The sequence below is a fragment of the Sphingobacterium yanglingense genome (genome assembly GCF_004363245.1).
GTDB lineage: Bacteria > Bacteroidota > Bacteroidia > Sphingobacteriales > Sphingobacteriaceae > Sphingobacterium > Sphingobacterium yanglingense.
The window spans coordinates 1-57,671 of sequence record NZ_SNYV01000004.1 but is presented as its reverse complement, the minus strand read 5'-3'; the positions used below and the strand labels follow the sequence as shown (position 1 = coordinate 57,671).

Annotated in this window: 55 protein-coding genes (1 of these 55 running past the window's edge); 30 read left to right on the top strand and 25 right to left on the bottom strand. The window is 40.4% G+C overall.

From position 1 onward, the window contains the following. Nucleotides 1-943 carry the start of a TonB-dependent receptor gene (locus tag CLV99_RS01880; protein WP_133582795.1) on the bottom strand. It extends 1,907 nt beyond the left edge of the window, so 943 of the gene's 2,850 nt are visible here — the first part of the coding sequence; its start codon is at nt 941-943; the stop codon falls past the left edge of the window. Between the two features lie 288 nt (nt 944-1,231). Here CLV99_RS01880 and CLV99_RS01875 point away from each other — a divergent pair, with 288 nt between their 5' ends. From CLV99_RS01875 to CLV99_RS01865, 3 genes are read left to right on the top strand one after another with little or no spacing between them, the layout of a single operon-like run. Continuing rightward, complete coding sequence (locus CLV99_RS01875; protein WP_133582794.1) at nt 1,232-1,858, top strand: ABC transporter ATP-binding protein; 627 nt, start codon at nt 1,232-1,234, stop codon at nt 1,856-1,858. A gap of 1 nt (nt 1,859) precedes the next feature. After that, nucleotides 1,860-3,293, top strand: a complete 1,434-nt coding sequence (locus tag CLV99_RS01870; protein ID WP_133582793.1) for an ABC transporter permease — start codon at nt 1,860-1,862, stop codon at nt 3,291-3,293. A 31-nt stretch (nt 3,294-3,324) separates the two neighbouring features. Beyond that, nucleotides 3,325-3,807 carry a hypothetical protein gene (locus tag CLV99_RS01865; protein ID WP_133582792.1) on the top strand — a complete coding sequence of 161 codons (483 nt, stop codon included), beginning with the start codon at nt 3,325-3,327 and terminating at the stop codon, nt 3,805-3,807. On the opposite strand, the gene CLV99_RS01860 is transcribed toward CLV99_RS01865, so the two are convergent. From CLV99_RS01860 to CLV99_RS01820, 9 genes are all read right to left on the bottom strand, one after another. Beyond that, a complete protein-coding gene (locus CLV99_RS01860; RefSeq protein WP_133582791.1) occupies nt 3,804-4,517 on the bottom strand; it encodes a 16S rRNA (uracil(1498)-N(3))-methyltransferase in 714 nt (237 codons plus the stop codon). The genes CLV99_RS01865 and CLV99_RS01860 overlap by 4 nt on opposite strands. A gap of 5 nt (nt 4,518-4,522) precedes the next feature. Beyond that, nucleotides 4,523-5,836 (bottom strand): hemolysin family protein, encoded by a 1,314-nt coding sequence (locus CLV99_RS01855; RefSeq protein ID WP_133582790.1) that lies wholly within the window; start codon nt 5,834-5,836, stop codon nt 4,523-4,525. 6 nt (nt 5,837-5,842) lie between these two features. Further along, nucleotides 5,843-6,385 carry an inorganic diphosphatase gene (locus tag CLV99_RS01850; RefSeq protein WP_133582789.1) on the bottom strand — a complete coding sequence of 181 codons (543 nt, stop codon included), beginning with the start codon at nt 6,383-6,385 and terminating at the stop codon, nt 5,843-5,845. 15 nt (nt 6,386-6,400) lie between these two features. Continuing rightward, nucleotides 6,401-7,051 carry a DedA family protein gene (locus CLV99_RS01845; RefSeq protein WP_133582788.1) on the bottom strand — a complete coding sequence of 217 codons (651 nt, stop codon included), beginning with the start codon at nt 7,049-7,051 and terminating at the stop codon, nt 6,401-6,403. A 34-nt stretch (nt 7,052-7,085) separates the two neighbouring features. Further along, complete coding sequence (locus CLV99_RS01840) at nt 7,086-7,499, bottom strand: HIT family protein (protein WP_133582787.1); 414 nt, start codon at nt 7,497-7,499, stop codon at nt 7,086-7,088. Nucleotides 7,500-7,719: 220 nt separating this feature from the next. Continuing rightward, the gene (gene greA, locus CLV99_RS01835; protein ID WP_133582786.1) at nt 7,720-8,193 is read right to left on the bottom strand and encodes a transcription elongation factor GreA; all 474 of its coding nucleotides are present in this window, start codon (nt 8,191-8,193) and stop codon (nt 7,720-7,722) included. 141 nt (nt 8,194-8,334) lie between these two features. Next, on the bottom strand, nt 8,335-9,030 hold the full coding sequence (locus CLV99_RS01830; protein ID WP_133582785.1) for a response regulator transcription factor: 696 nt from the start codon (nt 9,028-9,030) through the stop codon (nt 8,335-8,337). Nucleotides 9,031-9,033: 3 nt separating this feature from the next. Continuing rightward, nucleotides 9,034-10,707, bottom strand: coding sequence for a sensor histidine kinase (locus CLV99_RS01825; protein ID WP_133582784.1), 1,674 nt, complete (start codon nt 10,705-10,707; stop codon nt 9,034-9,036). A gap of 3 nt (nt 10,708-10,710) precedes the next feature. Further along, nucleotides 10,711-12,591, bottom strand: a complete 1,881-nt coding sequence (locus tag CLV99_RS01820) for an alpha/beta hydrolase family protein (RefSeq protein WP_133582783.1) — start codon at nt 12,589-12,591, stop codon at nt 10,711-10,713. A 104-nt stretch (nt 12,592-12,695) separates the two neighbouring features. Between CLV99_RS01820 and CLV99_RS01815 the strand changes: the two genes are divergently transcribed. Then, complete coding sequence (locus tag CLV99_RS01815; RefSeq protein WP_133582782.1) at nt 12,696-12,980, top strand: DUF4286 family protein; 285 nt, start codon at nt 12,696-12,698, stop codon at nt 12,978-12,980. Nucleotides 12,981-13,012: 32 nt separating this feature from the next. Here the strand turns inward: CLV99_RS01815 and CLV99_RS01810 are convergent, their stop codons facing one another. The 5 genes from CLV99_RS01810 to CLV99_RS01790 are packed head-to-tail and all read right to left on the bottom strand — an operon-like array spanning nt 13,013 to nt 16,595. Continuing rightward, complete coding sequence (locus tag CLV99_RS01810; RefSeq protein ID WP_133582781.1) at nt 13,013-13,285, bottom strand: hypothetical protein; 273 nt, start codon at nt 13,283-13,285, stop codon at nt 13,013-13,015. A 42-nt stretch (nt 13,286-13,327) separates the two neighbouring features. Continuing rightward, nucleotides 13,328-14,026 carry an RluA family pseudouridine synthase gene (locus CLV99_RS01805; RefSeq protein ID WP_133582780.1) on the bottom strand — a complete coding sequence of 233 codons (699 nt, stop codon included), beginning with the start codon at nt 14,024-14,026 and terminating at the stop codon, nt 13,328-13,330. A 27-nt stretch (nt 14,027-14,053) separates the two neighbouring features. After that, nucleotides 14,054-15,049: an MlaD family protein gene (locus tag CLV99_RS01800; protein WP_133582779.1), complete on the bottom strand. Its 996-nt coding sequence runs from the start codon at nt 15,047-15,049 to the stop codon at nt 14,054-14,056. Between the two features lie 10 nt (nt 15,050-15,059). Further along, the gene (locus tag CLV99_RS01795) at nt 15,060-15,833 is read right to left on the bottom strand and encodes an ABC transporter ATP-binding protein (RefSeq protein WP_133582778.1); all 774 of its coding nucleotides are present in this window, start codon (nt 15,831-15,833) and stop codon (nt 15,060-15,062) included. A gap of 3 nt (nt 15,834-15,836) precedes the next feature. Further along, the gene (locus CLV99_RS01790; protein ID WP_133582777.1) at nt 15,837-16,595 is read right to left on the bottom strand and encodes an MlaE family ABC transporter permease; all 759 of its coding nucleotides are present in this window, start codon (nt 16,593-16,595) and stop codon (nt 15,837-15,839) included. 239 nt (nt 16,596-16,834) lie between these two features. Here CLV99_RS01790 and CLV99_RS01785 point away from each other — a divergent pair, with 239 nt between their 5' ends. The 6 genes from CLV99_RS01785 (at nt 16,835) to CLV99_RS01760 (ending at nt 23,129) form a co-directional block, all read left to right on the top strand. Beyond that, nucleotides 16,835-18,232 carry a DUF6600 domain-containing protein gene (locus CLV99_RS01785; RefSeq protein WP_133582776.1) on the top strand — a complete coding sequence of 466 codons (1,398 nt, stop codon included), beginning with the start codon at nt 16,835-16,837 and terminating at the stop codon, nt 18,230-18,232. Nucleotides 18,233-18,448: 216 nt separating this feature from the next. Then, nucleotides 18,449-19,627: a nicotinate phosphoribosyltransferase gene (gene pncB, locus CLV99_RS01780; RefSeq protein ID WP_133582775.1), complete on the top strand. Its 1,179-nt coding sequence runs from the start codon at nt 18,449-18,451 to the stop codon at nt 19,625-19,627. Further along, nucleotides 19,620-20,321 carry a class I SAM-dependent methyltransferase gene (locus CLV99_RS01775; RefSeq protein WP_133582774.1) on the top strand — a complete coding sequence of 234 codons (702 nt, stop codon included), beginning with the start codon at nt 19,620-19,622 and terminating at the stop codon, nt 20,319-20,321. The genes pncB and CLV99_RS01775 overlap by 8 nt, the downstream gene beginning before the upstream one ends. Nucleotides 20,322-20,387: 66 nt before the next feature. Continuing rightward, complete coding sequence (locus CLV99_RS01770; RefSeq protein ID WP_133582773.1) at nt 20,388-21,230, top strand: bifunctional transcriptional activator/DNA repair enzyme AdaA; 843 nt, start codon at nt 20,388-20,390, stop codon at nt 21,228-21,230. An 11-nt stretch (nt 21,231-21,241) separates the two neighbouring features. Beyond that, nucleotides 21,242-21,841, top strand: a complete 600-nt coding sequence (locus tag CLV99_RS01765) for an alpha-ketoglutarate-dependent dioxygenase AlkB family protein (RefSeq protein WP_133582772.1) — start codon at nt 21,242-21,244, stop codon at nt 21,839-21,841. A gap of 76 nt (nt 21,842-21,917) precedes the next feature. Further along, entirely contained in the window at nt 21,918-23,129 is a 1,212-nt protein-coding gene (locus CLV99_RS01760) for a serine hydrolase (protein ID WP_246032679.1), read from the top strand. A 48-nt stretch (nt 23,130-23,177) separates the two neighbouring features. Here the strand turns inward: CLV99_RS01760 and CLV99_RS01755 are convergent, their stop codons facing one another. Continuing rightward, nucleotides 23,178-24,179 (bottom strand): D-alanine--D-alanine ligase, encoded by a 1,002-nt coding sequence (locus CLV99_RS01755; RefSeq protein ID WP_133582771.1) that lies wholly within the window; start codon nt 24,177-24,179, stop codon nt 23,178-23,180. 290 nt (nt 24,180-24,469) lie between these two features. Here CLV99_RS01755 and CLV99_RS01750 point away from each other — a divergent pair, with 290 nt between their 5' ends. From CLV99_RS01750 to CLV99_RS01715, 8 genes are all read left to right on the top strand, one after another. Next, nucleotides 24,470-25,222, top strand: a complete 753-nt coding sequence (locus CLV99_RS01750) for a PASTA domain-containing protein (RefSeq protein ID WP_133582770.1) — start codon at nt 24,470-24,472, stop codon at nt 25,220-25,222. A 2-nt stretch (nt 25,223-25,224) separates the two neighbouring features. After that, nucleotides 25,225-26,265, top strand: a complete 1,041-nt coding sequence (gene mltG, locus CLV99_RS01745; RefSeq protein WP_133582769.1) for an endolytic transglycosylase MltG — start codon at nt 25,225-25,227, stop codon at nt 26,263-26,265. Between the two features lie 7 nt (nt 26,266-26,272). Then, nucleotides 26,273-26,680, top strand: coding sequence for an acyl-CoA thioesterase (locus CLV99_RS01740; RefSeq protein ID WP_133582768.1), 408 nt, complete (start codon nt 26,273-26,275; stop codon nt 26,678-26,680). Between the two features lie 12 nt (nt 26,681-26,692). After that, nucleotides 26,693-27,664, top strand: coding sequence for a YihY/virulence factor BrkB family protein (locus tag CLV99_RS01735; RefSeq protein ID WP_133582767.1), 972 nt, complete (start codon nt 26,693-26,695; stop codon nt 27,662-27,664). Nucleotides 27,665-27,789: 125 nt separating this feature from the next. Then, a complete protein-coding gene (gene rpsA, locus CLV99_RS01730) occupies nt 27,790-29,724 on the top strand; it encodes a 30S ribosomal protein S1 (RefSeq protein ID WP_133582766.1) in 1,935 nt (644 codons plus the stop codon). A 178-nt stretch (nt 29,725-29,902) separates the two neighbouring features. After that, complete coding sequence (locus CLV99_RS01725; protein WP_133582765.1) at nt 29,903-33,646, top strand: ATP-binding protein; 3,744 nt, start codon at nt 29,903-29,905, stop codon at nt 33,644-33,646. An 81-nt stretch (nt 33,647-33,727) separates the two neighbouring features. Beyond that, nucleotides 33,728-34,909 (top strand): C1 family peptidase, encoded by a 1,182-nt coding sequence (locus CLV99_RS01720; protein ID WP_133582764.1) that lies wholly within the window; start codon nt 33,728-33,730, stop codon nt 34,907-34,909. Nucleotides 34,910-35,167: 258 nt separating this feature from the next. Further along, a complete protein-coding gene (locus CLV99_RS01715) occupies nt 35,168-35,974 on the top strand; it encodes an META domain-containing protein (RefSeq protein ID WP_133582763.1) in 807 nt (268 codons plus the stop codon). A gap of 75 nt (nt 35,975-36,049) precedes the next feature. On the opposite strand, the gene cysM is transcribed toward CLV99_RS01715, so the two are convergent. Genes cysM through CLV99_RS01695 form a run of 4 tightly spaced genes read right to left on the bottom strand, consistent with a single transcriptional unit; the run spans nt 36,050 to nt 38,936 of the window. Beyond that, nucleotides 36,050-36,922, bottom strand: a complete 873-nt coding sequence (cysM, locus tag CLV99_RS01710) for a cysteine synthase CysM (protein WP_133582762.1) — start codon at nt 36,920-36,922, stop codon at nt 36,050-36,052. Next, on the bottom strand, nt 36,922-37,746 hold the full coding sequence (locus tag CLV99_RS01705; RefSeq protein ID WP_133582761.1) for a serine O-acetyltransferase: 825 nt from the start codon (nt 37,744-37,746) through the stop codon (nt 36,922-36,924). The genes cysM and CLV99_RS01705 overlap by 1 nt, the downstream gene beginning before the upstream one ends. A 31-nt stretch (nt 37,747-37,777) precedes the next feature. Then, nucleotides 37,778-38,161: a DUF3037 domain-containing protein gene (locus CLV99_RS01700; protein ID WP_133582760.1), complete on the bottom strand. Its 384-nt coding sequence runs from the start codon at nt 38,159-38,161 to the stop codon at nt 37,778-37,780. Then, nucleotides 38,139-38,936, bottom strand: a complete 798-nt coding sequence (locus CLV99_RS01695; protein ID WP_133582759.1) for a HipA family kinase — start codon at nt 38,934-38,936, stop codon at nt 38,139-38,141. The genes CLV99_RS01700 and CLV99_RS01695 overlap by 23 nt, the downstream gene beginning before the upstream one ends. 168 nt (nt 38,937-39,104) lie before the next feature. Between CLV99_RS01695 and CLV99_RS01690 the strand changes: the two genes are divergently transcribed. From CLV99_RS01690 to gldG, 7 genes are all read left to right on the top strand, one after another. Then, a complete protein-coding gene (locus CLV99_RS01690; RefSeq protein ID WP_133582758.1) occupies nt 39,105-39,653 on the top strand; it encodes a DUF1599 domain-containing protein in 549 nt (182 codons plus the stop codon). A 1-nt stretch (nt 39,654) separates the two neighbouring features. Continuing rightward, complete coding sequence (locus tag CLV99_RS01685; protein WP_133582757.1) at nt 39,655-40,863, top strand: BT_3928 family protein; 1,209 nt, start codon at nt 39,655-39,657, stop codon at nt 40,861-40,863. Next, on the top strand, nt 40,863-41,387 hold the full coding sequence (locus CLV99_RS01680) for a shikimate kinase (RefSeq protein ID WP_133582756.1): 525 nt from the start codon (nt 40,863-40,865) through the stop codon (nt 41,385-41,387). The genes CLV99_RS01685 and CLV99_RS01680 overlap by 1 nt, the downstream gene beginning before the upstream one ends. Then, the gene (locus CLV99_RS01675; protein ID WP_133582755.1) at nt 41,387-42,355 is read left to right on the top strand and encodes a glycerophosphodiester phosphodiesterase family protein; all 969 of its coding nucleotides are present in this window, start codon (nt 41,387-41,389) and stop codon (nt 42,353-42,355) included. Before CLV99_RS01680 ends, CLV99_RS01675 begins: the two co-directional genes overlap by 1 nt. Before the next feature lie 3 nt (nt 42,356-42,358). Continuing rightward, nucleotides 42,359-43,069, top strand: coding sequence for an ATP-binding cassette domain-containing protein (locus CLV99_RS01670; RefSeq protein ID WP_133582754.1), 711 nt, complete (start codon nt 42,359-42,361; stop codon nt 43,067-43,069). A gap of 64 nt (nt 43,070-43,133) precedes the next feature. Further along, a complete protein-coding gene (locus CLV99_RS01665) occupies nt 43,134-43,715 on the top strand; it encodes a hypothetical protein (RefSeq protein WP_133582753.1) in 582 nt (193 codons plus the stop codon). A 113-nt stretch (nt 43,716-43,828) separates the two neighbouring features. Next, nucleotides 43,829-46,231, top strand: coding sequence for a gliding motility-associated ABC transporter substrate-binding protein GldG (gene gldG / locus CLV99_RS01660; RefSeq protein WP_133582752.1), 2,403 nt, complete (start codon nt 43,829-43,831; stop codon nt 46,229-46,231). A gap of 40 nt (nt 46,232-46,271) precedes the next feature. On the opposite strand, the gene CLV99_RS01655 is transcribed toward gldG, so the two are convergent. Next, nucleotides 46,272-47,762 carry a succinate CoA transferase gene (locus CLV99_RS01655; protein ID WP_133582751.1) on the bottom strand — a complete coding sequence of 497 codons (1,491 nt, stop codon included), beginning with the start codon at nt 47,760-47,762 and terminating at the stop codon, nt 46,272-46,274. A gap of 339 nt (nt 47,763-48,101) precedes the next feature. Between CLV99_RS01655 and CLV99_RS01650 the strand changes: the two genes are divergently transcribed. Both CLV99_RS01650 and CLV99_RS01645 read left to right on the top strand, forming a co-directional pair. Then, a complete protein-coding gene (locus tag CLV99_RS01650; RefSeq protein WP_133582750.1) occupies nt 48,102-48,914 on the top strand; it encodes an AraC family transcriptional regulator in 813 nt (270 codons plus the stop codon). Between the two features lie 14 nt (nt 48,915-48,928). Beyond that, complete coding sequence (locus CLV99_RS01645; RefSeq protein WP_133582749.1) at nt 48,929-49,804, top strand: 3-keto-disaccharide hydrolase; 876 nt, start codon at nt 48,929-48,931, stop codon at nt 49,802-49,804. Nucleotides 49,805-49,872: 68 nt separating this feature from the next. On the opposite strand, the gene rpsT is transcribed toward CLV99_RS01645, so the two are convergent. Beyond that, nucleotides 49,873-50,127: a 30S ribosomal protein S20 gene (gene rpsT, locus CLV99_RS01640; RefSeq protein WP_079645251.1), complete on the bottom strand. Its 255-nt coding sequence runs from the start codon at nt 50,125-50,127 to the stop codon at nt 49,873-49,875. 176 nt (nt 50,128-50,303) lie between these two features. Here rpsT and CLV99_RS01635 point away from each other — a divergent pair, with 176 nt between their 5' ends. Both CLV99_RS01635 and sucD read left to right on the top strand, forming a co-directional pair. Continuing rightward, nucleotides 50,304-50,852 (top strand): RNA methyltransferase, encoded by a 549-nt coding sequence (locus CLV99_RS01635; RefSeq protein ID WP_133582748.1) that lies wholly within the window; start codon nt 50,304-50,306, stop codon nt 50,850-50,852. Between the two features lie 63 nt (nt 50,853-50,915). Continuing rightward, nucleotides 50,916-51,788 (top strand): succinate--CoA ligase subunit alpha, encoded by an 873-nt coding sequence (gene sucD, locus CLV99_RS01630; protein ID WP_021069224.1) that lies wholly within the window; start codon nt 50,916-50,918, stop codon nt 51,786-51,788. 56 nt (nt 51,789-51,844) lie between these two features. Here sucD and CLV99_RS01625 read toward each other — a convergent pair whose 3' ends face one another. Further along, a complete protein-coding gene (locus CLV99_RS01625) occupies nt 51,845-52,345 on the bottom strand; it encodes a DinB family protein (RefSeq protein WP_133582747.1) in 501 nt (166 codons plus the stop codon). 81 nt (nt 52,346-52,426) lie between these two features. Here CLV99_RS01625 and CLV99_RS01620 point away from each other — a divergent pair, with 81 nt between their 5' ends. Further along, the gene (locus tag CLV99_RS01620) at nt 52,427-54,289 is read left to right on the top strand and encodes a CocE/NonD family hydrolase (protein ID WP_133582746.1); all 1,863 of its coding nucleotides are present in this window, start codon (nt 52,427-52,429) and stop codon (nt 54,287-54,289) included. Nucleotides 54,290-54,319: 30 nt separating this feature from the next. Here CLV99_RS01620 and putP read toward each other — a convergent pair whose 3' ends face one another. Both putP and CLV99_RS01610 read right to left on the bottom strand, forming a co-directional pair. Then, entirely contained in the window at nt 54,320-55,816 is a 1,497-nt protein-coding gene (gene putP, locus CLV99_RS01615) for a sodium/proline symporter PutP (protein WP_133582745.1), read from the bottom strand. A 97-nt stretch (nt 55,817-55,913) separates the two neighbouring features. Further along, nucleotides 55,914-57,383, bottom strand: coding sequence for a S10 family peptidase (locus tag CLV99_RS01610; protein WP_133582744.1), 1,470 nt, complete (start codon nt 57,381-57,383; stop codon nt 55,914-55,916). Between the last annotated feature and the right edge of the window lie 288 nt (nt 57,384-57,671).

The window sequence follows — 57,671 nt, the reverse complement described above, 5'->3', positions numbered from 1 at the left end:
AATTAGGTCCATCCTGCAAATAGAAATCGCCCCATTGTTTCATTGCATTAGAATTCACAGAAGATCCTACTGAAACTTCAAACAATCGATCTCCCTTAAAATCTTTAGAACCAATATTTACAGTAGCTCCACCGAAGTCTCCATTCAAAGGAGAATTATAAGATTTATCCACACCAACATAATCTACTACATCAGTTGTGAATATGTCTAAAGCGATATTCTTCAGATTAGGATCACTTGCTGGTATTGGTAAACCATTCAACGATGTAGAAATATAACGATCCCCTAATCCCCGGACGTAAACCTGTGTTGATCCTTCTTGTCTGGAAACTCCTGATAATTGACTGACAGCACCAGCCGCATCAGACACTCCTTTACGGGACAGCTCCTGTGCACCGATTTTCTCTACGAATAAATTAGAATTCTTACGTTCTTCCAATAAAGCGAACTCAGTCGCTTGCACACGTCTACGTGTCACGACAACCTCATCTAGTGTCGAAGACTCGCTTACCAACACAACACTTACAGTCTCCCAGTTTTTTGCTTCCAAAACTACCGGCGTGATCTCCTTATTGTACCCTAGATAACTACTTACTACTTTATAATCACCCTTCTTGTCAACAGGGATAATAAATTCTCCATTTGCATTGGTTGATGTAACTTTGCTATTATCAGACAATGATACACTTACCCCCGCTATAGGTTTCATCGTCTCTACGTCGATGATCCGTCCTCGGATACCCAATACCGAAGCTGAAACCCCATCAGCGATTGAAGCACTCGTTTTCTGCTGTGCATTCAACGTATTAACAGTATCCTTTTTAGTGGACTCCTTTACTAAGGCATTTCCTTTCGGATCTGTCTTTTGTGCAAATACAACTGAGCCTGCTACTACACCTAATACTAGCAAACCTGCCTTTTTAATGTTTAAATTTAGTTTCAACTTGAATTAATTTTAATTTAACACAAAAGTATAAGGGGCATATTAACTCAATATTACCGACAAATTACTTTTACCTCAACCTATTGTTAATAAATCGTTAACTAGGTCCGATAAGGCGAAAAAAGACAGTCAATAAACCCCAATAACATGACGTTTATTTCAGATACATTAATTTTTCTTTAAGGCGAAAAGGACTTAATCCTGTAATAATTTTATTAAGATTTTCTATTGTAACCAATTTCCGATACCTTTAAGGTTGAAAATTCACACCGTAGGAATACATTATCCATGATACGTTCAGAAAACCTTAAGTTCAACTATTTGCCGTCGCACGAACTGCAGTTTCCTGATTTCAAAATAGAAAAACATCAGCATACCCTTCTATTAGGAGACTCAGGCACTGGAAAAACGACTTTACTACATTTATTGAGTGGCCTTTCCCGCCCTACTAGTGGGAAAGTATTCGTAGACAATCAGGATATCTATCAACTTGGCGAAAGTCAACTCGATAGGTTTCGTGCTGCTAACATTGGCTTTATTTTTCAGGAAGCTCATCTTTTGAAAAACCTGACTATAGGAGAGAATATTGAATTGGCACAACATCTTGCAAAAAAAACAATTGATAAGAAGGCCATAGCCGCAATATTGGAGAAGTTGCAACTGCTTGATAAAACAAACAGTTACCCTTCGCAGCTGAGCAGAGGTCAATTGCAACGTGCAGCCATCGCTCGCGCTGTGATCAATAGACCAAAGATATTGGTTGCCGATGAGCCTACTGCCGCTCTGGATGACACCAATACGCAACATGTCTTGGAGCTTTTACTGGATACAGCCAATACCTATGGAGCTACGCTGCTAATAGCTACGCACGATAAACGAATAAAGGACAATTTCTCCAATACCTATCAGTTATAATATGAACAATTTTGCATTAGTCTGGAAGAATATTACCCAACAATGGGGCGCCACCCTATTGAGTATAGTCTTGACCGCATTCGGTGTTGCTATACTATTGGTTATATATATATCGGGAGATACCTTTGAAAAGCAACTAGAGAACAATAGTAAGAATGTAGACTTGGTAATCGGTGCCAAAGGTAGCCCGATGCAATTAATATTGAGTAGTCTATACCATGTAGACAACCCTACAGGCAATATATCATTAGCGGAAGCAAACAAGATAGCCGAAAATCCTTTTGTACAATTGGCTGTTCCAATCTCTTTGGGGGATAATTTTAAGGGGCACCGGATTATTGGCACGGATACTTCTTTTATGGGACTCTATGAACTGAAGCTTGCTGAGGGGGCATTATGGTCGAAAAGCTTTGAGATTGTACTTGGTGCCGAAGTAGCCCGCAAGCATCAGTTAAAAATCGGTGATGAAATACATAGTGCGCATGGCCTATCAGCTGATGCGCACGTCCATGATGACCATCCATTCAAAGTGGTTGGTATACTGGCACCAGCTAGGTCTGTCGTAGACAATCTTATACTATCCAACCTAGCGAGCGTATGGGAGGTACATGGCATAGCGCATGATGGCGAACACATACATGGTCCAAACTGTGACCATGACCATGACCATGACCACGATCATGCACATCATAGCGATTCGACACATGAACATAAGGCGGAGGACCATAAACATGAGCACGGAGACGGAGAAGAGCACAACCATGAACATGCAACAGCACAGGAGCATACACATGACCATGCGGAAGCTGAAGAAGAATTGGTTAAAGAAAAGCCTAGAATGGAATCACCTGCTATGGTCAAAAGCATAGGACAGGATATGATTGAAGACCACGGGGTCGAAATCACTGCTCTGTTAGTCAAATATAGCTCACCAGCAGCAATAGGCGTGCTACCTCGATTGATCAACCAAAGTACACATATGCAAGCGGCTTCACCAGCAATAGAGAGCTCTAGGATTTTTTCGTTATTAGGTGTAGGTCTGGATTCATTAGCTATATTGGCTTATGTGATTATGCTGATTGCAGCACTGAGTGTCTTTATAAGCCTCTACAATGCCTTGAAAGATAGACGGTATGATATGGCAATCATGCGTACCATGGGAGCCTCCAAGACAAAACTCTTTGCCTTAGTCGTAACCGAAGGGCTGGTCATTACCTTGATCGGTGGTCTGGTCGGTCTACTGATGGGACATACCATACTGTATTATATAAGTACGCAGACCAGTCAGAGTGCAGATTTTATTGAGGCATTCAAGCTATACCCAAATGAATTGCTTATTCTATTAGCAGCGATAGCATTAGGTATAGTAGCAGCGTTGATACCTGCATTTAAAGCCTATAACACAACTATTTCAAAAACATTATCATCCAAATAATAAAAGGATAGAAGCATAGACAATACAGAGAATGAACAAATTATTTCTAATACTAAACTTTCTTTTGCTGAGCACATTGATTTCAAATGCTCAGATAAAAGATTATCCCAACCTCAATGTTCCGGATCACACTCCGATGATGAACAATACCTGGGAAGCCATCGACAAAATGATGTACAAAGTCAGTACAGAGGGCAACAAAAAGGTTTATACTCCGCATTATCCGCCAGAGCTGAAAAAACTGGAGAACAAAATTGTGGACTTGCCGGGATATATCGTACCGCTTACGAGTGGCCGAAACCACAGCACTTTTATGTTATCGGTACTACCAATTGCACAATGTCAATTCTGTGGAACCAACGGTATCCCCCCAATGGTCGAAATATTTATGAAAAAAGGAAGTATCAAGTATACGGAGGAGCCTATTAAGATTAAGGGGAAGATGAAATTCAATCCAGAACCGCTCAAAGGAAATGCAGAGATACAGCTATTCGAAGCAGAACTAATCCGTTAGCGATTCAATAAAGACACTTCGATTGTAGAAGCGAGTGCTGCCGTTTCGGTACGTAACCTCGCATCACCCAAGGAAATAGGAATAAAGCCAGCATCTAATGCCTGGCTTATTTCTTTTTCGGAGAAATCTCCCTCAGGACCTATGAGCAACAAGTAATCACCTTTAGGCTCAAAAGCCGTAGCGATATATTTCTTCTCCGCATCGACACAATGTGCAAGCCCTTTATTGGTTCTCGTTTCAGTTGCTTGTTGTATAAATTTATGGAAAGAAATAGCTGGGTTTACTCGAGGCATATATGCTTTTAAAGATTGTTTCATCGCAGAAATTGCAACTTTCTCTAAACGCTCTACCTTCACTTCTTTCCTTTCGGAATGCTCACAGATTATGGGAGTAAACTCATGCAACCCGACTTCAGTAGCTTTCTCTAAGAACCACTCCAGTCTATCCATATTCTTTGTCGGAGCCACTACCATATGTAAACGATAGGGCAATATCCCAAATTCGGTCTGAACCTTTAATATCTTTAGACTCGTGCGCTTGGGATGCGCATCCAATATTTCGGTTTCATATAGCCCACCTCTCCCATCAACAAGATGTATGGTATCTCCGACCTGTAGCCGTAATACTCTAACAGCGTGTTTGCTTTCTTCTTCATTCAGAAGAAAAGCGGCATGATGGGGTTCTATATCAGGGGTGTAAAAAAGCTGCATTATACTTATTCGTCGTCATCATCATTGGCCGTCTCTACCAAATCCAATTTCACAAACTCGATGTTTTGTTGTGTCTTTTTCATAATGGTAAACACATAACCAAACTCCTCTGTAGATTCGCCGACATCAGGGATTTTCTCAAACACGTGGCTGACCAATCCAGCTATGGTATCATAATCCGAGCTTTCTGGAAGTTCCAAAGGTAGATAACCGTTAGAATCGTGTACAGAAGCACCAGCATCTACCATGTACTCCGTTTCGGAAATACGCTCGACAACAGGTGTTTCCTCGTCATACTCATCCTGTATCTCTCCAACCAGTTCTTCGACAATATCTTCCAAGGTAACCATACCGGAAGTACCACCAAATTCATCTAGAACAAATGCAATCTGAATGCGCTTTAACTGAAACTCCGTCATCAAATCATTGATTTTCTTTGTCTCAGGAATAAAGTAAGGCTTACGCATTATATTTTTTAAGACTACCTCTTTCCCTTTAACCAATAAGGGAAGGATATCTTTGGTGTGTACCACCCCTACTATCTGATCAATATTATCATCATAAATAGGAATACGGGAGTAACCTTCTTCTGTAACCGTATTAATGAACTCTTCGGCAGAATCATCAATCTCCACAGCGATTATCTTGGTACGGGGTACCATAATGTTTTTTACGACACGTTCATTAAAGTCAAAGACATTCTTAATAAGCTCATGTTCTGAAGTATTCAACGCCCCAGACTCCTTTCCTTTTTCTAAAAGGTATTGAAGCTCTTCGGAAGAGTGCGTCGAATCGTGAGGATTGGGGTGTATACCTACCAACCTCAATAAAAAGTTAGCAAATCCGTTAAAAACGTAAATTAAAGGCATTAATACCCAAGAAAAAATACGTAAAGGAATAGCAACTTTCATGGTCGTCGCTACAGGCTTTTGAATCGCAATGGATTTTGGTGCGAGCTCACCCAATACAACATGTAGAAACGTGATAGTACCGAATGCGATTGCAAATCCAGCCCATTTGGCCCACCCTTGCGATACATCTACTTGCAGATACGCAAATAGCTGGGATACGAGCTGTGTCATTACAGCTTCACCCTTCCACCCTAAGCCTAGAGAAGCTAAAGTAATACCTAGCTGCGTAGCAGCTAGGTATTTATCCAAATGCTCTGTAATATTTTTCGCAATTTTAGCGACATTGCTACCCGACTTTGCCTGCAACTCAATTTGAGATGCTCTTACCTTTACTATAGCAAACTCAGCAGCAACAAAAAAACCGTTTGCAAAAACTAAAAAAATTGTCCAAAAAATATCGAGGGCCATCAGGGGTTATTTGTTTCTTATATCTTTGTTGTACAACTCAATACTCTCTAAGATAACATTTTGAGCGTAAGTACGGCCATATAAATTTTCAATTGTTACATTTTTACCTTCTAGGGCTTTGTAATCCTGGAAGAAACGTACAATCTCTTTCATCGTATGCGGAGGTAATTCAGAAAGATCGTTAATGTGATTAACAGACATATCATTTTTTGCTACAGCAATAATCTTGTCATCTTGTTCACCGCCATCGATCATGTGCATTACACCAATAACTTTAGCTTCGATAAGGCTCATAGGAACGACATCCACAGAACAAAGAACCAAAATATCTAATGGATCTTTATCATCACAGTAAGTTTGAGGGATGAAGCCGTAGTTTGCAGGATACATCACTGAAGAGAATAAAACTCTATCCAATTTTAGTAAGCCGCTATCCTTATCGATTTCGTATTTCGCTTTCGATCCTTTAGGTATTTCTATAATAGCATTTACGGAATTTGGCAGGTCCTCACCAGGAGAAACTTGGTGCCAAGGGTGTTGTGTACTCATTAATATATTTACTGTTTATTTTGTTTCTTTTTTTTCTTTTTGGCCTTTTATCCATCGTTTTAGTAAAGCAATAATTATAGGTAAGAAAGCAATAACAATCATACCGACAATAATATACTCTACATAATTAATGATAGAAGGGAAAAGCTCCCCCAAATAATATCCCGAAAGAGTCAAGACGGACACCCAGATAAATGCGCCTAAAACGTTATAAAGCACAAATTTCTTAAAGTCCAACTTAACCACTCCAGCAAATATTGGCGCAAATGTACGAATAATTGGCACAAACCGCCCTATAACTAATGCTGTACCACCATATTTCTGATAAAACTCTTCAGCCATGACGACGTATTTCCGTTTGAAAATCAACGAATCCTTCCGCTTGAAGAGCATGGGCCCCGTTCGATATCCAAACCAATAGCCTGCAAAATTACCCAAGATACCTGCTCCTAAGATACCAAAATACATGGTCGTAATACCTACATCAATCTTATTGAGTGCACAGAATAACCCCGCTAAAAATAAAAGATAATCCCCCGGCAGAAAAAAGCCAAAGAAGAGTCCGGTCTCTGCAAATACAATTAAACAAACAATATAGAACCCGCCATGACTTAATAAGTACTCAGCGTCCAATAATTGTTGAAATGACACTAAAAATTCTTGCATATTTCTTTGTTAGGATACGAGTATGAGGCTTTGACTACTCGCCATTAGTGATAGAGACCACTGCGTGACGGATATCATCCGCTATCTTAGTCATTTCCTCTGTAGGTAAAGACAATTTTGCCTTTTCAAAATTCATATCGCTCACTTCATTAAGCGGGATAAGATGTATATGAGCGTGTGCTACCTCTAAACCGACAACTGCTACTCCGACTTTTCGGCAAGGGAACACTTTCTTTATGCCTTGGGCTACAATTTTGGCAAATACCCACATTCCCATATACTCATCGTCGTTAATATCGAATATATAATCAGTTTCCGTCTTTGGGATAACCAATACATGTCCTGGAGTAAGCGGAGAAATATCTAAAAAAGCCAAATAATCATTGCTTTCAGCAACTTTATAGGCTGGTATCTCGCCAGAAATAATCTTTGAAAATATTGTAGACATTTATCTTTCAAGTTGATCAATGAACAAATATAACAAAACCTTCAACAAGTATTTGCATAAACTACAATGAAAGTTGGAACCTCCTATTTTTTCTGACATTATGCACACATAGACAAAACTCCCCAAAAAAGCGGGAGAGCCACAGAAACTATGGCTCTCCCGTTGAATTATAAAGTTATGAGAGCGGTTATGGCAGTCCGCTCATAACCTATCTTAAATATTATCTAGAAATATCCAATATCTCAAGTTCGATTTCACCTGCTGGTACATTCACTTTAGCAACGTCTCCAACAGATTTACCTAACAATCCCTGCGCGATAGGAGATTTAACAGATATCTTACCGGCTTTTAGATCCGCTTCGGTCTCCGATACCAATTGATATGTCATCTCCGCTCCGTTTTTCTTGTTCTTTATCTTAACGATAGAAAGGGCCAATACTTTGGAAAGATCTAATTTAGATTCATCGATTAATCGTGCACTTGCCAACACATCTTCCAATTTGGCAATCTTTGCCTCATGTAGTCCCTGTGCCTCTTTTGCAGCATCATATTCTGCATTTTCTGACAAGTCACCTTTGTCCCTAGCTTCTGCGATGGCATTGGCTATTTTAGCCCTTCCTTCAGTTTTTAGGTACTGTAGTTCTTCTTTTAACTTCGCTAACCCGTCTTCTGTGTAATAAGTTACTTCCGCCATAATTATTCAATTAACTTAAATAGTAAATACTAATTCTTAATAAAAAAGAAACAAGACCACTCTTTCCTCATTCCGAAAGAGTGGTCTTGTTCGATATTGACGAAGATAATTAAAACGTTTTAATTATCCAAATCCATCAAATTATTCTTCATCGACAAACTTATACCCTAAACCTCTGACAGTCTGTAGGTAAGTCGGTTTATCGGGATTATTCTCGATTTTCTTGCGTAAACGGACCACGTGCATATCTAAGGTCCTGGTATTAACATTGGAACTGTATCCCCAGACCACTTCCATAAGCTCCTCCCGGGTAATCTCTCTTCCCATATTCTGTAGAAAATGTAAAAGAATACGGTTTTCCAAGATTGTCAATTCAATCTTTTTGCCATCCCTAACCAATGAGTGGATCTGTGGATGATGCTCGGTATTCCCAAAGACATGCACGTCTTTATTATTGCTCTTAGGAACGAAGAAACGCACCTTGTTCTCAATCATGGCCACCAGTACATCCATATTGAAAGGCTTGGTGATATAGTCTGTGATGCCATAGCTGTAGGCGTCTATTTTGTCTACATCTTGGGATTTGGCCGTCATCATAATAATGATGTTTTCAAACCCTTCCTTGCGTACAGCCTGACAGACTTCAATACCTTCTTTGCCGGGAAGCATCCAATCCAACAATACGATATCTGGTTGAAGCTCTAAGATTAACTTTTCTGCCTCCAACCCATTTCCTACTTGGATGACTTTATAATTCTCTGTCTGTAAACGATGACTTACTAAAAAACGTAAGTTTTCATCATCTTCTACAACTGCAACCGTAATATCTTTTTCCATAATTTATGCTTTTTTAACTTCTACAGGAAAACTAAGTGTAAAAACCGTACCAACATTCATTTGGCTGTCCACTTTTATATCCCCTCCCATAAACGCTGTGATCTCTTTACAAAAGGCCAATCCCAAACCAATACTTCCTTGCTGGTTAAATTGGTTCTTGACGCGGTAAAACTTTTTAAAAATACTATTAAATTCTTTCTTATCTATACCAATTCCACGATCTTTAAATAAAATAACAAAATTCTTTTTGTTTTGTTGCACTCTGATGTCCAAAACCTTTCGATCAGGAGCAGAATACTTATACGCATTATCAATTAGATTTTGAAAAACACTCGTCAACAGAACCGGATCTGCATACATCTCATCTTTCACATCAATTTTATAATTCAACTGCAGATCGGGATACTTGATGTGTGTCGCATCAAATATATGCTGACAGAACTCATTCAATTCAATATACTCGCCATTAAACTTAATGGATTTATTCTCAATCTGAGCAAAGGACAAAAGCTTATTCATTAAGGCATTCAGTTTGTCCGCTTCCTGATCTAGAATCCGTCCGTACATATTCCGCTCGGTATCGGATAGTTTATCGGCACTCTTTATATTATTACCGGCTATTTTGATAACACTGACAGGAGTTTTGAACTCGTGAGTCAGGTTATTAATAAAATCATATTGAAGTTGATACAGGCGGCTATTGATCATCACATTCCGATAGACCAAATAGCCTACCATCAAAAGAATTAGATAAATCAAAGAAAGCCCAACTACTACAGGAAAGAATCGCCTATTAATATCATGCTGAATAAACTCTCTAGAAGCTTCAAACTGCAATTTATAATCGGACAAGGCTCCTGGCAGAGCCAATTCCGTGCTCAGATAAGCTGCATTCTTGACAACGTACTGATCCACGATCGGCTTAATAACAATATCTTCGTAGAGATTTGGATACTTATTCAGAATAGCCATCTTACGCGGCTCTATGGCAAACACAAACAAATCCTGTTCATAATCACTCTTTGGCAAATCCTCAAAGCGCATCATGGACTTGTAAGCCATAATATCAGACATCCTCGGAATATTTAAATAGGAAATCTTACCCGGCTGTAACGTATAGAATACCTTATAGATATCATTGTCTGTTAATTTTGTCGAGTCCGAGACCCGATCCAAGAAACCAGCCAACTTAAGCATCATATTGTTAAAGTCTTCAGCATAGTTCTTATAATCTTCCGAACTCTGATGCACACCAATAAACCGATTCTCAGCGTCCAGCTTAAAGATATAGGAATTACGCAGTGAAATACCTAAGTTATTAAATCGGAGACCTTTGCCCAATGTATCTCTATTGGTAAATACTACATCGGAAAAATTAACATTACTCACAAAGGGATAACGTCGTAATACTGTATTAGAGAACTCTGCAGCCTGTGCAGAATCGATATAACCTTGATAATAGGATATCTCAGGGACCTTGGAAGTAAAAAAATCATTAAATGGTTTGATGAACTCATCAAAAACCTCAACTTTCTTATTACTGAATTCGGTCTCCACAAAATTCGTGGTCATTTTGCGCGCAAAAAAAGCGGACGTCACGAACAACACTGTGACCAAGACCAAAAATGTGATTAAAAGGCCTAAATTCTTTCGATATTGCAAACCAAAGTTTCCCATTAGCTATAGCTGTTCTTTTAGGAACTGTTCAATCATTTGGTAATATTCAATTACGTTCTCATCCTTCTTGAACCTGCGGCCTTCATCTTCTTTAAATACATACCGCACCGGGACATTATTATTTTTCACTTTTTGCACAAACTGATTGACATCCGTGAGGCTATTGAAACGATCCCTTCCCCCATGGAACATCAAAATCGGCATTCTCACTTTTTCCGCATGAAACAAGGGCGATGTAGCCTTAAACAACTCATACTCTTTCGTCGGATCACCGATAATATTATAGTAAAGCTGTAGATAAGGCTGATAATAAGGAGGTATTTCTTTCAAATAGGTAAACAGATTAGTGTAACCAGAAGCTGAAATGGCACATTTGTAAAGCGTAGGATTAAAACAAGCTGCATATAATGCCGAATACCCTCCGAAACCGGTTCCCATTATCGCTATCTTATTTTTGTCGGCTATACCTTGATGTATCAACCAAGCGACCCCATCACTGATATCGTTCTGAATCTCTCCTCCCCACTGTTTGAATCCAGCCGTATAAAACTCTTTTCCATAACCCACAGACCCTCTATAATTGACTTGAAAAACCGCATAGCCGCGATTGGCCAAAAACTGTACCTCAGCATTGAAGCCCCATACATCTCTCCTATTCGGACCATCATGGATCAACACCACAACCGGATACGAATCTTTTTTAACAAGTGGATAGGTCAGATACCCCTTGATGGTTTTACCATCCCTAGAGTCAAAACTAACCTCCTCCATCGGTGCAAGACGCTTCCCATTCAGCGCAGGGTTAATAACAGAAAGCTCTACAATCTTATCTTTCTTTTTGGAATAATAATAAATCCCACCAGGATCAACGTCCGTATAGGTTTTAAACAATACGGTATTAAAAGCACTATCGGTATCTATTATATCAATGTTATACCCATCAAACTTGTTGGTTATTTTTGAATATATTTTTTTAAAATCCTTATTAAGAATACGTGTCTCCTTTTTGTTCAACAGTCCCGTGGTATAGACCATTTCCTCTCTAGAAAACGAATAGCCCTCTCTATTCATATCGACATACTTGTTTTCTGCAACGAGCTCTTCCCTACCGGTACGCAAATCGAGCTTAACAATGGCGAGTTTATCCCTACCGACATTAGACATTGCGAACACCGCTCCATGATCGTCCCTAACGGGCCCAAGAGGAAGTATTGTTGTCGCAAAATCTGTCTCTACGACTTTATGATAGGGATCTCCTTCTTGTTCTCGATACAGCAATTGATCTTCGACACTATCGCTTGTTAGAGCCAATCTGACTTTACCGTCCGCCGAGGCATACCATGAACTTATGTTTCCGGGATTCAGCTCTATCAATTTCGGTCCAGAGCCATCCAGAGGAACGCGATACAGATCAAATACCGAAGAATCTCTAATATTCATTTCAGCTAGAAGAGCGCCATCCCTAGACCGCAACGGATTCAACCAACTTAGCTCATGCTTTGCAGGAGCGAATAAAGGCTGAGCTACCTCATGATGAATATCTATGGTAAAAAGACGTAAGCTATCTTGATGGGACTGTGTGTTGGAAAAAACAATACTATCCTTACCTATCCAAAAAAAATATTGGACATTCATATTGTTCTGATATGTCAATTGCTTTGAAGAGTCGGGTTCTTCTATATCCAGCACAAAAATATTACGGCAATGATCCTCTAATCCCAGATAGGCAATGTGCCTTCCGTCAGGCGACACTCTAAAATTAAAACGATCCGGTTTGCCAAAAAAATCCTGGACCGGAATATACTCCACCTTTCCATTGCCATTACAGCCCACTAAAACAGTGGTAACAAAAAGAAAACTAAAGGCTTTTATTAAAAATCTCATCCAACTATTTCTCGTTCTCTCAAATATTAGAATTTTCCAAGACTAAACCTATATTGCAACTTTTTTTTTACAGGTTGAAAAATTACATTTCGTACCTTTGCATCATGTATCTATACAATATTTCTATTATAATCGAAGAGAGTCAACATCAGGAACTTCTACCTTGGATCCAACAATCTTGGGCACCAGCTCTACCAGCAGAAGTTAAACTTCTAAAAATGCTAAACTCTCCACATGAAGGACACACCTATTGTGTTCAATTAATCGCTAGTGATGAAAACGACATCCAACAGTTTCAATCGGAGCATTTGCTTTCACTACAAAACTACATTACACAGCACCACAACGAAAAAGCATTTATTTTCGATAGTGTAATGCAATATCTATAAATAAGTAAAGGATAAATGATAAGGCCGCATCACTACGAGTGATGCGATAAGAGAGTTTGTTTTGGGGATTTTGTGCGATATTTTTTATACCATAAAATCCCTATACCCGCTCCGATCAAGAAAGGTGCTCCTAATAAAAAAAGTATTCCATTATTCAACCCCTTACCTTGGGTGTTTCCATGTTGTGTACTATTCTCCGCATTTAGCGAGCACATAGCACATTGTGATACTACCACTGTCGGCTTCATAAAAACCATCCCTAGCAATAGCATTCCAGAAATAAGTGTATAGCGAACTGCTTTCATTTCACAAAGTTAAAGAATTAAGACGGATATATCCTAATTAAACTACTTACGTAATAATGCGTTAAATTTTTCCCAGAAACCATCCTCTGGCACGGAAGCTTCGATACACATCGCCTCCTCGGTCACCGGATGCTTAAAAGACAAAGACCTAGAGTGCAAACATATGGTGCGACGTGTGGATCCCCGAGGGTAACCATATTTGTTATCCCCGACAATAGGACAGCCCATATAGGCTAGTTGGCATCTTATCTGATGTGTACGCCCTGTAAGCGGGTTGATTTTTAATAAATAAAATCCATCCAACTGTCCCAGCACCTCATAATCCAACTCAGCATAGCTCCCATTCTTAACCTCCCGATCATACGCTTTGGTCACCATCTTTTTGCGGTCCCTCAAAAGCCAATTGGTCAACTTACCTTTGAGTGCCGGCGGTCGCTCTTTGACCACTGCAAGGTAAGTCTTCTCTACTGCTCTATCATGAAACAACCTATTCATGCGATCTAAGCCCTTGCTCGTCTTAGCCATCAAGATCATACCGCTAACTGGTCTATCTAAACGATGGATAACACCAACGAAAGCACGATTAGGTTTATTATATTTCTTCGCAAGGTATTCGGACAGCATTTCCTCCAGAGATTTATCTCCTGAAGGGTCTACCTGCACAATATCTCCCCCACGTTTGTTTATCGCAATCAAATGATTGTCTTCGTAGATAACATCGCTATCTGTAATTACTCCCATATTAATATGCTCTCTTCCGCTTAAACTTTATTTTGAAACCGCATCTTTCGACTCTTTCTCTGCTTCTTTTGCTTTCTTCTTAAAGTACCCACGCAATAGGAAATTACTTTGCAATGCTTCCATATTGACATCAAGTTTCTCTGTACTAGTGTTTAAGTTTTTGAGGATTTGTCGTATTTCATTTGCCGCTTCAGCGTCATTTGTAAGTACGCCTAATGCATTATCCTTATCATTCAACCGTGCAGAAGTCTTGTTCAGGTTTTCCATCAGTGCATTTGCAGTCTGTGTAACTCCCTGCAGCTGCGCAGCAGACTCTCTCAAGCTCGCAAACACCTCCGTATCTGTTGTCAAATCGTGAATAAGCCCTTGATTATTATTTAATTTACCAGTAAGTGTTACCAGATTATTAACTGCTTTATTGGCATCTGTCATCACACTATTTAAAGAAACGACAGATGACTTAAGGTTTGTCGCTATTGCATCGTCTGTTAATAGCGCGCCGATTGTCCCTTTACCTTCCACCATCTGTTGGGATAGCTTTGCAAAGTTTTGAGTGATTACAGTTAGGTTTGCACCATTCTCCTGCAAAAGTCCAATCATCTGATCCATACCACCACTAGCTCCAGACTTGATTACATCTCCATCCTGAATCTCCGGGTTAGCAGCTGTACCTCCCACCAAACTGATAATAGCATTACCGATCAGACCATCTGAACCTAGGGTAGCTACCACGTCTTTACGGATAAACTGGCTATCTTTCTCCTGTATGCTCATGACTACACGGACGTTCTCTACGTCCTCGAAAGCAATTTCTTTGATAATACCGACCTTAACCCCGGAAAACCAAACGTTATTACCTACTTTCAATCCTTTTACATCATGAAAATAAGTCTTCACGATAAGGTTTTTACTAAACTTATTTTGTTGGGTACCTAATACCAAGATACCTGCGATCAGGATCACCAGACCTATTAATGCAAAAAGTCCTACAATTAGTGATCGTTTATTTTCTGCTACGCTCATTCTTAATCTATTATACTATAAAATTATAATCATAAAATGGTTTTACCCGAGTATCATCTGTATCGAATATTTCCTCAAAGGTACCCTGTCTTTCAAACTTACCGTCCAATAACATCACCATCCTGTCCCCGACCATTTTGGCACAAGCTAAATCGTGGGTAATGATAATGGATGAAGTTTTGTACCGTTCTTGCACCTCATTGATAAGACCGTTGATATCTAAACAGGTGATTGGATCCAATCCTGCTGTCGGCTCGTCGTACAACATGATATCCGGACGCAATATCAGTGTGCGTGCTATACCAATACGCTTCTTTTGTCCACCTGATAACTCTGACGGCATCTGATTCAACGCCTGAAGCAGACCTACTCCATCCAATACATCTTCCACCTCACGGTCTATCTCTGCTCTTGTCAGATTTCTTTTATTACGCACCAAAGGGAACTCTAGGTTTTCCCTTACGGTCATACTGTCATACAATGCTGAGTTCTGAAAAGAGAAACCTATCCGTAACCGCAATTGCATCAGTTCTTTTTCGGTCAGATCATTCACACGCTGTCCTAAAACAGTAATATCACCAGTATCTGGCTTTAACAATCCCGATATCAGCTTAATAAGCACCGATTTCCCTGTACCGGATCTTCCCAAAACAACTAAGTTCTCTCCATTGTATAACTTCAGATCCACATTCCGCAATACGTGCAGATCCCCAAAAGACTTACTTACATTATCCACGTGGATCACACAGTCTTCATAGTTAATTACGTTTCCTACCTTTGCCATCTTTTAAGAAATTAAAGATAATACCTGAACTATAAGCAACTCTTCAATGAATACCGTAAACATGGAGGCTACGACTGCGCTATTAGCTGCCTTACCGACACCTTCAGTTCCTTTAGAAGAGTAATAACCGACGTAACAGCTTGCAAATCCTATGGTAAATCCAAATACAACAGCACGTAGTGTCATGGCGAATATGTCTACAAAACCGATTTTGTCAAATACCTGGGTAAAGAAACTCAATAAACTCAACTGATCATTACCGATAATACTTAAATACCCACCGAACAAACCAATCCCTGCAATATAAAAACACAGAATAGGAATCATAATTGTGGTCGCGATAATACGGCTGACCACTAAAAATTTGAACGGGTTGGTTCCTGAAACTTCCATCGCATCGATCTGTTCAGTAACATTCATCGAGCTCAGTTCAGCTCCAATCTGTGATCCGACTTTTCCGGATGCAATCAAAGCGGTAACTAAAGGTGCTAATGCACGAACTATAGCGATAGAAATCAATGCTGGCAACCAAGAGGTGGCACCAAAATCTTCTAGTGAAGGCCTAGACTGCTTGGTAAAAACAAATCCTACGATAAATCCGGTCAACCCGATAAGAGGAAAAGATTTCCAACCTATTTCGTAACACTGCCGAACAATCTCCTTAAACTCATACGGTGGACTTACTGCCTCGCGCAGTACTCGCATCAAAAAGCGATGTAACCGTGCAAACTCGAGGAGCAGATTATTAAATTTCCTTCCCATTTATCTTTTTAGAAGTGAATAAAAACAACTATGTATTCATCAAAAAACTGGCCAAAGGTACACAATTTTAACTTTTATTGAGGTCACAAAATAGGTGAACCTTAAATTGTAGCTATAAAACTACCATTTTTTTTATTTTAAGTTTACTCGTAATATCACGATTAAACCTTCTCCACCATTAGAGCGTCCTACCAACAAAGAAGAATATAGAATAATAAAGTTTTAAGAAAGCAAAGCGTATGAAAAGGGGGATAACAGTATTAATCGTAACATTGGTTTGTATTTTCACAAATCTTTTACAGCCATCTACAGCACAGGCCCAGTATTATGGAGGAATATCCCTGGACGTCTTTTATGACGAGCTTTCTCCTTATGGTTATTGGGAAAACGATCCAACCTACGGGGAAATATGGTACCCTCGAGTCAATCGGGACTTCAGACCTTATGGCACAAACGGCTATTGGGCAATGACGGAATATGGAAACACTTGGGTTTCGGGCTATTCTTGGGGATGGGCGCCATTCCACTATGGCCGCTGGGTACACAATAGTTATAGAGGATGGGCTTGGATACCTGGTTATGAATGGGGACCGGCATGGGTCGATTGGCGCTCTGGTAATGGTTATTACGGATGGGCACCTATGGCTCCCCGTATCGGTGTGCACGTATCGATAGGATTACCTATAGATCTATGGATATTTGCACCGGTAGGACATATCCATTCTAGAAACGTGTATAGGTATAGTTATTATGACCGTCCTGCCATATACAATAACACAACGATTATCAATAACACGTACATCGTAAATAACAACCACTACTATGGTGGCCCTTCTCGTAGAGATATGGAACGTACCAGTGGCCGTAGAGTAGAAGTACGTGAATTCAGGGAGTCATCGAGACCAGGGTCTGCAACAACAAGCCGCAACTCTGTATCTATGTACCGTCCCGATAACGGAACAAGTAGCTCCCGTAGAGAGACTGGATCGACACGTACAGACCGCAGCAACTCGAGAGGCGAAAGTAATTCGAGCAGAACTGACCGTAACACAACGAACTCCACAGGAAGCCGTCGTTCGGAAGCGGGCTCGTCTAGAACTGAAAATAGTAGAGGTGAAACAAGTATCGATAGAAATGGAAACTCCAGCATGCGCGGTGGTGGCACCACAAGCAGGGAACAACAATCTTCAAGAGGAACGGAAAGAGGAACAGAACGCCAGTCGCAATCTGAAAACCAGAATAGTTCGCGCCGGGGAACATCCAGAGAGCAACAGCCTGTAAGGGGAACCGAAAGTAACACACAGCGTCAACCACAACAGGAACAAAACAATCGCTCGAGGGAAGTGCAACGTAACAATGAAGGGAGTTCATCGCGTACACAGCGTGGAACTGAAACGAGCCGTGGATCGTCCGAGAGTCGCAGACAGTCTCCTGCTCAGCCTCAAACAGAGCAGAGGAACCGTCAACCGGAAGGACGTACACAACAACGCAGGGAATCGCAGCCTGTGTTTCAAGCCTCAAACAGAGAAAGCTCAACAGGCACTTCCTCCCGATCCTCGGGCAACCGCTCTGAACAAGCTCAGTCCAGTAGACGTGGCGGTAGCAGTAGTGAAGCAGGAGAGAGAAGCAGACGCTAGTCTTGATTTAAACAAAAAACAGCTATTAAATTGAAACAAATATCGAGCGAGCAGAAGGAATTCTGCTCGCTCTTTTCGTAAAAAGGATTCGATGACTATTGAAATACGAAGCTCTGCTAAATTATTTTTGGTATTTTCGTTCACGCTTAGTATTCTCTACCTTGGTTCTTGACCGCTGTAGACAATGCGACAATCAAAAAAAAGACAGACTCTGATATGGCAAGACTTGAATCTCTCCTAGACAACGACTTTTACAAGTTTACAATGCAGTATGCTGTTGTCAAACTCTTTCCAAAAGCGAAAGCTAAGTATCAATTCATCAATAGAGGTAAACACGTTTTCCCTGAGGGATTCGCCGAAAAGCTTACAGAAGCAGTCAGCGCAATGGCCACGCTTAAACTCAGCAATGGCGAAAAACAGTTCTTCGCCGAAACATGCCCTTACATCGACCCCACCTATTTTGATTTCCTCCAAGGGTATCGCTACAACCCTGAAGAAGTCCGTATTACACAGCACGCCGGAGAATTGTCCGTCAAAATAGAGGGATTTTGGTACCGTACAATCCTATGGGAAGTACCCATCATGTCATTAATCTGTGAACTGTATTATGAAATGAGTGATGCAAAAAGAGTAGATGACCAACAGGTGATGGATATTGTAGACCGAAAAATGGATAAATACGACAAGTTGAAAATCACCATTGCGGACTTTGGTACGCGCCGTAGGCACTCCTATGCAGTACATGACCTGGTAATCAGAACACTGAAAGCCCACCCCTCAAAGACCTTTATAGGAACCAGCAATGTCCATCTGGCTATGAAATATGGGACAAAGCCAATTGGGACACATGCCCACGAATGGTTCATGTTTCACGCGGCAAAATATGGGTATAAAATGGCTAATCTATTGGGGCTGGAAAACTGGTCGGATGTATATCGGGGCGACTTAGGGATCGCTCTTTCCGACACCTATACCACTGAAGCATTTTTCAGGCAATTTGATAAAAAGCTCACTAAGCTATTTGACGGTGTACGCCACGACAGTGGGGATGCAATTGAGTTTGCAAAAAAGACCATTAAACACTATGAATCGAAAGGGATTGACCCTTTATCAAAAACCATCATCTTCTCCGATGGACTCGACTATGATAAGGTGGAGAAAATCACCAACTACTGTAATGGTAAAATCGGTTATTCATTTGGTATCGGCACAGACTTTACCAACGATGTCGGCTTAGAACGCATGAATATTGTATTAAAAATGACCGAAAGCCTTCCTGAGGATGGGGAATGGACACCTGTAATAAAACTTTCTGACGAACCTTTAAAACATACCGGAGACCAGGCCGAAATTGAAATGGCGATACGGTACCTACAACTTGATGAACATGCATAGAGATATTTATGGCGAAGCACTAAACCAGTTCCATCGAAACGGAGAACTAAGCCAGCCTTTATTATTACACAGCACCTATGGCGACATTGAAGAAATGCCTGTTGAAGTCTTTTTTCGTACAGAAGAGGACTTCCCTGAGCTGGAGTTGATCGCATTGTCATTATGTGATGGTACGGTATTGGATGTGGGTGCTGGAGTTGGCTCGCATGCATTGTACCTACAAGAAAAAGGATTTGAAACTACTGCTTTAGAAATATCTGCGTCGGCTTGCAACATCATGCGAGAGCGGGGCGTTTTAAACATTGTCCAACATAGCTTTTGGGACTACTCCGAAGGAACGTATGACACATTGTTGTTCTTAATGAATGGTATAGGACTGGCCGGGGATCTGGCCGGCTTTCGTAGATTACTGCATCACGCCAAAACACTATTGACCGACCGGGGTCAGTTATTATTCGACAGTTCGGACATTTCATACCTCTACGAAGAATACCGTATCAAAAGACCTGACTATTACTTTGGAGAGATTGGGTATCAATACGAATTTCAGGGCCATAAAGGAGCTCCATTCAAATGGCTCTATATGGATCAAGCCACATTAATACGTATCGCTCACGAAGAAAACTGGGTCGTGCAGGTTCTTTATGAAGATGAAAACGATCAGTATTTAGTTCGGATGGAACCTAGAAAATAGTTAAAGCAAATTGTATTTGAGCAATTTTCGGATTGCATGCCCGATTTTTAAAATTGAAATTTGTGTATGAATGAGAAAGAAAGACACTGGAATTACGAGCGTATAGCACAGGCAATAGTTTATATCAAAGACAATTTTGATCGGCAACCTAGCCTGGAAGATATCGCTGCGCACATCCATTTAAGTCCATTTCATTGCCAAAGGCTATTTCACGAATGGGCAGGTACTACACCTAAAAAATTTCTGCAGTACATCAGTCTGAGTCATGCAAAATCATTGCTTCAGAAATCGGAATCGATTTCTGAAACGACGTTTAAAACCGGACTCAGCAGCAGCAGTCGTCTACACGAACTTTTTGTCAAACTAGAAGGAATGACTCCCCACGAATACCGTAATAAAGGTGAGGGGTTAGTCATAACATATGACTATGCTGACACCTCTTTTGGAGAAATCATTATTGCAGCAACAGAAAAAGGGATTTGCCACATTGCATTCGTCACTGATCGAGATAGTGGGGTAAAAAGTTTAATAGATCTATTCCCCCATGCGTCTTTTAAAGAATCCGCCTCCCCTTTTCATCAACAAGTACGTGACTTTATGAATGGTGAGAAGGATGCTAAAGACCCCATAAAACTACATGTCAAAGGAACGGCGTTCCAGCTGAAAGTATGGGAAGCTTTACTTCAAATTCCTTTGGGAGAGCTAGAGACCTATGGACGGATTGCAGAACACATCGGCAACCCAAAAGCTTCAAGAGCTGTGGGGACAGCAATTGGCAGCAACCCAATTGCCTACCTAATCCCCTGCCATCGGGTGATACAGGCTTCTGGAGTAATCGGGGGATACATGTGGGGGCCTACACGAAAAACGGCTATAATAGGCTGGGAAAATGCACAGGTAACCCCATAAATCCGTTGTCCATGAAATTATTCTCTCTTGATGATCCGGATAAGAACTGGCTGCCCTATGACGGTACTGTCAATTACCATGGTGTCATACTGCCCAATGCGAACCGGTACTTTGAGTTACTGCGTGAGCAGATTGCGTGGAGACATGATGAAGCGATTATTTTCGGAAAACATATCTTCACCAAACGAATGGTCGCCTGGTATGGAGATCTACCGTTTGAATACAGCTACTCTGGCATCCAAAAAACAGCCCTACCGTGGATTGACTGCTTATTGGAGCTAAAGGAAATGGTCCAAAAGCACTCCGGAGAGACCTTCAACTCTTGTCTCTTGAATCTTTACAACGACGGTACTGAAGGTATGGCCTGGCATAGTGATGGCGAAAAGGACTTGAAAAAAAACGGAGCTATTGCTTCCTTAACGTTGGGCGCAGAGCGAAAATTCTGTTTTAAGCACAAAGTAAGCAAGGAAAAAATAGACATTGTATTGGAACATGGATCATTATTGATGATGAAGGGTACAACACAAACCCATTGGCTGCACCGGCTTCCCCCAACAAAGAGCGCTATACAACCCCGGATAAATCTAACTTTTAGAACCATTGAGCGGTAAATACTTTTAGTTTTCGTAACTTCCATGCGTTAAGATTTCCACCATGCGCATTTTTATATTTTTCTATTTTACAATTATGAGTATTTCGATTGGTATGGCACAGCAGATTGACAGTACCTACCTCGTCCTATTGCTTCAGAAAAATCCAGAGCTATTTGGACAGATACTAAAGCATCCAACGCACCATGAAGTTCAAATACTCTACACGCAAATTGACAGAGATAAAAACAATATCCCTCATTTCAAATCGTTTGGCTACCGACTGGATCCGACCTGGTACTTTTACCCTGCGAGCACTGTCAAATTACCAACAGCTATCTTTGCTTTAGAAAAGATAAACGAGCTCAAGATCGATGGGCTCGACAAGAACACCCCCTTGAGAATAGACTCTGCTTATGAAAGGCAGACTTCGGTAAGGACTGATTATTCATCAGAGAATTCACTACCGAGTATTGCCCATTATATTAAAAAGGTTCTGCTCACCTCAGACAACGACGGACATAACCGACTTTTCGAATTTGTGGGCAGAGCCGAAATAAATGATAAACTTAAAAAACACGGCAGCAAATACAGTCGTATTGTAAATAGGCTAGCTATAGGAGACAAAGGTATCTGGGCTAAACACACTAATCCATTCACCTTTTACAAGGATGATCAAATCATCTACAAACAAGATGCTCAATATGACCCTAAGGATTATGAGATGCCTTGGCTTAAAAACACAGTACAAGGAATCGCTTATATGAACGCAGCAGATGAACTCGTCCATGAACCCTGGTCTTTCGAGGGACTGAATGTATATGCTTTAGCGGACCAGCAATTAATGTTGAAAAAACTGCTTTTCCCTGAGGCTTTTCCCGTGAAACAACGTTTTAATCTAACAGAAGACGATTACCGTTTCATCTATTATTATATGTCAAGGAGCCCTCAGGAGGTAACTTATCCGAAATATGACGCCAACGAATTTTGGCCTACCTATAGTAAATTCGTATACTTTGGGCGAGACAAATCGATAAGTTCTTTTCAAAATATCCGAAGTTTTAATAAATATGGGGACTCCTATGGCTATAATATCGACAATGCATACATCGTCGATTTCGAGAAAGGAGTTGAGTTTTTGGTTTCCGTCGTTGTTCAATCCAATCAGAATGGCATTTACAATGATGGAATCTATGAATACGAAACAGTTACGTATCCTTTCCTAAAGAATCTCGGAGAAGTATTATATCAGGAAGAATTAAAAAGGCCAAAGCTTGTTAAGCCTGACCTGAAACGTTTTTCGTTTTAATAGTAAACTTTCATAAAACAAGGAGTCCAAAAATGGACTCCTTGTTTATTATTTCAATGCGGTTTCTATCAATTCGCCATAAAAATCGCTTTCCTTCATCCCATAAGCTCTTACCTGCTGCGGTATAAAACTTTGTGCCGTCTGTCCAGGAATCGTATTGATTTCAATAAAATAGAACTTGTCCGTATCATGTTCTAAAAAGAAATCGACACGAACCATACCTTTACAATCCAATCGAACATAAATCTCTCTGATAATCCGAGCTGCACGATCACGCTGTTCTTCATTCAAATCGGCTGGTGTTATCTCTTCTGTCAGCCCCGGAATATACTTGGCCTCAAAATCAAAAAACTCCCTTGTGGTACGCACTTCTGTAGCCGGTAGCACCACGAGTTCGCCTTTCGTATTTCTAAATATACCCTGCGAAAACTCTCGTCCTTGGACAAACTCTTCCACCAGCACCTGCTTACCTGTATTCTCTGCATCAAAGGCTTTGTCCAGTGCCTCCTGTAACTGTCCAGCCTCTTTAACCTTGGTCATACCAATACTGGATCCTCCGGCGTTGGGTTTAACAAAATAAGGTAATCCTAACTTCTCTTCCACGAGACGGATACCATCTTTGCGGTGGTTTTCAAACAGCAATACCGACTTAGCAACATTGATCTCGGGGATATCTGCCAAAATGGATTTGGTATAACCTTTATTCATCGTCAGCGCAGAAGTCAATGCGCCACATGAGGTGTAAGGCAATCCAATCATATCAAAGTATCCTTGTAAACGTCCATCCTCCCCTGGCGTACCGTGCAAAATAATTAAAGCAACATCGAAAAGAATCTTATTGCCGCTAATGTGCAAGGAGAAATCACCTTTATCAACAGGCACTTTTTCACCCTCACCCGCACTTCCATACCACCCCTCATTGGTGATATCGATGATATACACATCATACTTACTTTTATCCAATTGACTATAGACAAAAGCCGAACTTTTATAAGACACCTCGGCTTCACCCGTAAATCCACCGGTAATTAACGCTACTTTTGTTTTCATTTAGAATCTAATTAGCTAGTTTAACTCCCACAAACCTAAAAAAAATGTGCATCATTCACTAATCAACACCAAATAAAAACGCAGCAAATAAGTCTTTTTTAGGCGATAGCATTCACTTAGAGGGGAAAAACAAACATCCCCGTATTCTGTTCTATCTAAATACTTGACTGTTTAAAGGAAATATAATTTGTGATACGGGGAAAAACGAATATTTTTGCTTAGTAAAACTACAATGTAAAAAAGATTCTACCCTTTTAGTAGAACACAAGGATTTATATAAATTTCATTTCATGTCCAAACTATTGCTTTATTTACGAACAGATGTGTTCAGAAAAAATCTGATTTATGCACTGATCACACTTATCGTTTTATTTCTCGTAGTCTACTTCGGTCTTAAAATCTACACAAAGCATGGCGATGCCCAAGAGGTACCTGTATTAAAGGGGCTCACAATATCTGAAGCCAAACAAATACTAGACAAAGCGGGATTAGAATACAAAATAGACTCCGTCTACCAAATGGATGCCAAACCAGGCTTAGTTATAGAGCAGGATCCTGAGGCGTCGGCTTTAGTGAAAGGCGGTAGAACCATATACCTTACGATTATTACCCAGGTCGCACCAGAGATTGCACTACCTGATGTCATTGAGAAAAACCTGATCGAGGCATCGGCAATCTTAAAAAACCATAATTTAAAGATTGGAGACACGATTTATATCAATGACATCGCGCGAGACGTGGTATTAGGTATTCAATTTGGTGGTCAAAAAATTAATGCCGGAAGAATGATTTCCAAAGGTTCTTCAATTACAGTCGTATTGGGCAACGGTAAAGGAGCTAACGAAGTTGAAGTCCCCATGTTATTGAACCTTACGCTATCGGAAGCTAAATTTGCTCTGCAGGGACTGGGGCTCCATATTGGCGCTATATCTGGAGCAATCACGGACTCGACAACAGCACGTGTCATCGCGCAGTCTCCAGATTCGACCTCACGGTTTATTAGCATTGGTACACCAATCAACTTGACACTATCTAACGACTAAACATGACAGCAAAGAAAGCTTTCCCAACTTGGTTAAAAGGAATTTTAATCGCGGTTCTCATCATCGGCGCTTTTATCGGATGGAAGGCATACCAGATTTTCTGGGGGCCATCGGTCACAGACGCTCAGGAATACCTTTACGTACACACGAATGACTCTTATGAAAGTGTACTACGCCGCATCAGACAGGAGAATCTTGTAAAAGATCCCGAGCACTTCAATATCGTGGCAAAGGCCATGGACTTTCCAGAAAGTGTTAAAGCGGGCCGCTACAAACTGACACCGGGCATGAGTAACCGAAAATTGATAGGCAACCTGAGAGCCGGCCTACAAGACCCTGTAAAATTGCGTTTCGCCAATATCCGTCTAAAAGAAAATCTGGCAGGTCTATTGGGCAAAAGCTTCGAAGCAGATTCTGCTCAGTTTAGTGCGATCTTAAACAATGAAGCTGTTGCTGAGCAGTATGGCTTTACAAAAGATAATTTCTTTGCGATGTTTATACCCAACACGTACAACATCTATTGGAATACATCACCAGACAAAGTAATCGAACGACTGAACGAAGAGTATAAAAAATTCTGGACTGCTGAAAGAAAGGGAAAAGCAGAGAAACAAAATCTCACGCCTATAGAAGTCTCTATCTTAGCTTCTATCGTACGAGGGGAGGCACTACACAACGATGAGATGCCACAGATAGCAGGATTATACCTGAATAGGCTGAAAAAAGGAATGCTTTTACAGGCTGACCCTACTGTTATTTTTGCAAATAATGACTTCACTATCCGTCGTGTACTGAACAAGCACCTCACTATTGACAATCCCTATAATACATATAGATACAAAGGACTGCCTCCGGGACCTATCACCATGGCTCCTATTGTCGCTATTGATGCTGTTCTAAACCCAGCGCAGCATGACTATATCTACATGTGTGCCAAAGAGGACTTCTCCGGATACCATGCTTTTGCCACAACGGTGACAGAACATTTGGTAAATGCACGGAAGTTCCAAAAAGCATTGGATGACAGAAACATCAAGAAATAGCGTTTAAATGTTTATATACGAACACCAACTACGGATAAGATATGCGGAGACAGACCAAATGGGCTATGTCTATTATGGTAACTATGCAGCCTTCTATGAAGTAGCACGTACGGAGATGCTCCGTCAAACAGGCATCTCCTACAAACAACTCGAGGATATGGGGGTCATGATGCCCGTACTTGAAATGCACACGAAGTACTTACAGCCGGCTAAATATGACGAGCTCATCACGATAAAGACTACTATCCGTGAAAAGCCCAATGTCCGTATCAATTTCGAGTATGAAATCTGCAACGAGCAGGGAACCCTACTCAATACAGGCAGCACCCAATTGGTATTTGTGGATATGAAAAAAAATAGGCCCTGCCGTGCTCCAGAGATTTTCATGGAGAAGATAGCACCCTATTTTATATAGCAAAGGTGCTAAATGAAAAAGCTACACGACAGTCTACTCCATCTAAGACCTTACGACAAATTTATCGAATGGTCCAAGACTGCCGTTCTCCCGGGCTTTAACAACCTTCCACTGTATACTGTAGCTGTATTCTTCTTTCAGGAAATCAAAAGAGAAGCGATACTCAACAAAGCATCCTCTCTTGCGTACAACTTTATGCTGGCAATATTCCCGGGTATTATCTTTCTATTTACGCTTATTCCTTATATTCCCATTAACAATTTTCAAGAGGGACTGATGGACTTTTTGGCTATAGTGATCCCTTTTGAAGCATTCACAGCGATAGAGTCGACTCTAGAAGATATTATAAAAAATCAAAACGGTGGACTCATGTCCTTCGGTTTTTTGTTAGCCACATTTTTCTCGACCAACGGAATGACGAATTTAATGATGGCATTCAATAAATCCTCGTTGACCCGAGAGAAAAGAAGTTGGGGGCAAAGACGTCTTATCGCATTGGGCCTGTCATTTGCCATTATTACAGCTCTTACTATAGGGATAACAGTTTTTACTGGAGCAGGTATGATTATTACCTACCTCAAAAATCAAATCAGCTATGATATGTCTTGGTTTTGGACGTTTATCATAAAGGCTGCTCGATGGATTATTTTATTCGCCATTTACTTCAGCACGGTCAGTATGCTTTACAAATTCGCTCCGTCCACCTCCAAAAGATGGAAGCTTTTTAGTCCCGGTGCAACGTTAGCGACCGTCTTGGCCATCCTTACCTTTTCCGGATTTGTATTCTACATCAATAACTTCAATGCCTACAACAAACTTTATGGTTCTATAGGAACTATCATCGTGATAATGATATGGATGTACCTCAATTCACTTATCTTGTTGATAGGGTTTGAATTGAATGCCAGCATCACCCTATCCAAACAGAGCATCAAGATCGTCAAACCTAAAGTTTATAATTCTTTCAAACAGCCTTCTAATTAAGCGTTAAATCAGGACTAACGCTATCTGTGGTGTCGAAAACTTTTTTTTCACATAAAATATTGTAAATAAAAGTTTTTCGTATCTTTGCACTTCCTACAATGTAGGGAAAAGGAGATAATTAATTAATGGCAAAAAAACAAGAAGCAGAAAAAGAGTTAGCGGCGAAAAACGCAGAGCTACAAGGTGCTGACACTAAAGTAGTGAAAGACACTGAAAAGATTGAGTCTGAAGCTGATTCAAACTTAATCGACGAAATCAAATCCAACACATGGATTACTCCAGCTGGAGATTTTGATTGGGATGCTGACGAGAAAGCTTTCGGTAATTACAGCGAAGCAGAACGTACAAAAATGGAAGAACAGTACGCAGGTACTTTCAACCAAATCAACCAAGGCGAAATTATTGAAGGTATCGTGGTATCTATCAATAGTAAAGATGTGGTTTTGAATGTTGGTTTCAAATCAGATGGTCTTGTAGCAAAAACTGAGTTTCGTGATCTTCCTGATTTAAAAATCGGGGATACTGTAGACGTATTTGTTGAATCACAAGAGGATGCAAATGGTCAATTAGTATTGTCACGTAAGCGTGCAAAAACTCAAAAATCATGGGAAGCTATCAACGAAGCATTGGAAAATGATGCTATCATCGATGGTTTCGTTAAATCACGTACCAAAGGTGGTTTGATCGTAGACATCAAAGGTGTAGAAGCTTTCTTACCTGGATCTCAAATCGACATCAAACCTATTCGTGACTACGATATCTATGTCGGAAAAACTATGGAATTCAAAGTTGTGAAAATCAACCACGAATTCAAAAACGTAGTAGTTTCGCATAAGGTATTGATCGAAGACGATTTAGAAAACCAAAAATCAGAGATTGTTTCTAAATTAGAAAAAGGTCAAGTATTAGAAGGTACTGTTAAAAACATTACAGATTTCGGTGTGTTCATCGACTTAGGTGGTGTAGATGGTTTACTTCACATTACTGATATTTCTTGGGGACGTATCGAGCATCCGAGAGAAGTATTGGCATTAGACCAAACAATCAACGTTGTTGTATTAGATTTTGATGACGAGAAAAAACGTATCGCATTAGGTTTAAAACAACTTTCTCAACACCCTTGGGAATCTTTAGATACAGCTTTAGAAATCGGTTCTAAAGTAAAAGGTAAAATCGTTACTGTTGCTGACTACGGTGCTTTCTTAGAAATCATCCCAGGAGTAGAAGGATTGATCCACGTATCTGAAATGTCATGGTCTCAAAACCTACGTTCTCCTCAAGAGTTCTTAAAAGTAGGTGATGAAATCGAAGCTCAAATCTTAACGTTAGATCGTGAAGACCGTAAAATGAGCTTAGGTATCAAACAATTGACTCCAGATCCTTGGCAAAACATCACAGAGCGTTACCCTGTAGGTTCTAAACAATCAGCTGTTGTTAAAAACATGACTAACTTCGGTGTATTTGTTGAACTAGAAGACGGTATCGATGGTTTAATCCATATCTCTGATCTTTCTTGGTCTAAAAAAATCAACCACCCTAACGAATTCACTAAAGTTGGTGAAACATTAGACGTAGTTGTTTTAGAACTAGATGAAGAAAACCGTAAGTTATCTTTAGGTCACAAACAATTAGAAGAAAACCCTTGGGATACTTTTGAAACAATCTTTACTGAAGGTTCAATTCACGAAGGAACTGTTATCAAAGTAGGTGAAAAAGGAGATATCGTAGCTTTACAGTACGGTGTAGAAGGATTCTGTCCATCTAAACACTCTGTAAAAGAAGACGGTAGTGCTTTGAAAGTTGATGACGCAACAGAGTTCAAAATTATTGAATTCAATAAAGAGAACAAACGTCTAGTTATTTCTCACTCTCGTATCTGGGAAGATGCTAAAGAAGAAGTTCGCAAAGAAGAATCTAACAGCCGTAAAAAAGATGCTAAAGCTGCATCAACTGCTGTTAAAAAAGTAAAAGATTCTGTTGAGAAATCTACTTTAGGTGACCTTGGTGTATTAGCTCAATTAAAAGAGCAAATGGAAGGTGACGAAAAAAAATCTAAATAAAATCCATTAGATTTATATAAAGGCCCCCAAAAGGGGCCTTTTTTCGTTCAAGACCAAAGTTCCTAAAAGCTAAATATCCCCCTCATATTTGTATACTAGTCTTTAATACATTATTTTTAACATCAATAATCTAAAGACTGACACCCTCTAGTTTGTAATTAGCAAATTACCCGTTGTGATGAAGAATAACCTTCGCATTCTTTTATTAGTACTGACGCTGTTATTTATAGCAACAGCTTTTTCTATCCGGAAATCGATATCTGACACCGACATATTAGAGCTAGATACCAAACACCTCACAGAGAATCTAAGAGCGAAAGAAAAACTGGTTGATCATATTTTTGCAGACTCCCTGTATCTTAAAACTTTTGTCAATAGCGATAGGTATCCCTTACAATTAAAAGAGATTTCCCAACGCTATGAAGAAGAAAATGTATACCTCTACCTATACAAAAACAAAAAGCCAATTTTTTGGAGTTCCAACATGTACGTTCCAGAGACAGAAGCGGGACTCAAAAACGAAACAAGCTTTATAAAGACAGAAAACTTTTCATTTGTTGTCAAAAAAAAGAAAATATCTGACGAAATCAGTGTCTTGGCCTTGATCCCGATAGAAAGGAGTTTCAATGCATCCAGTGGATATTTTAAGACGACCCAGTTCTTTAGCTTCCTGAAGACGGATAATCTCCGTTTCGCTAATCTTGGGGACTCTGAAAATATTAAGAATATCTATGCTAAGGACAATACCTTTTTGTTTTCGGTTAAGCTAAAGGAGGGAAAACACAACAGCATATTTCTCAAAATACAATTGATATGTTGGATTTTGGGGACCCTATGTTTTGTCATCTGGGTGAATGGTGCCTGCCTGACACTAGCGCGTAGAGGCTACCCGTTTCTTTCTGTTATCATTTTGCTGCTCACCTTTTTTCTAGTCCGCATTATAGATATCGAAACGAATTGGTTCACGCAATATTCCAGCTTGGACATCTTTGATCCGAGATATTACGCATACAGTTACCTCTCCCCCAACCTATGGTCATTCTTAATCAATAATATAGCTATCTTTTGGATTTTATGCTTTGCTAAAAATATAAAGGATCAATGGCAAATCCCCAATAAACTCAAACAAAGAAACATAGGGGTCCTAATATACTACCTTCTACTATCCGCGCTATATATTTGCTTCCACTGGGGCTTTGACCAAATCACGACGCTGATTACACACTCCCCTATTACGCACAAGGATTTCGTACAGATTTTTTATCTTAATCCCCAGACATTTATCCATGCGCTAATATATAGTCTCAGTATCCTCTCCTTAATTTATTTAACAGACCTGATATTAGGCTTTGGAAAGGCCGTATGCCATAAGGCAACACTGAATATCAACATCCAACTCATAACGATTGTACAATTTTTGATATTGGGCACAATCAATCAGGATTTCAGCCTATTCAATGTATTGGTAGGTGTCCTTATTATGGTTCGCTCCTTCGACTACTCGATGTTCAAGGATAATAATCTGTCTACTCATGTCGTGTCTCTAGTTGCGCTCGCGTTGATATCTACGATCAAGTACGCCGAGGCTGTCAAGGAAACGCAACAAGAGCAGATGAAAATAACATTGACGACATTAGAGTCGGACGATGATATCGAGGCTATCTCTCGTTTTTCGGATATAGAATACAATCTTCAAAGTGACCAACAGCTAAAACATCTGATAGAGATCTCACTGCCGAATCCGGATACGAAGATGATCAGTGAATATATAAAACGAAAATATCTAGGTGGATATCTTTCGAAATATGAATTCAGGGCTTACTACTACTATAATGAAACTCCGCTAGGTAAGTATGCAGGAAACAAAATGGATGAGTATCGGGAGAAGGTCATCAATAAATCCATTAAAGTCAATGAGACGGATCTATTCTATAAAGTACAGACCGAAATAGGAACTTATGAATATTTCTGTATTGTAACTTTTCCTGTGGCCAACGAACAAAATATCTCTGTCATTCTGGACTTCAAGAGTAAAGCTTTTAACCCTAACTTTCCCTTTCCTGTACTCACAGAGTCTCAGTCGGAAGAAGGAGTCAGTCCACAGCGGGTTATAAAAGACAGTTTTGCACTCTATAAGAATGGAAACCTAATCACCCAGAACGGAAAATATACCTATCCAAATTCGGACAATAGCTATCCCCAAAAGACACACGAATTTCTTTATCTTGACGACAATAATGGATTCTACCACATCATCTACAAGCCGAACAAAGAAACTACGATAATCGTAAGCAAGCCACACCATTCGTATTGGCAATATATTGCTGTAGCCTCGGTCGCTTTTCTAACCTTATATTTAGCACTTGCTATTTCCAAGTTCTTGCTGGTTATTATACCAAAATATCTTCGCCAGGATTTCAAGCTCCGTAATATCAGTTATCAGGTACGGATCATATTGTCGCGAATACGCTATAGTACCCGTATACAGACATTGGTGATTTCTTCAGTTTTAATTGCCATTGTGATCTCTGGGCTCATTACTTTCTTTAGCGTGAGTTATCAATCCCAAAAGAATATAGAGAGTCAGCGGCTTAACTATATCTCAGAACTGGTCACCAAGCTAGAGACCAGGGCATTAATCGATACGGTTGGCGACGCCACTACAGACCTAAAAGCATTGATGACCTCTATGTCGGATGTTTTGATCACAGACTTCAATCTATATGACAAAAACGGAAAGCTGTTCTTTACGACACAGCCTAAAATATACGATCAAAAGCTAGTATCCGAATACATCAATCCAGATGCTTTTATCACGCTCAATGTATTAAAAAAGACAGAAACACAGAATAACGAATCCATCGCGGACTTTAACTACGTCTCTTCGTATGCCACCATCCGAAACTCAAACTACCATACGATTGCCTATCTAGGTATTCCCTATTTCGACTCGAGTGCCTACGATTCTGAAAACAGAAGTATTCTGCTGAATACGATACTGAATGTCTACACGATTATCATTATTGTATTTGTATTTTTATCGGTCTATATCTCCAATAAAATCACAGAACCCTTACAGATTATCCGCAAGAAATTATCGCAGACTAATCTTGGAGGTAAGCAGAACGAACCCCTTTACTGGGAGAAAAATGACGAAATCGGTGTACTGGTAAAAGAGTATAATTTCATGTTGGTAAAGCTAGAGGAAAATGCTAAACAGCTGCGCAATGCAGAACGGGAAAGTGCTTGGCGAGAAATGGCAAAACAGGTCGCACATGAGATCAAAAATCCATTGACACCGATGAAACTCGGCATACAGCAACTTAGCCGTTCCTTTTACGAAAACGACCCACGGCTTACCGAGCGTTTTCAGAAAATATCGACTTCATTCATCCAACAGATTGACGCCCTGTCGCACATCGCATCAGAGTTTTCGGCTTTTGCAAAGCTTCCGGACACCAATCTGGTACCAATAGATTTGATTGCGAAAATCAACAAGTCCTTGGATGTCTACAACAACAACCAAAACACAGCTATCGTGTTTGAAAACCACACGAAGCTGCAAAAAATAATTGTACTAGGGGACCGTGATCAGCTACTTCGTTCTTTCAATAATCTATTAAAAAATGCAATTGAAGCGACCTCACGACGTCGCAAACACAAAATTAATATACAAGCCCACCTGCTGGAAGACAATTGGGTGCAAATCATCGTACACGACAATGGTGATGGTATAGCGCGAGATGTGATTCCGAATATATTCAGTCCTAATTTTACAACTAAAAGCTCTGGAACAGGATTAGGGCTGGCCTTTGTGAAACAGACTATAGACGGAATGGGAGGAAAAATAACCTTTCAGACAGAGATTAATATCGGCACCTCGTTTTTTATAGAAATACCGCTGCATAAAGAAAGTCTATAGCATCATAATATTTTTACATAGCAGGACTCGAACAGTTCTAATAAACATGCTATCTTAGCATTAAATTAATATACTCATAATATGAATTGGAGAAAATCTCTATTTATCGCCGCTGCAATGTTTGCTACTACGCATACATTTGCACAAGATAACTTAATCAATGCCCTTAAAAATAACGTAAGTGACAAAAGCAAAGATGGATTTGTCTTTACACAAGTAATCAACTTAGGAAATACTTCTATCAAAGATCAAGGTTCTTCAGGTACATGCTGGTCTTACTCGGGCAACTCATTCCTAGAGTCCGAAATGATTCGTCAAGGAAAGCAACCCGTAGAGATTTCTCAGATATACACAGCGTATTACACTTACTTGGAAAAAGCAAAAACCTATGTAAGACTACATGGTGACCAGGCGCAAGGCGAAGGTGGTCAACTACATGATGTATTGACTATCTTCCGTAAATATGGTGCCGTACCTCGTGAGGTATACACAGGACTACGTGATGGTCAGACACGCAATAATTTCTCTGAGATGTCTACATTGATTCAAGGCATGAACGAGAATATTGTTAAAAGTAAAAAACTAACTCCAACTTGGCAAAAAGCAATCACCGGAGTAATGGATTCTTATCTTGGAGTACCTCCTCAGTCTTTCCAATACAAAGGAAAAACCTATACGCCACGTACATGGGCTGATCAGGTAGTAGGTATCAATCCGGATGACTATGTGGGTATCAGTTCCTTCAAAGAGCATACATATTACAAACCATTCGTACTATTGATCCAAGACAACTGGTCTTTTGAGAGTTTCTATAATGTACAAATGAATGACTTGACAAGCATCATTGATAATGCATTACAAAACGGTTATACAGTAGCATGGGCAAGTGACGTTTCTGAGAAATATTTTAGCTGGAAAAACGGTGTTGCCTTTGTTCCTGAAAAAGATATGGATATGATGAACAAGGAAGAACTTGGTGATCTATTCAATGGACCAAAAGCAGAAGCAAAAATCACAGAAGATCAACGTCAGGCAGCATACGATGATTACTCGACGACTGATGACCATGGTATGCATATTGTAGGTTTGGTAAAAGACCAAAACGGCAAAGAGTACTATATCGTTAAAAACTCTTGGGGCGAGTCCAATGATTATAAAGGTTACCTTTATGTAACTAAGGAATACGTACGCTACAAAACAATCTCTATCTTACTACATAAAGATGGGATTCAAAAAGAAATCAGATCAAAATTGGGCGCATAGCTCATTCGATAATGAAAAAGCCTGCTAATATTTTTTAGCAGGCTTTTTTTGTTAAAGCGCTGTACTACAAAACATTTCTACTGAATCGCTGTTTTTACCTTAGAAACATTGATGACGAGCTGTAGCACAGTAAGGATTCTGCTCGTTGTGATAGTAAAGGATATACAATAATTACATGAAATACTCCTGTTTAGCGAAACCAAACACCCATGAGTTCGCTAGCTGGTGGATGACAGATAAAAAACAATTTATACATATATGAAATTATCATCTATTACAATAAAAAGGAACTTTATCGTTCTCGCTACAGTGGTCAGTCTAGGGATGAGTAGCTGTGCAATAAAAAAATCAGGAACGGATAAAAATATGACAACTGAATTATTCGACACAAAATGGCAACTGACGGAATTAAACGGCAAGGCTGTTCCGAATGAGGTCAATGGAAAGCAGCCCTTTATGGCTTTTGAAAAAAAGGACAACCGTTACTCCGCAAGTGGGGGATGTAACGGTATAGGCGGTACGTTCGAGTTAAAATCGAATAAAAAGATAAAATTTTCTCAGGGTATGTCTACTATGATGGCTTGTCCGGATATGAGCGTAGAGCAAGGGATTAATCAGATGCTGGGTAAAGCTGATAATTTTGAATTAACAGGAGGTTTATTGATTTTAAAACAAGGGACCACACCTGTAGCGAAAATGAAAGCTTCTAACGCAGCCTCAAGCAGTTCTTCGCTAGAAGGAACCTGGGAGATGGATTATGTCTTACACACGAGCGAATCTTTCCAGGCTCTATATCCAGAACGAAAACCTACGATCACATTCACTACAGCAGAACACAAAGTGAATGGCAACAGCAGCTGCAATAACTTTTTTGGAGAATACAAAACAGGCGAAGGTAACCGTATCAAATTTGGCGATCTAGGCATGACACGTATGTTCTGCCCAGGCAATGGGGAGTCCATATTTGTAAGTAATCTGGCAAAAGTAACCCGCTATTCGGTTTCGGAAGGTATATTGACTTGCATCAGTGATGATATCGTTGTGATGCGTTTTAAAAAGAAATAAGCCCCTGCTAAGAGGAACTTAGAGCCTGTATCGGATTATATATCGATACAGGCTCTTCTATTTATACTATAGGCCCTAACCAAATAGGCTAGAACTCAAATAGCGATCACCACGATCACAGGCTATAAACACAATCACTCCGTGTTCCAATTCGCTGGCGACCTCTAGAGCGGCTTGCATTGCTCCCCCCGTACTCATACCTGCGAAAACACCTTCTAGGCGTGCCAATTCTCTAGATCGCTGGATAGCATCTTTTTCATCCACATCAATTATCCGATCGACACGAGAAGGATCGAAAATCTTAGGAAGATAGGCCTTTGGCCAACGGCGAATCCCTGGGATAGAGGATTCTTCTGTAGGTTGACAACCTACAATCTGAATAGCTGAATTTTTCTCTTTAAGGAACGTTGAACATCCCATGATCGTCCCAGTGGTCCCCATTGCACTCACAAAATGGGTGATCTCCCCCTTAGTATCCTTCCATATTTCTGGCCCTGTGGTCTTTACATGAGCGAGATAATTGTCGGGATTTGCAAATTGGTTCAATATAAATACTCCTTCCTCCGCAGCCTTTGCCTCGGCATAATCTCGACATATTTCCATGGTCTCTAATAAGGTGACCTGAGCTCCAAAAGCTTCCATAGTAAGCGTACGCTCTCTGGTAGAGGTGGCTGGCATGACCAGCTCGAGATCCAACCCATACATACTGGCGATCATCGCCAAAGCGATGCCTGTGTTGCCACTTGTAGCTTCGATCAGCTTATCCCCCTTTTTTATATCTCCACGTTCCATCGCCGAACGAATCATGTTCAACGCAGGTCGATCCTTAACAGAACCTGCAGGGTTATTCCCCTCCAACTTAGCAAAAATCCTGACGTTCGGATTGGTATGGAATTGTGTGATTTCCACCAAAGGTGTATTTCCTATTGTATCGATAATATTTCCCATTATACCGTCGGTTTAGTTTCTATAAATTTTGAGTTGGGCTGATGGTATACCGTAGTGTAAGGCTCTACACTACTCGTCAGCCACACGTTTCCACCAATGATGGAATGGTCTCCAACTTTGGTCCCTCCTCCAAGAATGGTAGCTCCTGCATAAATAATAACATGATCACCTATGATGGGATGTCGCTGTACATTCGCAAAAGATTTCTCGACGCTGAGCGCCCCTAGCGTCACTCCCTGATACAGTTTGACATGACTACCTATGATACAGGTCTCACCGATGACCAGTCCTGTGCCATGATCTATATATAGATAGGGACCTATCTGAGCACCAGGGTGGATATCAATCCCTGTTTTGGAGTGGGCATACTCGGTCAATATCCTCGGTATTAAAGGCACTCCCAACTGCAGCAACTGATGAGCTAAACGATAGATGCTGATAGCCATAAACCCAGGATAAGTACGAATGACTTCGCGCAGGCTCTGGGCTGCCGGATCCCCATCCATGATTGCTTGGGCATCGGTATTCATTATTTCATAGATGCTAGGGAGCAAAGCAAAAAAACGCTTTGCTATAGCTTGGTTGTCACAGTGTGAACAAGCTTTGGTTTTCAAAAGAAGTTCAAAAAGTTCGGATTCGGCCTGTCCAAAAGCCGAAATCATCTGTTCTATACTTTCAAAACCTTTGGAATTGCGCTCTGGGAATAACAGATCTAGCAAATCCTTTGCCCAACTCGCAATACGCTCGTTCGAAGGCATATCCTGTACCTCTAGCTGCTTTAAAAACAATTGTTGATAAAACATCGTAACCTCATTTTCCTTCATCGCGTCAAATATACTATTAATACTACCAACATTATAGAATTAATTTATTAAACAACTCGTCATGAGTCTGTTCTGCTGACACACACATTCCAGGATGGGTGGCCGAGCACTGTATCAGTGTGCTTCTATTTGCAGTGAGCCATCTAAACCGTTCGGGCTGATCGAGCGAAGCTATACGCCCGGCGTGTTTGTCGCCAATGCAAATCCGGCGAAACGAATCTAGATGTTCCTTAATCATCGACACATCTATATCCGCATACAGTGCTTTTATTTTCGTTTCATCGACATGTATCTTAACATCCGCATAGCGTTGCTTTCTACAATAGAGCGCGACCCCGACATTCACAAATTCCTCCCGTTCGACACGAGGTACGACCCGTACTACGGCATACTCATATACTGTTCTTTCGCTCATTTTCTATTTGATTAAGAAATACTTCAGACTGTGCTAACCTTCCCAATAAAAACTTTCTATATACCTCACGCACTTCATCTGGATTTAGTGTTCTTCCTTCTTCCTGTAACCATTCGTCAGGAATAGCATCCAAAATACTGGTCACGACATCCGCACTAAAACTCGATCTATACTTGCTATCAACTTCGCGAACATGTGCGGCCCTATTCAACAACACATGGTCTTTGATCTGTACAAAAGGCTTGGTCATTTGTTCCTCCCAATTGTCCCAGGAATGATGAAAATAGAGTGAGGCACCATGGTCGATCAACCAGAGCTCTTTATGCCAGATCAGCATATTGGTATTGCGTGCTGTACGGTCTACATTCATCAATAGGGCATCCAACCAAACAATCTTGGATGCTTCCTCTTCACTTACAGCATCGACATTCGCATCAAATGTAATCGCTCCATTAAGAAAGTGAACACCCAGGTTCTTTCCTACCGAAAAACGCAGTAGGTCCTGGATCTCCTCATCCGGCTCCATCCGGGCGAATGATTCGTCCAACTCAGCAAATACCATCTCGGGCATGCGGAGATCCAACAGACGCGCTAACTCACCTCCTATAAACTCCGCGACCAAGGCTTTTTTCCCTTGTCCGGCTCCCCTAAACTTGATGACGTAACTAAAACCATCATCTGCATCAACCAGTCCGGGTAATGATCCTCCTTCTCTAAAGGGCTGTATATAACGGATGATATTTACATCACGAATTTCTATTTTATTAGTCCCCATTGGCGCTCTTGTATATCTTGTATAAAACTCAAATTCATCACTCTAATCTAATTCAAAAATCTTGACTTATCGATAGAAAAAAGCAAAACATACAGTTTTGTGACTAACAAACAAGCAGATTTCTAGCTATATTTGTCTTTTATCGAAAAGTAATACGAATTAGAGGATATGGATACAACCGCAGAATACAATGCCGTAATACAATATTGCAAGGATCTTTTTATAAAAAAAACGAAAGATTATGGTACCGCATGGCGAATCATGCGTCTACAATCGATCACAGATCAGATTTATATCAAGGCAAAACGTATCCGAACGCTCGAAATCAAACAGGTTTCTAAAGTTGGCGAGGATATCTCTGATGAATATATCGGGATCGTGAATTACTGTGTGATTGCACTTTTACAGTTAGAACTGGGCGAGGAAGGCGACGAAAATCTTCAGACCGCTTTTGTAGACCAAAAATATACAGAAAAGGTGGACGAAACACGCGATCTGATGTTTGCAAAAAATCACGATTATGGGGAGGCCTGGCGTGACATGCGCATCTCGTCGATGACAGATCTCATCCTTATGAAACTGCACCGTGTAAAACAAATTGAAGACAACCATGGGCAGACACTTGTCTCTGAAGGCTTAAAGGCCAACTATCAAGATATGCTGAACTATGCTGTCTTTGCGTTAATAAAACTGGGTTTTGCCGATAAAAACAACTAAAATGTCTAATACATCCTACTATGCTCCGTTGAACAACAACAACTCTTCGCCCGATATCCTACTATGGATATCCAGACTGTTTGTTGGACTCCTATTTATATTTTCCGGATTAATAAAAGCCAATGATCCTATGGGATTTGGCTTCAAGTTACAAGAGTACTTCCATGTACTACATCTTAATTTTCTAAACGATTATGCCACATGGATTGCAGTCGCTATCTGTGCTTTTGAAATTATTCTAGGGGCTCTACTGGTATTAGGGATCGCTGGTCGAAAAGTGGCATGGGGTTTACTTCTGTTGATTATTTTCTTTACCTTCTTAACATTTTATTCTGCATTTTTTGAGGTGGTCAGCTCTTGTGGATGCTTTGGAGATGCCATTCCTTTGACACCGTGGCAATCTTTTATCAAGGACCTTGTCTTACTCGTTTTCATATTGGTGATTTTTGTCAAAAGAAAAAAAATAGTCCCTTTGATCGCGAGCTCTTTTACCAATAATCTGCTTAGCTTTTTTGTTATCATCTTGTCTTTTGGTATCGGCATTTACACAATTAGCTACTTGCCTTTCGTCGACTTCTTACCTTACAAAGAAGGAAATAACATTCCTAAGCTGATGGAAATACCGGAGGGCGCTGAACAGGATGAATATGAGCACATCTACTCGCTGAAGAATAAGTCAACAAATGAAGAGAAAAAGATGACTGACAAAGAGTATATGGATCAAAAAATTTGGGAAGATGAAAATTGGGAGGTCATTGGTGAACCCGAGTCGAAACTTATCAAAAAGGGTTACCAAGTACCTATTCCTGATCTGATTATATCAGATGCTGAAGGTAATGATCTAACGAAAGAAGTAATAAATAATCCGTATTACAATTTTGTGGTCACTAGCGTCGATGTAACGAAATTATCACCAGCAGATTTTATTGCCTTAGATAAAATCAATCAAACAATCCGCGACTTATCTACTGAATATAATATCCGCGCTATTTTATTGACAGCAAGCTCTTCGGAAAATGTCACTTACCTCAATGATCAGCTCGATTTGGTACTAGAGTCGTTTTATGCAGATGCTGTGCCACTCAAGAGCATGGTCCGCTCCAATCCTGGTGTTATGCTACTTCAAAATGGTACGGTCATCAAAAAATGGTCTAAACATGCTTTTCCATCAAAAGAAAAGCTTATCGAGACTTATTTTAAAACGCAATAATGAACAGACCGATTTTCATCGTTGGATTCATGGGCAGTGGAAAAACCACATTGGGCAAAAAAATAGCTGCTGCAATGGGAAGGACATTCATCGACCTTGATCATGAGATTGTAGCCCATATAGGCATGAGTATCCCGGAATATTTCAAAGCCTTTGGCGAAAGCAACTTTAGGGAGCTAGAACGCGAATTCTTAAGAAAGCAAAAAGGGAATAATGCTATCATCTCTACAGGAGGTGGAACACCTTGCTTCTTTGACAATATGCAATGGATTACCCAGAATGGGCTGGCACTTTATTTGGAGCATAGCCCAAAATCGCTTTGGTCAAGGCTCAGCCAATCTGATGTTAATAAAAGACCTGTTCTCAAGGGACTAAATGGTGAGGAACTTTTGACATTCATCGAAACAAAACTGGAAGACCGTGCTCCTTTTTACAATCAATCGCAGTTAAAGGTAGACCAAATGCATACGAGCATAGAACAGATAGTACAATTGATAAATAATTACAAAACCGATTCTGTCTGATGAAACGCCATTTTTTATATCTTTCTATCCTACTGTTCGTAGCCTCTACGACGAGCTGTTTTCGTAATAGTACAGGAACAACAGAAACAGGAGCTAAGGATACAGAAAATAGCCTATTCGCCAACACGACTTTCGAATTGAATACGGTAGATGACCTCTACCAGTTTCTTACTTATACCGAATCCAGCTATCCACTAGTCAGTGCGCACCGTGGAGGCCCTACGAAGGGCTACCCCGAAAATGCCATCGAAACCTTTGCACGTATCGCGAATAAAATGCCTGCTATTATCGAATGTGATGTAAGGCTTTCGAAAGATTCTGTTCTGGTGCTTCTACATGACGAGACATTGGATAGAACGACCACAGGCAAAGGACAGGTCAATAAGCTTACACTCGCGGAGCTCAAAAGCTTAAAGCTAAAGGATACAGAAGGGAAGAGTACATCTTACCGTATCCCGACATTGGAAGAAGCACTGGTCTGGGGCAAAGGGAAAGTAATCTTTACGCTGGACGCTAAAAGCGACATACCTTACCAACTATTGAACGATGTAATAACTAAAGCCAACGCACAAGCTTATAGTGTTGTAATCACGTATAGCGGCAAACAGGCCAAAGCATTGTACCGTATCAATCCAGACCTCATGATTTCGGCCAGTATTAAATCGGTAGATGACCTAACCCGCTTGGCAGCTCTTGGAATTCCTGACAATAGGATCATCGCTTTTATAGGCGTGCATCAACCTCAAGAGAAATTGGTAGAAATACTCCATCAGCATGGTATTAAAATAATATTGGGAACACTGGGTAACCTTGACCGACAGGCCGAACAACGGGGCTATCAGACCTACGCTGAATATATTGAAAAAGGTGCGGACGTGCTTAGTACGGATCGCCCACTGGAGGCCCATAAGGCATTAGATTATTATATCCGAAAGCGAAATATCACTTCGCCCTATATCCGTCATTAAACCATGTCTATCGAAGTCAAGGAATTAACGAAAACATATAAGCAGCAAAAAGCGCTAGATTGTATTTCATTTACTACATCAAGTAATCATATCATCGGTTTCTTAGGCCCCAATGGTGCAGGAAAATCGACAACGATGAAAACCCTTACTGGGATACTACCTGTAGAACAAGGTTCCTGTAAGATTAATGGCGTAGACATTACAGCAAACCCTCTATTGACAAAGAAATCTATAGGCTATCTGCCGGAGAATAATCCGCTCTACACGGATATGTATGTACAGGAAATTTTACATTTTGAAGCTTCGCTCCATAAATTGACCAACAGCAAGCAACGAATTGCAGAAGTCATAATGCTGACCGGACTAAAAGATGAACAGCACAAAAAGATAGCACAACTATCTAAAGGTTACAAACAACGGGTAGGATTAGCATTAGCGATCATACATGACCCTCAGGTCCTAATTCTCGATGAGCCCACTACAGGGCTCGACCCCAATCAGATTATAGAAATCAGAACCTTGATCCAACAGTTGGCAATTAATAAAACTGTATTCCTATCAACACATATCATGCAGGAGGTCGAAGCAATATGCCAAGAGGTTATAATTATTCATAAAGGTCAGATCAAAGACCATTTCCTTGCTGAAGATCGGAATGTAAAGTACCCAGGCTTAAACATGGAAGAAATTTTTGTAAAACTGACTATTTCCTAAAACAAGATTACGGCTCGATTGTTGTATAGGTAGTGACATTATTTATAATTAAAAACTAATAGATATGAAGAAAAAACTACTTACAGCAGCCTTATTACTTGGTGTTTTTACCTACACCAATGCACAGCAGGTTAAAACAGTGCCTCAACATTCAGCGAATGTAGGTCTCACCCCAATCAAAGAAGGAAACTGGATGGTAGGTGGATCTATCGGTGGCTTAGGATATAGCTTTGAATCAAAAGCTTTTAACATCAGTGTAAGCCCTCGCGCAGGATACTTTATCTCCGATGGTTTGGCGTTAGGTGCTCAAACTTCATTGGGACTTAGAACAATCAAAGACGCAGACAATGAGTGGAATTATGGTATCGCACCTTTTGTACGTTACTATATCCCTAGAGGATCGAGTGCTACAGGCCGTTTCTTCGGACATGGTGATGTGGGTATCACAGGAAGTAATGCAGGTAAAGGAACTTCCTTTGCATTCGGTATCAATGCGGGATATGCACACTTTATTACGCAGACAGTAGCTCTTGAAGCAATGGCTGGTTATAATTATTCTAAAGCGAATGTCAATGTCGGTGACAAAGCAACAGGATTAGGAGTGAGCCTTGGCTTTCAAATCTATTTACCTGGAAAAAGTAAATAGACTATCATAAAACAAACAGCATGAGACTATACCTCATGCTGTTTTGCATTATATACAGTCTTGCTTTCTACTCTACATTTTCCTAATTTCGGAACAAATTAATCGAGAGCAAGTTGTTAAGTATATATAAAAAAGAAATAGCAGGTTATTTTAATTCCTTAATCGGCTATCTAGCAATAGGAATATTTTTATTGACCACAGGATTGTTGGTCTGGGTTTTTCCTGAAACCTCTATATTGGACGCAGGCTATACTTCATTGGATAGCTTTTTTGCATTAGCTCCCTACCTCCTTTTATTCTTGGTACCTGCAATTTGTATGCGCAGTATTGCCGGTGAAAAGTCGGATGGTACCTTCGAGCTTTTACAAAGTCGCCCCATTACCTTATCTCAGATTGTAATCGGCAAGTTCTTAGGTGGGATAACGATTGTTTCACTAGCCATACTCCCTACCATTGTCTACGCTGTAACCATCTACTTCTTAGCTTACCCTGTCGGCAATATGGATATAGGAGCTATTATCGGCTCGTATATCGGATTACTGTTCTTGGCCGCCACTTTTGTAGCGATATCCATATTCTGCTCCGCACTGACCAACAATCCTATCATAGCCTTTTTATTAGCGATTTCCCTCTCCTTTTTGTTCTTTTATGGATTTGATGCACTGAGCTCACTTACCCTTTTCCTCCCTATCGAAGACTTTGTTAAAAACATAGGGATTTTAGCGCATTACGACTCCATAAGTAGAGGGATTATAACTGCCGCTGATTTAATCTATTTCCTAAGTGCGCAGGCTTTATTCCTTCTCCTGTCAATTGGCCATCTAGGTCGTCAGTTTAGACCGCGAAAAAAAACATTTACAGCCTACTTTAGCTTTCTAATACTAATCACGGTACTGAACCAAACGCTAATCCTGCAGGCCTTTGGAAGAATAGACCTTACTGCAGACCGACGTTTTACCCTGACAGAGGTATCAAAAGATATTGTATCGGACCTTAAAGAAGAGACTTATATCACCATCTTTCTAGATGGAAGCCTACCTGCAGGTTTTAAAAGACTAAGACAAGCTGCTATTGACATGGCACATGATTTAAAATCTTACTCAAAGGGCAAATTAAAAATCAATGTTATTGATCCTAGTGCAGGAAGTCAGGAGGAGCAGAAAGAATATACCGAAGCATTAATCGCCCGGGGGCTCTACCCCACCAATCTCAGTGTAAAGACAGAAAACGGGTTTACGCAAAAACTGATTTTCCCGTCCGCCATAATCAGTCGGGGGGACCATGAAATCAACGTCAGCTTACTGCAAAATAAAACTGGACAGACACCTGAGCAAGTACTCAATAACTCTATTCAAAATCTAGAATACGCCTTCACTTCTGCTATTTCAAAATCGAACATCGATAAAGTACCCTATATTGCTTTTACCGAAGGTCATGGTGAGCCGTCTGATTTGGAGCTCTATGATGCCATGCAGACCTTAGGTGCTTCTGGGCAGGTAGGAAGACTCCATCTCGATTCAATTCCACTGAACAATCTAAAGGAGATTTCACTACTGATCATAGCCAAACCCCAAACAGCTTTCTCCGAAAGCGAGAAGTACAAATTGGACTATTTTGTCCGACATGGTGGTTCTGTTATTTGGGCTATAGATCAGATTGATGCTAGTTTGGACCATCTTAAAAAGAATGGTACGCAACCCCTAATAGGCCGAGAACTCAACTTAGATGACCAACTATTTCTATATGGTGCACGTCTAAACTACAACATACTGGTGGATCTAAACTGTGCGCAAATACCACTCTCTATAGGGAGCATCGGTGGGCAGACACAAATAGAGATGGTACCTTGGTACTTTTTCCCAATTTTGATGCCTACAGGCAATAACGCCATTCTAAAAAACCTAGACGGAATACGCGCTGAATTTGTCGGCACGATAGATACCATTGCTGCTGCAGGTATCAAAAAAGAAATCCTTCTGCATTCCTCTCCTTTCAGCCGGATCGTCAATACGCCTGGACCGATCTCCTTGCAGATGGTAGAAGAACAGCCTGACCCCGCCAAGTTTAGGACAACACCTAAGCCTGTAGCTGTTCTTTTGAGTGGCCGTTTCCCTTATATTTACCAAAATAGGCCTACTCCTATAGGTGCAACTGAAGCTATAGACCTATCGAACATATCTGAGGAAGCCCGAATGATGGTCATCGCAGATGGCGACTGGTTGATGAACCAGGTGAACAGCAAAGATCAATCACCTTATCCACTAGGCTGGGACCGCTATACGGAACAACAGTATGCGAATAAGATATTTCTAGAAAACTCGGTGGACTATCTGATGAACGATGAGCGGCTAATCTCCCTTAGAAACAGAGAAATCAAGCTCCGCCTCTTGGATCAGGCGATGGTTAAAGGTGATAAACTAAAATGGCAACTGATCAATGTTGTCCTACCGATAATCATCTTGATACTAATAGGTCTCTCTCAAGCTTACTTACGTAGGCATCGCTATACCAAGTAAAAAAAGGCGTTAACAGATTATCTCTCTTAACGCCTTTTCTCTATTTTTTCATTGTTCCGGTCTGGCCCAATCTTAAATGCCAACTAAATGCTTCTTCCAACAAGTGCGGTGTATGACCTCCGCGGGCGCAGGCTCTATCAAAATAGGACTGCAATTCTTCCCTATAATCCGGATGCACACAATTATTAATGATTTGCTGTGCTCGCTCTCGAGGTGCCAAGCCCCGCAGATCGGCAAGCCCAATGTCTGTAACTAGAATATCAACGTCGTGCTCAGTATGATCCACATGTGACACCATAGGTAATACATGTGATATCGCATTTTCTTTGGAAGCTGCCTGTGTGACAAATATACTCAGGTAGGCATTACGTGCAAAATCCCCAGAACCTCCTATCCCATTCATAATCTTAGTGCCTGAGACATGCGTTGAATTGACATTTCCATAGATATCAAATTCAATCGCAGTATTGATAGCGATAACCCCCAGTCTTCGGATAAGCCCCGGTGTATTGGATATATTCTGTGGACGGAGTACAAACTTATCCCGATAACGTTGAAGGTTATCAAAAACACGATGATAACAATCTTTTGATACTGTAATCGAGGACGCTGAAGCAAAACTCAATTTTCCGGAATCAATAAGATCAAATGTACTATCCTGCAAGACCTCCGAAAACATAGTCAGGTCATAGAAGTTACTATCTTTAAATCCCATCAATACTGCATTGGCTACCTTCCCTATCCCTGCTTGAATAGGAAGCAGGCGATCTGTCAGATGGCCAAGTTTTACTTCGTTTTCAAAAAATTCGAGAATATGACGGGCTATTGAGGATGTCTTTGTATCTGGAGCTGCGATGTCTGCCGGACTATCGGTGATATCGGTAAATACGATACCGATTACCTTACTCGGGTCCAAAGGAATTGTCTTACGCCCTATTTTGTTCCAAGGAGCGACAATAGGAATTACGTTACGATGGGGATAATTCTCCGCTTGATAAATATCATGGATGCCATATACTTCTTCTGGAACTGCAGTATTGATCTCCAAGATCACCTGTTTTGCCAACCCTGCAAATGTCACGGAATTCCCAACAGAAGTGGTCGGCACAATACTCCCATCACGGTCGATGTAAGCGACCTCTATAATTGCAATATCAACAGGAGGTAGATTTTCATTATGTAGCAGTTCGGCACTTTCACTTAAGTGCTGATCGATAAACAAGACCTCTCCAGCATTTATTTTATTTCGTAATGTGCGATCTACCTGAAAAGGCATACGTTTACTCAAAGCTCCAGCTTCGGCTAGTTTACCATCAGTATCATGTCCTAGTGAAGCCCCTGTCATCAAGGTGATCTTTATACTTTCTTTCTTCGCACGTTCGGCAAATGCAGGTAAGACGACCTTGCTATCCCCTGCCTTTGTAAACCCACTAGAACCTACGACCATACCATTCTGGATAAACGAGGCAGCCTGCTCCGCAGTCATCACTTTATCACGTAAAGTTTCTAAACGTATTCTTTCGACACTCATTATTTACAAAATATGACTTTTTATATCTTTCTATTAATCAAACAATTTACAATATTATAAATTAAAAATCGAGCTAAATTATTATATTCTGCCAGTAAATTATTGATTCCCATCCAAAACCACATAAAACACTAATAATCAGTAAAAAAAAGAGTACACAAAACTTAAAAAGCTAGGCGTCACCAATCCTAAAACACTATCAAGCAACCCATTAAGAACAATCGCGATTTCCCGACAATATCATATTTCAGTCTTTAGCTTCATTTTTAGAGTAAGCTATCACTTACTTTTTGGTTTTGTAAGCAAAAAACAAGAAATTTATAACTCAATCAACAAGCTATGGAAAAGGAATATGTAAACAAATATTACATGACCGATGTGGACGCATTTGAAGATAGTATCTATTGCCATCACGCATTGATGGGCGATAATCATATCGAAGAGCACCTGCATAAAAAAGGACAATTTTTATATACTGAGGGCGGTGTTGTATTCCTCAAGACCTCGGACAAGTCATACTTCTTGCCTGCCCGTCATTACATCTGGATTCCTTCCGGGATGAAACACAGTATACATCCGAGTTCGTCGCATGTTGTTATGAGAAACCTTTATTTCCCGAAATATGAAACGGATACTGACTTTTTCGATAAAATCAATATATACCCAGTCAACGATCTTTTGATTGAATTAATCATGTTTACCAATCGTTGGAATGGTAATATTTTTCCCGTTGAAGAGCCCAAATATTCCATAGCAAAGGCTTTTAAACTAATACTACCCGAATTATCACAATCAGAGCTCCCTTTAGCACTGCCTTATCCACAACACGAAAAGCTTAAGAACATCGTTTCCTTTCTCGAGAAGAATATCTCCGAAAATGTAAGCTTCAAGGAGCTTTCCCAACGATTCGACATCAGCGAGCGAACGTTGGCCCGTCTTTTTCAAAAAGAACTTAACATGTCTTTCATCCAATACTACACGATATTGCGAATGTTAACAGCACTACGGTTACTACTGGATGAAAAAATAAGTGTCAACGAAGTAGCGCTCCGAGTGGGGTACAGCAGCTTACCGACCTTTAGTAATACCTTTAACAAGGTAATCGGGATAAGACCCAGTGATTATGTCAAACATCAAAATACATTACTATAAATAATCCTAATCAAATGAACCTAAAACATCTCTTGACTATCGCGTTTGCTTCAGCTGCGCTCCTATCCTGTAATGCCCAAAACAAACAAGCAGCTAAGGCTATAAAAGCACCTGCTCCTATACAATTGTTCAATGGGAAGGATATCAATGACTGGACAGCAAAGATTCGCTTTCATGAGGTCGGTGAAAACTATAAAAATACGTTCCGCGTGGAGGACGGACTATTGAAAGTTCGGTACGATGGCTATGACGACTTCAACAAACAATATGGGCATCTAGCCTATAACAAACCATTTGGCTACTATATATTACGCGTCGAATACCGTTTTGTAGGAGACCAGGCCAAAGGAGGTGAAGGATGGGCCTGGCGCAATAGCGGCGCTATGCTACATGGGCAATCACCTGAAAGCATGCTCAGAAATCAAGATTTCCCAATCTCTATAGAAGGTCAGCTTTTAGGAGGAGACACTACCCCGACTTCAGAGCGCACTACTTCTAATCTCTGCACCCCGGGTACGAATGTATTCTACCGCAATGAGCTATATACCCCGCATTGTGTGGGTTCAACATCAAAAACATACCACGGTGACCAATGGGTTACAGCCGATTTTGTTGTATTGGGCGATTCCTTGATAAGACACGTACTGGAAGGAGCAACTGTTCTAGAATACACCAAGCCTCAAATCGGAGGGGGGAATGTCAGCGGACATGACGAGACACAGAAAAAAGATGGACAATTGCTAAAATCAGGATACATCTACCTGCAATCGGAAAGTCATCCTATTGATTTTAGAAAAGTAGAGTTATATGACTTGGAGCGCTATAAGGATAATCCAGCTGCGCTAGAAACCATAACAAACACTATCCTTAAAATGAAGGATAGCAAATAGACCAAAGTTTGTCGAAATAAAAAAAGGATGCTTTTGGCATCCTTTTTTTATATTATTACTAAAAAAGATTACGCTAACTTGTTAACAAATTTTGTTAACTTAGATTTGTTATTTGAAGCTTTTTTCTTGTGGATAACATTTTTCTTAGCCAAACGATCTAGCATAGAAACTACGCGTGGTAATAACGCTTTAGCTTCTTCAGCAGAAGTTGTAGTACGTAATTTTTTAATCGCGTTACGAGTAGTTTTCGCTTGGTAACGGTTTCTTAAACGCTTCGCAGCGTTAGCTCTAATTCTTTTAATCGCTGATTTATGATTTGCCATTTCTCTTAGCTATATTTTATTATATACTTTTTTATACTAAATTCGGATTGCAAAAATAACCAGTATTATTCAATATTCAAAATCTATTTTAAAGTTTTATTTACCCTTCTGAGACGAACAGCAGATAATGTTATCAGAGCGCTTCATTTTTCACATTATACTCCTTAATTTTGAGCATGCAAAAACTATCAATGGATCAATTGAACCGTACTGATATAACGGCCTTCAAAGCGCAAGAGAAAACACCTATCGTCTTGGTTCTGGACAACGTCCGCAGCATGCATAATGTAGGCTCTACTTTCAGAACAGCAGACGGTTTCGCATTGGAGAAAATTATACTTTGCGGTATTACAGCCTGTCCTCCTCACCGGGAAATTGAAAAAACAGCACTTGGCGCTACACAATCTGTGGAGTGGAAACATTTCCAAAGCAATCTAGAGGCGATACAATCCCTTAAAGATGAGGGATATAAAATATATGCCATAGAGCAGGTTTCAAATTCAATATCACTCCCTGACTTTACGGTATCTGAACACGAAAAATATGCTTTAATTTTTGGGAATGAAGTCCATGGCGTCGACGAACAGTTGTTGCCACATGTAGATGGCTGCATCGAAGTCCCTCAATTTGGCACTAAGCATTCCTTCAATGTATCGGTTACCGTAGGTGTAGTATCTTGGGATTTGCTCACCAAGATGAAATATTCTTATAAAAAAGTGGATTAGCACGACCTTTATTTCGGGAAGTCATTACAAAATAGTAGATTTGCTCTGCAAAAAAATAGAACAATGAGTGTATTAGTAAATAAAGATTCAAAAGTTATCGTTCAAGGATTTACTGGAACAGAAGGTACTTACCATGCTTCTCAAATGATTGAATATGGTACTCAGTTAGTAGGTGGTGTTACACCAGGTAAAGGTGGTCAATCACACTTGGACCGTCCTGTATTCAACACCGTACAAGATGCAGTAGATGCTACTGGAGCTAATGTTTCCATCATTTTTGTACCTCCAGCATTTGCAGCAGATGCTATTATGGAAGCAGCAGCAGCAGGAATTGCTTTAATCGTTTGTATTACGGAAGGTATTCCTACGAAAGATATGATTCAAGTAAAATCATACTTGAGCGACAAAAACTCTCGTTTGATCGGCCCTAACTGTCCTGGTATCATCACAGCAGAAGAAGCTAAAATCGGTATCATGCCTGGATTTATCTTCAAAAAAGGTAAAGTAGGTGTCGTTTCTAAATCAGGAACTTTAACATACGAAGCAGTAGACCAAACTGTAAAAGCAGGCTTAGGTATCACTACAGCTATCGGAATCGGTGGTGACCCAATTATTGGAACAACTACAAAAGAAGCTGTTGAGTTATTAATGAATGACCCTGAGACTGAAGCAATCATCATGATCGGTGAAATCGGTGGTGGAATGGAAGCTGAAGCAGCACATTGGATCAAAGAAAATGGTACTAAGCCAGTTGTTGGTTTTATCGCAGGTCAAACAGCGCCTCCGGGACGCCGTATGGGACACGCTGGTGCTATCGTAGGTGGTGCAGATGATACAGCAGAAGCAAAAATGAAAATCATGCGCGAGTGTGGTATTCGTGTTGTAGAATCTCCAGCTGAAATCGGAAAAGCTATTGCGGAAGAATTAGCTAAATAAGCTACCGTAATTTTGATATATAAAAAAGGCCTCTTAAAATTAAGAGGCCTTTTTTATTAGCCGTTGCTCAAGTCATCCGCTGAAGGACCGTAGATGCCCGGTACAGGAATATCCATTAGCCGTAAGTAGAGCGACAATTGTCCTCTATGATGGATAAGATGGTTCTGTATGATAAAACGCATAGCTCCAACTTTAGGCATCTCTACAATGATATGATCACCAGCACATAGCTTCCACCTCGACGACCAATCTTCATCTGTCAACGCATTGATCATCTCTACATTCTTAGCGTAACCCTGATCCAGTACTTCTCGAATTTCATTCGTATTTGTTGGCTTAAATGGCGTAAAATGTCTTTTAAAATCAAACTCACTTTGCCCCAAGGCCTTGTGTACCCAATTGTGTAACTCGACGACGTGGGCAGCCAACTCACCTGCTGTCATCGATTTGGTATGCGGCCGCCAATCAAGATGCTCATCCTTTAACCTGCTAACAATACGTCTTGTATTCTCTGTTTCCCTCTCTAACTCAATCAAAAAGCCTTGTTTCAAACTCATAATATTTCAAATTTTGTTTTCTCTAATTTAGAAAAAATAGTATAAATACTTATATTGAATTCTAATTAGAACACTGTCACCATGAAAAGACTCCTACTGCTACTTTTATTTTTTCCGCTTATTACTGCTCATCTCCTCGCCCAAGAGGTAAACGAGGCTTATGTTAGAGCACATTACGACAAGATTGAAGAGTACATCCCCATGCGAGATGGAACTAAACTTTTCACGGCAATCTATATCCCTAAAGACAAAACTATTAAACATCCTATTTTACTAAACAGGACTCCTTACACCGTAGCTCCCTATGGACAGGACAAATATAAAAACAGCTTGGGCAACTTCGACAAAATGGCTATCGCTTCCTATATTTTTGTTTATCAGGATGTACGAGGCAAATGGATGAGCGAAGGCACCTTTGAAGACATTAGACCTACCAGAACCAAGGAAAACAAACTCCAAATCGACGAGAGCACAGATACCTATGATACGATAGACTGGTTGATTAAAAATATCAAGAACAACAATGGAAAAGTAGGAATGTATGGGATCTCATATCCTGGATTTTACGCTACAACGTCCTTGATTGGCTCTCATCCAGCTCTTAAAGCAGTATCCCCACAGGCTCCTGTAACCGACTGGTTTATCGGAGATGATTTTCACCATGGAGGTGCTCTATTTCTTATTGATGCCTTCCGTTTTATGTATACGTTTGATGCCCCTCGCCCACGACCTATTACCAATGAAAACGGTCCAAAAGGATTCAACCTAGAATCCAAAGACTGGTATAAGTTCTTTCTTGACCACCCTACACTAGGGGAGTTAAAGTCAAAATACTTGAATCACACCGTTAAATTCTGGGATAATCTGGCTAAGCATAGTACCCTGGACACATTCTGGACAAACCGTACGATCACGCATCATCTAAATGCCGTAAAACCGGCGGTCATGGTCGTAGGTGGCCTTTTTGATGCCGAAGACACTTATGGCGCATTTGAAACCTATAAACAGATTGAACGACGAAACCCAAACAATAACAACATTCTCGTTATGGGCCCTTGGTTTCATGGTGGCTGGGTCCGGGGCAAAGGGGATTCTTTTGGAGATATTAGGTTCGATCAAAGCACAAGTACCTACTATCAAGAGACATTTGAACTCCCATTCTTTGAGTACTACCTAAAAGGAAAAGGGAATTTCAACCCAGCGGAAGCTAATATTTTCGTCACCGGAAGCAACGAGTGGAAAACTTTTGAACAGTGGCCTCCGCAAGCGGGCAAAGAACAGTCTCTCTATCTCAACGAAAACAACAAATTAACCCATACTCCGAATCAAGAGCAAAACAAGTACGTTGAATATGTCAGTGACCCCCAGAAGCCCGTTCCTTCCCAGGACGGAATAATCACTAACCGTACCCGAGAATACATGATAGCTGATCAACGCTTTGCTGCGAATAGACCAGATGTCATGGTGTTTGAAACCGAAGTACTATCTGATGATATAACTATGGCAGGACCAATACTGGCAGATCTCCATATATCAATGACGGGCACCGATGCAGATTTTATTGTAAAAATAATCGATGTATACCCTGATAGCTCAGCTGCTATTTCAGCCATCAACAAGGAGACCGTGATGCAAAACTATCAAATGCTTGTTCGTGGAGAAATTCTACGAGGTAAGTTTAGAAACAGTTTTAGTGTACCTGAACCATTTGTTCCGGCCCAGGTAACCAATGTAAAAGTCAACCTCCCTGATGTTGCACATACCTTTAAAAAGGGACATAAGATTATGGTCCAGATTCAACACAGCTGGTTTCCTTTGGCCGATCGTAATCCGAATCAGTTTATGGATATCTATAAAGCCAAAGCTGAAGACTATATCAAAAATACACATCGTATCTATTTCGATCAGTCAAAACCGAGTCGCATCAAGTTTTCGACACTATAAAAAAGGGAGCTTATTGTAAGCTCCCTTTTTTTAAGACTGAACGATTGTTTTGACCTGATCAAATTCCTCTTGCACTTCCTTTGTTACCGGTTTATCAAATAAAGAAACAGCAACTATAGTTAAAAAGCTGAGAAGAAATCCTGGTATAATTTCATAAACTGCCTTATAATCATGAGGCACATAAACCCATAACAATACTACAACTCCCCCTACTAACATACCTAGCAAGCCCGCAAGTGCTGTTGTACGTTTCCATAGCAAAGACAATACAATCAAAGGTCCAAATGCGGCACCAAAACCGGCCCAGGCGTTCCCTACAAGGTTCAGAATGCTATCCTGTGGATTCAGGGATAATAATAGCGCTACAATAGCTACTATGAGCACAGAAAGTCGACTCATGAGCAGCATATTCTTCGCAGAAGCATTCTTGTTAAAAAAAGCCTTGTAGATATCTTCGGTCATCGAGCTCGACGTGACCAAGAGCTGCGAGGAGATTGTACTCATCACTGCTGCTAAAATAGCAGACAGCAGAAACCCTCCTATCAATGGATGGAAAAGTACCCGGGACAAATGTATAAAGATCGTTTCGGCCATTTCCTTGGAGCCGTCGAATGCAAGCATTCGGCTCTGATCAAACTGATAAAGATAAGCTATACCAAATAGACCTACCAACATCGCTCCACCAACCGTAAATATCATCCAACTGATTCCTATACGTCTCGCTTTAGTCAGATCCTTAATATTATCAATAGCCATAAACCGAACAAGAATATGAGGCTGGCCACAGTATCCTAATCCCCAAGCCAATAGGGACGCTACAGAAACCGCGGTCGTCCCTTCTAAAAGATCGAGATAATGCCCACCCTTTGTCTCAATAATCTCCAAAGTAGTCCCTAATCCTCCTACCTGAGAGACCACAACAATAGGAATAATTACCAACGCAGTAACCATAATAGTTCCTTGCACAAAGTCCGTCAGGCTTACCGCTAGAAAACCACCTAGAAAGGTATAGAGCACCACGACAGAAGTCGTAACAAACAGCCCCGTGTAATAATCGATTCCAAAAGCCGACTCAAAAAGCCGTCCTCCAGAAACCATTCCTGCTGAGGTATACAAGGTAAAAAACACTAGGATAAGAATAGAAGAAACAATCTTCAGCAACTGCGTTTTATCCCGAAAGCGATTTTCAAAATAAACGGGTAGTGTGATTGCGTTATTGGCGACCTCTGTATACACCCGTAATCGAGGTGCTACGATCAAGTAATTCAAAAAAGCACCTGTAGTCAGTCCGATTGCGATCCATGCACTGGAAAGCCCCGAAAGATACATGGCCCCTGGCAAGCCCATTAGTAACCAGCCACTCATATCAGCAGCTCCTGCTGATAAGGCCGTAACTGCAGCCCCCATCTTTCGCCCACCAATTAAAAATTCATCAGAGCTACTTGTCGACTTACGCCAGGAATAAATTCCTATTCCTATCATCAGCAACATGTACAATCCAATTGATATCAGTTCATATACATTCATACGTAAAATTTATAAGGTATAAAGATGCCATTAAATTGGCTTAACGTCTAAAATTTAATCCAATAAAATACATCATCTGGAAATTCGGTCTCGGATCTTAATACTTAGCCGCTTTATCAGCTGCTGGGATAGATTTTTTGATAAATTCCCGAATATCATTGTTGGCCTTTATTAAATCCTCTTTTCGCAGATACATCATATGTCCACTTCGATAACCGAAGAAACTCATCCTTCCTGACAGTTTTCCTGAAGGATCCATCTGCCATAGGTTATACTTTGCGTTAAAATAATCCGTGGCCCCATCATAATAACCAGACTGTACCATAACGTGTAAGAATGGGTTGGCAGCCATAGCTTGTCTCAAACTAAAACCGGTATTATCATTTGACCGATCCCATGGATGCACGTCCCCAAACATATTATACTTCACATCGGTTTTATACTTAAGCTCATTTAAATAATAATAATTTATGGCTGGGGTGAATGAATGCAACCAAGAAGTTAACTCAGCATTGTAATCTGGTCGTTCTCCGCCATCTCTAAGATCTATTCCCAAATATCTAGAATCCAAACGTCCTATAGTCATTCCTTTATCCCGTAATAACTCTTTCCAGTATAGGGAAGTAGAAACATCCAGATTGTTCTGCTCAATCAGCACTTCCGATAATCCCGAATATCGAGCCATCTTCTTTACGATAATAGCTCGCTCAGAAGCGGGTAAACTACTTCCTCGCGCTATCGCTGGAAGTAACTCGTTCAATGTAAATTCCTCCACCTCTGGTAGAAGTTCTTCCAAATCCCTACTTTGCAATTCGGTAGGCAATCGTTTATGATACCATGACGTAGCTAAAAAATACGGTAAACGATTAGCTTTAGACACAGCACCTTCACGTTTTAATCCTAGATCCGTCGGAGAAACCAAAATAACACCATTTAGATACATCCATTGTGCATTCTGTAACTCCAAAGCTAATCCAGATACGCGTGTTGTACCATAACTCTCTCCAATAAGGTACTTCGGAGAGCTCCATCGATTATTTCTTGTCACAAACGTATTTATCCATTCGGCCAAATATTTAATATCAGCATTAACACCAAAAAACAATGCTCGGTCGGCTTTATTATCCAAAATCCTTGAATACCCTGTATTAATAGGGTCTACATATACAATATCAGCGACATCCAATATGGTATAGGGATTCTCCTTAACACCGTAGGGTTGTAAGGGATAGCCTTCATCGTCTATATTTAATAACCTAGGTCCTGTATAAGCTAAATGCATCCAGACTGAACCAGAACCTGGTCCACCATTAAAAGATATTACTAGCGGTCTTTTATTACGGTCTGATACATCATCACGTGTATAATACGTGAAATGAACAGTCGCTAAAACATTTCCATTCGCATCCCAAACCGGTTGAGTTCCTGTCTTTGCCGTGTAAGCAAACTTCTGTCCATTTGCAGCTATTTGATGCTTTGTAGTAATCACACTGTCCGCTTGAGGAACACGCTGTGCTATTAAAAAATTAGAAAAGAGTAAAAAAACTAAACAAAGACCTATTCTCATACTATTGGTTATTAATGTGTTTATAAAATACTGGTATCGTGCTGTTCAGGCAAACTTACATGAAAATACAAATTATGATGGAGAAAAGAATATACTTTGTATACCTAGAAAGTAACATATTTATAACGAAGTCATAGCCATGAGAAATTCGCTAATCCCATCAGCCGGTTTGTCCTCTGGAAAGTATACACAAAACAAAAGCCCCTCCAGTTTCCTGAAGGGGCTTCGTATTAAAAAAGGCACCGACCTACTCTCCCACCTGTTACGGCAATACCATCGGCTCTGGCG

What these genes read in the sequence shown, in the direction of transcription:
- CLV99_RS01875 (WP_133582794.1), top strand. Translation starts at nt 1,232, where the DNA reads ATGATACGTTCAGAAAACCTTAAGTTCAACTATTTGCCGTCGCACGAA.
- CLV99_RS01870 (WP_133582793.1), top strand. Translation starts at nt 1,860, where the DNA reads ATGAACAATTTTGCATTAGTCTGGAAGAATATTACCCAACAATGGGGC.
- CLV99_RS01865 (WP_133582792.1), top strand. Translation starts at nt 3,325, where the DNA reads ATGAACAAATTATTTCTAATACTAAACTTTCTTTTGCTGAGCACATTG.
- CLV99_RS01860 (WP_133582791.1), bottom strand. Translation starts at nt 4,517, where the DNA reads ATGCAGCTTTTTTACACCCCTGATATAGAACCCCATCATGCCGCTTTT.
- CLV99_RS01855 (WP_133582790.1), bottom strand. Translation starts at nt 5,836, where the DNA reads ATGGCCCTCGATATTTTTTGGACAATTTTTTTAGTTTTTGCAAACGGT.
- CLV99_RS01850 (WP_133582789.1), bottom strand. Translation starts at nt 6,385, where the DNA reads ATGAGTACACAACACCCTTGGCACCAAGTTTCTCCTGGTGAGGACCTG.
- CLV99_RS01845 (WP_133582788.1), bottom strand. Translation starts at nt 7,051, where the DNA reads ATGCAAGAATTTTTAGTGTCATTTCAACAATTATTGGACGCTGAGTAC.
- CLV99_RS01840 (WP_133582787.1), bottom strand. Translation starts at nt 7,499, where the DNA reads ATGTCTACAATATTTTCAAAGATTATTTCTGGCGAGATACCAGCCTAT.
- greA (WP_133582786.1), bottom strand. Translation starts at nt 8,193, where the DNA reads ATGGCGGAAGTAACTTATTACACAGAAGACGGGTTAGCGAAGTTAAAA.
- CLV99_RS01830 (WP_133582785.1), bottom strand. Translation starts at nt 9,030, where the DNA reads ATGGAAAAAGATATTACGGTTGCAGTTGTAGAAGATGATGAAAACTTA.
- CLV99_RS01825 (WP_133582784.1), bottom strand. Translation starts at nt 10,707, where the DNA reads ATGGGAAACTTTGGTTTGCAATATCGAAAGAATTTAGGCCTTTTAATC.
- CLV99_RS01820 (WP_133582783.1), bottom strand. Translation starts at nt 12,591, where the DNA reads ATGAGATTTTTAATAAAAGCCTTTAGTTTTCTTTTTGTTACCACTGTT.
- CLV99_RS01815 (WP_133582782.1), top strand. Translation starts at nt 12,696, where the DNA reads ATGTATCTATACAATATTTCTATTATAATCGAAGAGAGTCAACATCAG.
- CLV99_RS01810 (WP_133582781.1), bottom strand. Translation starts at nt 13,285, where the DNA reads ATGAAAGCAGTTCGCTATACACTTATTTCTGGAATGCTATTGCTAGGG.
- CLV99_RS01805 (WP_133582780.1), bottom strand. Translation starts at nt 14,026, where the DNA reads ATGGGAGTAATTACAGATAGCGATGTTATCTACGAAGACAATCATTTG.
- CLV99_RS01800 (WP_133582779.1), bottom strand. Translation starts at nt 15,049, where the DNA reads ATGAGCGTAGCAGAAAATAAACGATCACTAATTGTAGGACTTTTTGCA.
- CLV99_RS01795 (WP_133582778.1), bottom strand. Translation starts at nt 15,833, where the DNA reads ATGGCAAAGGTAGGAAACGTAATTAACTATGAAGACTGTGTGATCCAC.
- CLV99_RS01790 (WP_133582777.1), bottom strand. Translation starts at nt 16,595, where the DNA reads ATGGGAAGGAAATTTAATAATCTGCTCCTCGAGTTTGCACGGTTACAT.
- CLV99_RS01785 (WP_133582776.1), top strand. Translation starts at nt 16,835, where the DNA reads ATGAAAAGGGGGATAACAGTATTAATCGTAACATTGGTTTGTATTTTC.
- pncB (WP_133582775.1), top strand. Translation starts at nt 18,449, where the DNA reads ATGGCAAGACTTGAATCTCTCCTAGACAACGACTTTTACAAGTTTACA.
- CLV99_RS01775 (WP_133582774.1), top strand. Translation starts at nt 19,620, where the DNA reads ATGCATAGAGATATTTATGGCGAAGCACTAAACCAGTTCCATCGAAAC.
- CLV99_RS01770 (WP_133582773.1), top strand. Translation starts at nt 20,388, where the DNA reads ATGAATGAGAAAGAAAGACACTGGAATTACGAGCGTATAGCACAGGCA.
- CLV99_RS01765 (WP_133582772.1), top strand. Translation starts at nt 21,242, where the DNA reads ATGAAATTATTCTCTCTTGATGATCCGGATAAGAACTGGCTGCCCTAT.
- CLV99_RS01760 (WP_246032679.1), top strand. Translation starts at nt 21,918, where the DNA reads ATGAGTATTTCGATTGGTATGGCACAGCAGATTGACAGTACCTACCTC.
- CLV99_RS01755 (WP_133582771.1), bottom strand. Translation starts at nt 24,179, where the DNA reads ATGAAAACAAAAGTAGCGTTAATTACCGGTGGATTTACGGGTGAAGCC.
- CLV99_RS01750 (WP_133582770.1), top strand. Translation starts at nt 24,470, where the DNA reads ATGTCCAAACTATTGCTTTATTTACGAACAGATGTGTTCAGAAAAAAT.
- mltG (WP_133582769.1), top strand. Translation starts at nt 25,225, where the DNA reads ATGACAGCAAAGAAAGCTTTCCCAACTTGGTTAAAAGGAATTTTAATC.
- CLV99_RS01740 (WP_133582768.1), top strand. Translation starts at nt 26,273, where the DNA reads ATGTTTATATACGAACACCAACTACGGATAAGATATGCGGAGACAGAC.
- CLV99_RS01735 (WP_133582767.1), top strand. Translation starts at nt 26,693, where the DNA reads ATGAAAAAGCTACACGACAGTCTACTCCATCTAAGACCTTACGACAAA.
- rpsA (WP_133582766.1), top strand. Translation starts at nt 27,790, where the DNA reads ATGGCAAAAAAACAAGAAGCAGAAAAAGAGTTAGCGGCGAAAAACGCA.
- CLV99_RS01725 (WP_133582765.1), top strand. Translation starts at nt 29,903, where the DNA reads ATGAAGAATAACCTTCGCATTCTTTTATTAGTACTGACGCTGTTATTT.
- CLV99_RS01720 (WP_133582764.1), top strand. Translation starts at nt 33,728, where the DNA reads ATGAATTGGAGAAAATCTCTATTTATCGCCGCTGCAATGTTTGCTACT.
- CLV99_RS01715 (WP_133582763.1), top strand. Translation starts at nt 35,168, where the DNA reads ATGAAATTATCATCTATTACAATAAAAAGGAACTTTATCGTTCTCGCT.
- cysM (WP_133582762.1), bottom strand. Translation starts at nt 36,922, where the DNA reads ATGGGAAATATTATCGATACAATAGGAAATACACCTTTGGTGGAAATC.
- CLV99_RS01705 (WP_133582761.1), bottom strand. Translation starts at nt 37,746, where the DNA reads ATGAAGGAAAATGAGGTTACGATGTTTTATCAACAATTGTTTTTAAAG.
- CLV99_RS01700 (WP_133582760.1), bottom strand. Translation starts at nt 38,161, where the DNA reads ATGAGCGAAAGAACAGTATATGAGTATGCCGTAGTACGGGTCGTACCT.
- CLV99_RS01695 (WP_133582759.1), bottom strand. Translation starts at nt 38,936, where the DNA reads ATGGGGACTAATAAAATAGAAATTCGTGATGTAAATATCATCCGTTAT.
- CLV99_RS01690 (WP_133582758.1), top strand. Translation starts at nt 39,105, where the DNA reads ATGGATACAACCGCAGAATACAATGCCGTAATACAATATTGCAAGGAT.
- CLV99_RS01685 (WP_133582757.1), top strand. Translation starts at nt 39,655, where the DNA reads ATGTCTAATACATCCTACTATGCTCCGTTGAACAACAACAACTCTTCG.
- CLV99_RS01680 (WP_133582756.1), top strand. Translation starts at nt 40,863, where the DNA reads ATGAACAGACCGATTTTCATCGTTGGATTCATGGGCAGTGGAAAAACC.
- CLV99_RS01675 (WP_133582755.1), top strand. Translation starts at nt 41,387, where the DNA reads ATGAAACGCCATTTTTTATATCTTTCTATCCTACTGTTCGTAGCCTCT.
- CLV99_RS01670 (WP_133582754.1), top strand. Translation starts at nt 42,359, where the DNA reads ATGTCTATCGAAGTCAAGGAATTAACGAAAACATATAAGCAGCAAAAA.
- CLV99_RS01665 (WP_133582753.1), top strand. Translation starts at nt 43,134, where the DNA reads ATGAAGAAAAAACTACTTACAGCAGCCTTATTACTTGGTGTTTTTACC.
- CLV99_RS01655 (WP_133582751.1), bottom strand. Translation starts at nt 47,762, where the DNA reads ATGAGTGTCGAAAGAATACGTTTAGAAACTTTACGTGATAAAGTGATG.
- CLV99_RS01650 (WP_133582750.1), top strand. Translation starts at nt 48,102, where the DNA reads ATGGAAAAGGAATATGTAAACAAATATTACATGACCGATGTGGACGCA.
- CLV99_RS01645 (WP_133582749.1), top strand. Translation starts at nt 48,929, where the DNA reads ATGAACCTAAAACATCTCTTGACTATCGCGTTTGCTTCAGCTGCGCTC.
- rpsT (WP_079645251.1), bottom strand. Translation starts at nt 50,127, where the DNA reads ATGGCAAATCATAAATCAGCGATTAAAAGAATTAGAGCTAACGCTGCG.
- CLV99_RS01635 (WP_133582748.1), top strand. Translation starts at nt 50,304, where the DNA reads ATGCAAAAACTATCAATGGATCAATTGAACCGTACTGATATAACGGCC.
- sucD (WP_021069224.1), top strand. Translation starts at nt 50,916, where the DNA reads ATGAGTGTATTAGTAAATAAAGATTCAAAAGTTATCGTTCAAGGATTT.
- CLV99_RS01625 (WP_133582747.1), bottom strand. Translation starts at nt 52,345, where the DNA reads ATGAGTTTGAAACAAGGCTTTTTGATTGAGTTAGAGAGGGAAACAGAG.
- CLV99_RS01620 (WP_133582746.1), top strand. Translation starts at nt 52,427, where the DNA reads ATGAAAAGACTCCTACTGCTACTTTTATTTTTTCCGCTTATTACTGCT.
- putP (WP_133582745.1), bottom strand. Translation starts at nt 55,816, where the DNA reads ATGAATGTATATGAACTGATATCAATTGGATTGTACATGTTGCTGATG.
- CLV99_RS01610 (WP_133582744.1), bottom strand. Translation starts at nt 57,383, where the DNA reads ATGAGAATAGGTCTTTGTTTAGTTTTTTTACTCTTTTCTAATTTTTTA.